This window comes from Pseudomonas sp. GW823-FHT03E05 (genome assembly GCF_058796855.1).
Window position 1 is genome coordinate 229,145 of the sequence record NZ_JBXAJB010000003.1, and the last position, 54,405, is coordinate 283,549.

58 protein-coding genes (1 of these 58 running past the window's edge) are annotated in these 54,405 nt (G+C 65.2%); 31 read left to right on the plus strand and 27 right to left on the minus strand.

Annotation, left to right across the window (positions count from 1 at the left end; all coding sequences use genetic code 11):
- Positions 1-46, plus strand: partial view of a LysR family transcriptional regulator gene (locus tag AC1RCO_RS13995; RefSeq protein ID WP_015637350.1) — the 3' end only. Its footprint begins 872 nt before the window's first position; only the last 46 of its 918 coding nucleotides appear in the window; its start codon lies off the left edge, out of view; it ends in the stop codon at positions 44-46.
- 126 nt (positions 47-172) lie between these two features.
- Here the strand turns inward: AC1RCO_RS13995 and madM are convergent, their stop codons facing one another.
- The 9 genes from madM to mdcA all read right to left on the minus strand — a co-directional run bounded on the left by madM (position 173) and on the right by mdcA (position 7,472).
- The gene (gene madM / locus AC1RCO_RS14000; protein ID WP_011063986.1) at positions 173-937 is read right to left on the minus strand and encodes a malonate transporter subunit MadM; all 765 of its coding nucleotides are present in this window, start codon (positions 935-937) and stop codon (positions 173-175) included.
- Position 938: 1 nt separating this feature from the next.
- A complete protein-coding gene (madL, locus tag AC1RCO_RS14005; protein ID WP_015637351.1) occupies positions 939-1,355 on the minus strand; it encodes a malonate transporter subunit MadL in 417 nt (138 codons plus the stop codon).
- A 67-nt stretch (positions 1,356-1,422) separates the two neighbouring features.
- A complete protein-coding gene (gene mdcH / locus AC1RCO_RS14010) occupies positions 1,423-2,358 on the minus strand; it encodes a malonate decarboxylase subunit epsilon (RefSeq protein WP_492617807.1) in 936 nt (311 codons plus the stop codon).
- A complete protein-coding gene (locus AC1RCO_RS14015; protein ID WP_011063989.1) occupies positions 2,355-2,981 on the minus strand; it encodes a malonate decarboxylase holo-ACP synthase in 627 nt (208 codons plus the stop codon). The genes mdcH and AC1RCO_RS14015 overlap by 4 nt, the downstream gene beginning before the upstream one ends.
- A complete protein-coding gene (gene mdcE / locus AC1RCO_RS14020) occupies positions 2,978-3,781 on the minus strand; it encodes a biotin-independent malonate decarboxylase subunit gamma (protein WP_015637354.1) in 804 nt (267 codons plus the stop codon). Before mdcE ends, AC1RCO_RS14015 begins: the two co-directional genes overlap by 4 nt.
- Positions 3,778-4,629 (minus strand): biotin-independent malonate decarboxylase subunit beta, encoded by an 852-nt coding sequence (locus AC1RCO_RS14025; protein WP_161466551.1) that lies wholly within the window; start codon positions 4,627-4,629, stop codon positions 3,778-3,780. The genes mdcE and AC1RCO_RS14025 overlap by 4 nt, the downstream gene beginning before the upstream one ends.
- Positions 4,622-4,921 (minus strand): malonate decarboxylase subunit delta, encoded by a 300-nt coding sequence (locus AC1RCO_RS14030; RefSeq protein ID WP_015637356.1) that lies wholly within the window; start codon positions 4,919-4,921, stop codon positions 4,622-4,624. Before AC1RCO_RS14030 ends, AC1RCO_RS14025 begins: the two co-directional genes overlap by 8 nt.
- Positions 4,921-5,796, minus strand: a complete 876-nt coding sequence (locus AC1RCO_RS14035) for a triphosphoribosyl-dephospho-CoA synthase (protein ID WP_492617808.1) — start codon at positions 5,794-5,796, stop codon at positions 4,921-4,923. The genes AC1RCO_RS14030 and AC1RCO_RS14035 overlap by 1 nt, the downstream gene beginning before the upstream one ends.
- The gene (gene mdcA, locus AC1RCO_RS14040; protein WP_041120237.1) at positions 5,796-7,472 is read right to left on the minus strand and encodes a malonate decarboxylase subunit alpha; all 1,677 of its coding nucleotides are present in this window, start codon (positions 7,470-7,472) and stop codon (positions 5,796-5,798) included. The genes AC1RCO_RS14035 and mdcA overlap by 1 nt, the downstream gene beginning before the upstream one ends.
- A gap of 193 nt (positions 7,473-7,665) precedes the next feature.
- Between mdcA and ybiA the strand changes: the two genes are divergently transcribed.
- On the plus strand, positions 7,666-8,226 hold the full coding sequence (ybiA, locus tag AC1RCO_RS14045) for a riboflavin biosynthesis intermediates N-glycosidase (protein WP_053160314.1): 561 nt from the start codon (positions 7,666-7,668) through the stop codon (positions 8,224-8,226).
- Positions 8,227-8,298: 72 nt separating this feature from the next.
- On the opposite strand, the gene AC1RCO_RS14050 is transcribed toward ybiA, so the two are convergent.
- The 6 genes from AC1RCO_RS14050 to pilG form a co-directional block, all read right to left on the minus strand.
- The gene (locus AC1RCO_RS14050; protein WP_065365092.1) at positions 8,299-8,748 is read right to left on the minus strand and encodes a chemotaxis protein CheW; all 450 of its coding nucleotides are present in this window, start codon (positions 8,746-8,748) and stop codon (positions 8,299-8,301) included.
- Positions 8,741-14,650, minus strand: coding sequence for an Hpt domain-containing protein (locus AC1RCO_RS14055; RefSeq protein WP_123431081.1), 5,910 nt, complete (start codon positions 14,648-14,650; stop codon positions 8,741-8,743). The genes AC1RCO_RS14050 and AC1RCO_RS14055 overlap by 8 nt, the downstream gene beginning before the upstream one ends.
- 24 nt (positions 14,651-14,674) lie before the next feature.
- Positions 14,675-16,738 carry a methyl-accepting chemotaxis protein gene (locus tag AC1RCO_RS14060; RefSeq protein ID WP_011063998.1) on the minus strand — a complete coding sequence of 688 codons (2,064 nt, stop codon included), beginning with the start codon at positions 16,736-16,738 and terminating at the stop codon, positions 14,675-14,677.
- Between the two features lie 140 nt (positions 16,739-16,878).
- Positions 16,879-17,418: a chemotaxis protein CheW gene (locus AC1RCO_RS14065; protein WP_011063999.1), complete on the minus strand. Its 540-nt coding sequence runs from the start codon at positions 17,416-17,418 to the stop codon at positions 16,879-16,881.
- Positions 17,419-17,428: 10 nt separating this feature from the next.
- Positions 17,429-17,794: a twitching motility response regulator PilH gene (gene pilH / locus AC1RCO_RS14070; protein ID WP_011064000.1), complete on the minus strand. Its 366-nt coding sequence runs from the start codon at positions 17,792-17,794 to the stop codon at positions 17,429-17,431.
- Positions 17,795-17,851: 57 nt separating this feature from the next.
- Positions 17,852-18,256: a twitching motility response regulator PilG gene (gene pilG, locus AC1RCO_RS14075; protein WP_011064001.1), complete on the minus strand. Its 405-nt coding sequence runs from the start codon at positions 18,254-18,256 to the stop codon at positions 17,852-17,854.
- A gap of 236 nt (positions 18,257-18,492) precedes the next feature.
- On the opposite strand from pilG, the gene gshB reads away from it, so the two are divergent.
- The 7 genes from gshB to AC1RCO_RS14110 all read left to right on the plus strand — a co-directional run bounded on the left by gshB (position 18,493) and on the right by AC1RCO_RS14110 (position 24,457).
- A complete protein-coding gene (gene gshB, locus AC1RCO_RS14080; protein WP_011064002.1) occupies positions 18,493-19,446 on the plus strand; it encodes a glutathione synthase in 954 nt (317 codons plus the stop codon).
- A gap of 99 nt (positions 19,447-19,545) precedes the next feature.
- The gene (locus tag AC1RCO_RS14085) at positions 19,546-20,445 is read left to right on the plus strand and encodes an energy transducer TonB (protein WP_011064003.1); all 900 of its coding nucleotides are present in this window, start codon (positions 19,546-19,548) and stop codon (positions 20,443-20,445) included.
- An 85-nt stretch (positions 20,446-20,530) separates the two neighbouring features.
- Complete coding sequence (locus AC1RCO_RS14090; RefSeq protein WP_011064004.1) at positions 20,531-21,100, plus strand: YqgE/AlgH family protein; 570 nt, start codon at positions 20,531-20,533, stop codon at positions 21,098-21,100.
- Positions 21,100-21,537, plus strand: coding sequence for a Holliday junction resolvase RuvX (ruvX, locus tag AC1RCO_RS14095; RefSeq protein WP_011064005.1), 438 nt, complete (start codon positions 21,100-21,102; stop codon positions 21,535-21,537). Before AC1RCO_RS14090 ends, ruvX begins: the two co-directional genes overlap by 1 nt.
- 115 nt (positions 21,538-21,652) lie before the next feature.
- Positions 21,653-22,159, plus strand: coding sequence for a bifunctional pyr operon transcriptional regulator/uracil phosphoribosyltransferase PyrR (pyrR, locus tag AC1RCO_RS14100; RefSeq protein WP_011064006.1), 507 nt, complete (start codon positions 21,653-21,655; stop codon positions 22,157-22,159).
- Between the two features lie 25 nt (positions 22,160-22,184).
- A complete protein-coding gene (locus AC1RCO_RS14105) occupies positions 22,185-23,189 on the plus strand; it encodes an aspartate carbamoyltransferase catalytic subunit (protein ID WP_011064007.1) in 1,005 nt (334 codons plus the stop codon).
- A complete protein-coding gene (locus AC1RCO_RS14110; protein ID WP_492617809.1) occupies positions 23,186-24,457 on the plus strand; it encodes a dihydroorotase in 1,272 nt (423 codons plus the stop codon). The genes AC1RCO_RS14105 and AC1RCO_RS14110 overlap by 4 nt, the downstream gene beginning before the upstream one ends.
- A 127-nt stretch (positions 24,458-24,584) precedes the next feature.
- On the opposite strand, the gene AC1RCO_RS14115 is transcribed toward AC1RCO_RS14110, so the two are convergent.
- Positions 24,585-25,004, minus strand: coding sequence for an NINE protein (locus AC1RCO_RS14115; RefSeq protein WP_011064009.1), 420 nt, complete (start codon positions 25,002-25,004; stop codon positions 24,585-24,587).
- Positions 25,005-25,254: 250 nt separating this feature from the next.
- Between AC1RCO_RS14115 and AC1RCO_RS14120 the strand changes: the two genes are divergently transcribed.
- On the plus strand, positions 25,255-25,878 hold the full coding sequence (locus AC1RCO_RS14120; RefSeq protein WP_011064010.1) for a C40 family peptidase: 624 nt from the start codon (positions 25,255-25,257) through the stop codon (positions 25,876-25,878).
- Between the two features lie 78 nt (positions 25,879-25,956).
- Here AC1RCO_RS14120 and AC1RCO_RS14125 read toward each other — a convergent pair whose 3' ends face one another.
- A complete protein-coding gene (locus AC1RCO_RS14125; protein WP_262213747.1) occupies positions 25,957-26,991 on the minus strand; it encodes a type IV pilus twitching motility protein PilT in 1,035 nt (344 codons plus the stop codon).
- Positions 26,992-27,181: 190 nt separating this feature from the next.
- On the opposite strand from AC1RCO_RS14125, the gene AC1RCO_RS14130 reads away from it, so the two are divergent.
- The 11 genes from AC1RCO_RS14130 (at position 27,182) to AC1RCO_RS14180 (ending at position 34,795) form a co-directional block, all read left to right on the plus strand.
- Complete coding sequence (locus AC1RCO_RS14130; protein ID WP_011064012.1) at positions 27,182-27,880, plus strand: YggS family pyridoxal phosphate-dependent enzyme; 699 nt, start codon at positions 27,182-27,184, stop codon at positions 27,878-27,880.
- A 34-nt stretch (positions 27,881-27,914) separates the two neighbouring features.
- Entirely contained in the window at positions 27,915-28,733 is an 819-nt protein-coding gene (gene proC, locus AC1RCO_RS14135; RefSeq protein ID WP_401333065.1) for a pyrroline-5-carboxylate reductase, read from the plus strand.
- A 10-nt stretch (positions 28,734-28,743) separates the two neighbouring features.
- The gene (locus tag AC1RCO_RS14140; protein ID WP_011064014.1) at positions 28,744-29,334 is read left to right on the plus strand and encodes a YggT family protein; all 591 of its coding nucleotides are present in this window, start codon (positions 28,744-28,746) and stop codon (positions 29,332-29,334) included.
- A 14-nt stretch (positions 29,335-29,348) separates the two neighbouring features.
- Positions 29,349-29,642: a DUF167 domain-containing protein gene (locus AC1RCO_RS14145; protein WP_011064015.1), complete on the plus strand. Its 294-nt coding sequence runs from the start codon at positions 29,349-29,351 to the stop codon at positions 29,640-29,642.
- A gap of 163 nt (positions 29,643-29,805) precedes the next feature.
- On the plus strand, positions 29,806-30,945 hold the full coding sequence (metX, locus tag AC1RCO_RS14150; RefSeq protein WP_041752663.1) for a homoserine O-succinyltransferase MetX: 1,140 nt from the start codon (positions 29,806-29,808) through the stop codon (positions 30,943-30,945).
- Between the two features lie 7 nt (positions 30,946-30,952).
- Positions 30,953-31,573, plus strand: a complete 621-nt coding sequence (metW, locus tag AC1RCO_RS14155; RefSeq protein ID WP_011064017.1) for a methionine biosynthesis protein MetW — start codon at positions 30,953-30,955, stop codon at positions 31,571-31,573.
- Between the two features lie 26 nt (positions 31,574-31,599).
- Positions 31,600-32,034: a DUF4426 domain-containing protein gene (locus AC1RCO_RS14160; protein WP_011064018.1), complete on the plus strand. Its 435-nt coding sequence runs from the start codon at positions 31,600-31,602 to the stop codon at positions 32,032-32,034.
- Positions 32,031-32,627, plus strand: coding sequence for an RdgB/HAM1 family non-canonical purine NTP pyrophosphatase (rdgB, locus tag AC1RCO_RS14165; RefSeq protein ID WP_342402967.1), 597 nt, complete (start codon positions 32,031-32,033; stop codon positions 32,625-32,627). The genes AC1RCO_RS14160 and rdgB overlap by 4 nt, the downstream gene beginning before the upstream one ends.
- Positions 32,624-33,826 (plus strand): radical SAM family heme chaperone HemW, encoded by a 1,203-nt coding sequence (gene hemW / locus AC1RCO_RS14170; protein WP_492617810.1) that lies wholly within the window; start codon positions 32,624-32,626, stop codon positions 33,824-33,826. Before rdgB ends, hemW begins: the two co-directional genes overlap by 4 nt.
- A gap of 9 nt (positions 33,827-33,835) precedes the next feature.
- Positions 33,836-34,159: a DUF3392 domain-containing protein gene (locus tag AC1RCO_RS14175; protein ID WP_011064021.1), complete on the plus strand. Its 324-nt coding sequence runs from the start codon at positions 33,836-33,838 to the stop codon at positions 34,157-34,159.
- Between the two features lie 87 nt (positions 34,160-34,246).
- Positions 34,247-34,795: an RNA 2'-phosphotransferase gene (locus AC1RCO_RS14180; RefSeq protein WP_011064022.1), complete on the plus strand. Its 549-nt coding sequence runs from the start codon at positions 34,247-34,249 to the stop codon at positions 34,793-34,795.
- A gap of 93 nt (positions 34,796-34,888) precedes the next feature.
- On the opposite strand, the gene trmB is transcribed toward AC1RCO_RS14180, so the two are convergent.
- From trmB to AC1RCO_RS14200, 4 genes are all read right to left on the minus strand, one after another.
- On the minus strand, positions 34,889-35,614 hold the full coding sequence (gene trmB / locus AC1RCO_RS14185; RefSeq protein WP_011064023.1) for a tRNA (guanosine(46)-N7)-methyltransferase TrmB: 726 nt from the start codon (positions 35,612-35,614) through the stop codon (positions 34,889-34,891).
- Between the two features lie 9 nt (positions 35,615-35,623).
- The gene (locus AC1RCO_RS14190) at positions 35,624-36,418 is read right to left on the minus strand and encodes a thiazole synthase (RefSeq protein ID WP_011064024.1); all 795 of its coding nucleotides are present in this window, start codon (positions 36,416-36,418) and stop codon (positions 35,624-35,626) included.
- Between the two features lie 163 nt (positions 36,419-36,581).
- Complete coding sequence (gene thiS / locus AC1RCO_RS14195) at positions 36,582-36,782, minus strand: sulfur carrier protein ThiS (protein WP_011064025.1); 201 nt, start codon at positions 36,780-36,782, stop codon at positions 36,582-36,584.
- A gap of 70 nt (positions 36,783-36,852) precedes the next feature.
- Complete coding sequence (locus AC1RCO_RS14200; RefSeq protein WP_011064026.1) at positions 36,853-37,233, minus strand: DUF423 domain-containing protein; 381 nt, start codon at positions 37,231-37,233, stop codon at positions 36,853-36,855.
- A 74-nt stretch (positions 37,234-37,307) separates the two neighbouring features.
- Between AC1RCO_RS14200 and mtgA the strand changes: the two genes are divergently transcribed.
- On the plus strand, positions 37,308-38,030 hold the full coding sequence (gene mtgA / locus AC1RCO_RS14205; RefSeq protein ID WP_011064027.1) for a monofunctional biosynthetic peptidoglycan transglycosylase: 723 nt from the start codon (positions 37,308-37,310) through the stop codon (positions 38,028-38,030).
- A 146-nt stretch (positions 38,031-38,176) separates the two neighbouring features.
- On the opposite strand, the gene rpoH is transcribed toward mtgA, so the two are convergent.
- From rpoH to ftsY, 4 genes are all read right to left on the minus strand, one after another.
- Entirely contained in the window at positions 38,177-39,031 is an 855-nt protein-coding gene (gene rpoH / locus AC1RCO_RS14210; protein WP_011064028.1) for an RNA polymerase sigma factor RpoH, read from the minus strand.
- 113 nt (positions 39,032-39,144) lie between these two features.
- Positions 39,145-40,167 carry a permease-like cell division protein FtsX gene (gene ftsX, locus AC1RCO_RS14215; protein WP_015637373.1) on the minus strand — a complete coding sequence of 341 codons (1,023 nt, stop codon included), beginning with the start codon at positions 40,165-40,167 and terminating at the stop codon, positions 39,145-39,147.
- Complete coding sequence (ftsE, locus tag AC1RCO_RS14220) at positions 40,164-40,835, minus strand: cell division ATP-binding protein FtsE (protein ID WP_011064030.1); 672 nt, start codon at positions 40,833-40,835, stop codon at positions 40,164-40,166. The genes ftsX and ftsE overlap by 4 nt, the downstream gene beginning before the upstream one ends.
- Positions 40,832-42,343, minus strand: a complete 1,512-nt coding sequence (ftsY, locus tag AC1RCO_RS14225; protein ID WP_492617811.1) for a signal recognition particle-docking protein FtsY — start codon at positions 42,341-42,343, stop codon at positions 40,832-40,834. Before ftsY ends, ftsE begins: the two co-directional genes overlap by 4 nt.
- Before the next feature lie 355 nt (positions 42,344-42,698).
- On the opposite strand from ftsY, the gene AC1RCO_RS14230 reads away from it, so the two are divergent.
- The 5 genes from AC1RCO_RS14230 (at position 42,699) to AC1RCO_RS14250 (ending at position 48,113) form a co-directional block, all read left to right on the plus strand.
- Positions 42,699-44,054 carry a M16 family metallopeptidase gene (locus tag AC1RCO_RS14230; protein ID WP_011064032.1) on the plus strand — a complete coding sequence of 452 codons (1,356 nt, stop codon included), beginning with the start codon at positions 42,699-42,701 and terminating at the stop codon, positions 44,052-44,054.
- The gene (locus AC1RCO_RS14235; protein ID WP_011064033.1) at positions 44,047-45,537 is read left to right on the plus strand and encodes a M16 family metallopeptidase; all 1,491 of its coding nucleotides are present in this window, start codon (positions 44,047-44,049) and stop codon (positions 45,535-45,537) included. The genes AC1RCO_RS14230 and AC1RCO_RS14235 overlap by 8 nt, the downstream gene beginning before the upstream one ends.
- Positions 45,537-46,157, plus strand: a complete 621-nt coding sequence (rsmD, locus tag AC1RCO_RS14240; RefSeq protein WP_492617812.1) for a 16S rRNA (guanine(966)-N(2))-methyltransferase RsmD — start codon at positions 45,537-45,539, stop codon at positions 46,155-46,157. The genes AC1RCO_RS14235 and rsmD overlap by 1 nt, the downstream gene beginning before the upstream one ends.
- A gap of 131 nt (positions 46,158-46,288) precedes the next feature.
- Positions 46,289-47,290 carry a hydrolase gene (locus tag AC1RCO_RS14245; protein WP_123472652.1) on the plus strand — a complete coding sequence of 334 codons (1,002 nt, stop codon included), beginning with the start codon at positions 46,289-46,291 and terminating at the stop codon, positions 47,288-47,290.
- Positions 47,283-48,113 (plus strand): AraC family transcriptional regulator, encoded by an 831-nt coding sequence (locus AC1RCO_RS14250; RefSeq protein WP_077934911.1) that lies wholly within the window; start codon positions 47,283-47,285, stop codon positions 48,111-48,113. The genes AC1RCO_RS14245 and AC1RCO_RS14250 overlap by 8 nt, the downstream gene beginning before the upstream one ends.
- Positions 48,114-48,214: 101 nt before the next feature.
- Here AC1RCO_RS14250 and AC1RCO_RS14255 read toward each other — a convergent pair whose 3' ends face one another.
- A complete protein-coding gene (locus AC1RCO_RS14255) occupies positions 48,215-49,069 on the minus strand; it encodes a sulfurtransferase (protein WP_053160329.1) in 855 nt (284 codons plus the stop codon).
- 33 nt (positions 49,070-49,102) lie between these two features.
- Positions 49,103-49,774, minus strand: coding sequence for a TetR/AcrR family transcriptional regulator (locus AC1RCO_RS14260; RefSeq protein ID WP_011064038.1), 672 nt, complete (start codon positions 49,772-49,774; stop codon positions 49,103-49,105).
- 99 nt (positions 49,775-49,873) lie between these two features.
- Here AC1RCO_RS14260 and AC1RCO_RS14265 point away from each other — a divergent pair, with 99 nt between their 5' ends.
- The 4 genes from AC1RCO_RS14265 to coaD all read left to right on the plus strand — a co-directional run bounded on the left by AC1RCO_RS14265 (position 49,874) and on the right by coaD (position 54,286).
- On the plus strand, positions 49,874-51,349 hold the full coding sequence (locus tag AC1RCO_RS14265) for a coniferyl aldehyde dehydrogenase (protein WP_258028609.1): 1,476 nt from the start codon (positions 49,874-49,876) through the stop codon (positions 51,347-51,349).
- Between the two features lie 27 nt (positions 51,350-51,376).
- The gene (locus AC1RCO_RS14270; protein WP_011064040.1) at positions 51,377-51,922 is read left to right on the plus strand and encodes a hypothetical protein; all 546 of its coding nucleotides are present in this window, start codon (positions 51,377-51,379) and stop codon (positions 51,920-51,922) included.
- Positions 51,923-52,095: 173 nt separating this feature from the next.
- The gene (locus AC1RCO_RS14275) at positions 52,096-53,691 is read left to right on the plus strand and encodes a GMC family oxidoreductase (protein ID WP_492617813.1); all 1,596 of its coding nucleotides are present in this window, start codon (positions 52,096-52,098) and stop codon (positions 53,689-53,691) included.
- A 115-nt stretch (positions 53,692-53,806) separates the two neighbouring features.
- Entirely contained in the window at positions 53,807-54,286 is a 480-nt protein-coding gene (coaD, locus tag AC1RCO_RS14280; RefSeq protein WP_003176711.1) for a pantetheine-phosphate adenylyltransferase, read from the plus strand.
- Positions 54,287-54,405: the final 119 nt, after the last annotated feature.

A 54,405-nucleotide genomic window follows, 5' to 3' on the forward strand; every position in this document is an offset into this window, starting at 1 on the left:
GCTCCTGGCCGAATGCCGGATGTACGCCAACCGCCAAACCCCCTAGAAGCCGGCTCCTGCACGAAATCCGCGATGCACTCGCCCCGTAGGAGCTGGCTTGCCAGCGAAGGCGTGCGCAAGAACAGCGCCTGCCTCACGGGCCTCTTCGCCGGCAAGCCGGCTCCTGCAGGGGTTAGCCCACCAGGCCGCGGACGATGAAGAACAGCAGCGATGGCCCCAGCAGGCAGCCCAGCCCGGTGTGGAAGGTGGCGGTCAGGGCGCCGTAGGGCACCAGCCGCCGGTCCGTGGCTGCCAGCCCCGCGGTCACGCCGCTGACGGTGCCGGCCAGGCCACCGAAGACCATCGCCGAACGCGGATTGTCCAGGCCCATCCAGCGCGCGGCCATGGGCGTACCCACCATCACCAGGATCGCCTTGATCAGGCCCGTGGCAATCGACAGGGCCACCACGTCGGAGCTGGCACCAATGGCTGCGCCGGTCACCGGGCCGACGATATAAGTCACCGCGCCGGCACCAATGGTGGTCATGCTCACCGCATCGCGATAGCCGAAGGCCCAGGCGATGCTCGCGCCGACAATGAACGGCAGTACCGTACCCAGCAGCAGCGCCACGGCACCGATCATCCCGGCCTTGCGCGCCTCGGTGGCTTGTACTTCAAAGGCCGTGGCGACGATGGCGAAGTCCCGCAGCATGGCGCCCCCCATCAGGCCGATGCCGGAAAACAGCGCCAGGTCCGCCAGGCCCTTCTGACCACCGGTCAGGGTGCCGCCAACCCAGGCCAGGACCAGGCCGATGACAATGGCAATGGCCGATCCGTGTACCCGGCCGAACGTCAGGCGCTTGGACAGCAGCACCGAGACCCACATGATCACTCCGACGAAGGCAAAGGCGGTGACCAGACCGTTGTGCTCCAGGCCTTTCTCGATCAGATCCCACATCTCAGCGCCCTCCTGCCGGTGCAGCTTTCACACCCGGCTCCAGCGGCTCGGCCGGCAGTGGCTCGCCCTTGTGGGTGCGGCTGATGAGGGCGATGGTGCAACCGCAGAGCACCACCGAACCGATGGCCGCCAGCACCGCCACCGGGCCGCCGTGCAGCGCCGTCACCACGTTCTGCTGGGCGGCCATGGCCACCACTACCGGAATGTACATGGCGCCCCAGAAACCCACGCCCATCTCGCAATCCTTGGTCATGCCGCCGTGCCTGTGCATCCACAAACGGGCGCAGATCAGCAGGATCATGGCGATGCCGACTCCGCCGACATTGGATTTCACCCCCAGCAACACGCCGAGCATGTCGCCGATAATCACACCCGCCAGCGTACAGATCGCCAGCAATGCCACACCGTAGATAATCATTGTCGTAGTCCTCAAAGTGCATCGTCGAAGTTGTTGTTCTTGTGCTTCGTCAGCCTGAGTCGGTGCTCTATCGGTCGCGGCTTCCCTCCTCACTCAACAGGGCTTGCAGGGTGTCCAGGCGCGCGCCGTCGAAGGCGATCACCGCCCCTTGGGCAAACACCCGGCGGGCCAGCCCGGTCAGTACCGCGCCGGGAGGCAATTCGATCTGCAGGCGCACCCCGCGCTCGTAGGCGCTTTGCACCGTGCCGCGCCAGTCGACGACGCGGCACATGTTGAAGGCCAGGTCGTCGCGCAACGCTTCCACGGAGCGCATGGGCCGCGCTCGGCTGCCACTCAGGTAGGCCAGCTTCGGCAGTTGCAGGGGTACCTCGGCAAAGGCGGCAGCCAGGGCCTGGGCCGGTTGTTCCAGCAGTGGGCAATGGGACGGCACGCTGACCGCCAGGCGCTTGGCCACGCCGACCCCGCAACCCCGGGCCAACTCGGCCACGGCATGCATCGCGGCATCGCTGCCGGCGATCACCACCTGGTTGTCGGCGTTGATATTGGCCAAGTACACCGGCCTCTGCGGGCTGTGGACCTGGGCCAGCAGCCCTTCCACCGCCGCCAGTTCCAGGCCGATCAATGCGGTCATGCCATAGCCCTGTGGATAAGCCTGCTGCATCAACTCACCCCGCAGGCTCACCAGGCGCAAGGCGTCGGCAAACTCCAGGGCCCCGGCCACCACCGCCGCCGGATAGGCGCCGATGGACAGGCCCGCCACGTAGTTCACCCGAGTATCGGGCTGCAACAGAGTGCGCGCCGCCGCCACGCCGGCGATCAGCAGGCACAGCTGCACCGCCCGGGTGCTGGCCAGGGCTTGGGGTGAATCCAGCGTCAGTACGTCCTGCCCCAGCACATCGCTGGCCTCTTGCAGGCAGGCCCGCGCTTGCGGGCTTTGCGGCAGACGCTGGAGCATCCCCGGCTGCTGCGCGCCCTGGCCCGGAAACACCAGCAGGCTGCTCATGCCGCCTGCTCCTGAGGGTTCCAGGGGTCGCTGACCAGGCGCGCGCCACTGGCGCTCTTGAGCAGAACCCGGGCAGCCGGCCCGGCCCATTCGCGCAGGGCCAGGGCGCCGCCGGGCACCTGCAATTGCATATCCACCGGGCAACCGGCGCCGTCCAGCAGCGCCAGCAATTCACGGGCCCGGGCCCGTGGCAGAAGCTCCGGGGTACGCAGGATCAGGTCCAGGTCGCTGTGCTGATGCAAGGCCGCCACGCCGCTGGCCAGCTCGAAACCGGCACTGCCACTCACGCCCCAGATCCACTCCTGGGCATCCAGTTCATCGCGCAAGTGCTGCAACGCCTGCAACGCCGGCCATGGGCCCTGGGGCGGTACATGACACAGCTGCTCGGGGCGCACCCCGCGCTGCACGGCTTGCAGATCCAGCAGCGCCGGATAGCGCTGTTCCCGGGAAACACCGCGCAAACCCACCGCAACCTGCCCCGGTGCAGTCAGGGCCCGGCGCACCACCACCGGCTGCCCGGCCTCCAGCACCGCATGGGCCCAGGCCGGCGCATCGCCCGGCAACTGCGCCGGGGTCATGCCCCACAGCAGGTCGTGGGGCAGCCAGGGGCCGCACCCGCTCACCACTGCTCCCGCAGCAACTGCCGGACTCGGCTCGACGCCGCCCGGTTCACCGCGCCCAGACGGCTACCGAGGTCGACGCCCTTGGCCCGCACATCGGCAATCGCCGCCAACAGGCATTGATTGACCCGGGCCAGATCCTCCGCCGTCGGCTGCTCAATCTGCCGCACCGACAGGGTTTCCCACAGCAGGCCCAGGCCCGCGTAGCTGTCGATGTCATAGGCCATGGGCGGCACGCTGGCGGCCAGGGCTTCCAGCTCCTCGACGCTGCGCAGGGTCACCCGCGCCGCCGAGGCCTTGCCCATGGCGTGCACCATCACCCCCGGGTCACGCAGGGCGATCAAGCGGTTGGCCTGATACCCATGGGCCAGAAAGGCCCCGGACATGGCCTTGCCCACCAGCAGGGCGATCACCGGGTGCCCGGCCAGGCGGGCCCGGGCATAGCTGTCGGCGGCGCCCGCCAGGGCCTGATGAATGCCCAGCGCCTCTTCGCGCCGGCCATAGGCCTGGCTCGGCACATCGACAATGGCGATCAGCGCCCGCTTGTGCTCCTGGTCCTGATCGGCGCGGATCACCTCATCCACTGCCTTGGCCAGCCCCCAGCCTTCCAGCAGGCCGACCTCGCCCTGGCGGGCGCGGGGAAAACGGTTGTCGGGGTCAGGCACTACCGCAATGAAGCGCGCCGGCTGCCCGTCCAACTGGCCGTCGGCAACCTTCAAGGAAGGTGGCAGGCCGCTCACGGGGGTTGCATCGCCACTCAAGGCGTCGAACCAGTTCAGGCCCCGCAGGGAACTAGCAGTCATGGGCGGTCTCCTTGATACAGGTCGCGAACCGTCGCCGCATCGATTTGCGGCGTCGTGTCCAGGCGGGACAGACGTTGCAGGTACAGCTCGGCCTCGCGGCTGCGTTGCCGCGACGGCAAGCCCAGGGCCAGCAGCTCACGGACCTGGGCCTGGATCAGTGCCACATCGTCAGCCACGTAGCGGTCCACCAAGCCACTGGCGAAACGCTGCTCGCCGCCGGTCAGGCTCCAGATGAAAGGCCGGTCCCGGGAGTCGTATTCCTCAAGGCCCGCTTCCTGCTCGATCACCTGCGGGCCATTGAGCCCCAGGCGCGCTTCCTGGGTGACCACGAGATAACTGCACAGCCCGGCGGCAATCGACATGCCGCCAAAGCAGCCGACGCTGCCGGCCACCACGCCGACCACCGGCTGGTACTGGCGCAGGTCGACAATCGCCGCATGAATGTCGGCAATCGCCGCCAGCCCGAGGTTGGCTTCCTGCAGGCGCACGCCGCCGGTTTCCAGCAGCAACACGGCGCGGGTCGGGATGCCGTTGCGGTTGTCCTCGGCGGCCAGCTCCAGGGCGCCGGCAATCTTCGCCCCGCCCACTTCACCGAGGCTGCCGCCCTGGAAAGCGCCTTCGATGGCAGCAATCACCACCGGCGAACCCGCGATGCTGCCCTTGGCGATCACCACCCCGTCATCAGCCTGGGGCACTACGCCCTGGCGCTCCAGCCAGGGCGACATGACCCGCTGGAACGGGTCCAGCAACTCACGAAAGCTGCCGGCATCCAGGAGTGCCCGGGCCCGCTGCCGAGCACCCAGCTCGACGAAGCTGTGCTTGTTCAACAAGCGTGCGCTGTCAGTCATGGCCGATCTCCTCGAAGCCCTGTTCCAGGCGCAGGCGCACCACCCCGGGGGTGGCGCCGAAATCATGGATGTCGATCAACAGCGCCGGCGGCGTCTGGCCGTCGAACATGCGCTCGAACAGGTGCTGCCAGCGCGATGCGCTGCCGTTTACCGAGGTCTGTACCTGGATGCTCAATTTGCCGGGCTGCCCCGGCTCCAGCAGCACTTCCAGGTCGCCGGAGCCGACACAGCCCACCAGGGCGCGGCCACGGCCGGGCTGGCCGGCGGGGAATTCAAAGGACAAGGTTTCCATCAGTTCGCTCCCTGGTTAACAGCATCGCCGGATTCGATCCGGTCCAGCAGCAGGCTGGCCGCCAGCAAGTCGGCAGCGCCGCCGGGCGAGGCATTCAAGGTCAGTAGTTGCAGATCCAGTTCATGCAGGCGACGACGCCCGGCCAGGGTGGCGCCGCCACCAGCATCGAGCACCGCCCGGGCCCCCTGCTGCATGGCCTGCAGGCCAAGCTCACCGGCGCGATAGAGCACGCAGGTGTCCGCCAGCCGGCTCATGATCGCCAGCAAGGCATCGAGCCGGGCATTCTGTTCGCCATGGCCCTGGGCGCGGCTGCGCTTGAGCTGCGGCAGCCCCAGTTGCAGCACGGCGGGAAAGCCTTGCTGGGCTTCTTCGCGGGCACCGCGCACGCCGTAGCGCAGCGCCACCTGGGCGCCATGGCTCAAGGGGCGTGGTGCATAACGGTCTTCGAGCAAGGCCAGGCGCGCGGCCCGCAGCGCGACACTGCCGGCACTCGTGGCTTGAGGTTCCAGCGCGGCGGCGGCCACCAGCAGCCCCAGGGCCCAGATCGCCCCGCGATGGGTATTCACCCCACCAGTGGTGGCGAGCATGGCCTGCTCGCCTTCTCGGCCAATGCGCCCCAGGGCTTCACGCAGGGGCAGGCCCACTTCCCCGAGCAGCAGGGCAGCGTCGGCCATTTCCTTGAAGGCCGGCCACAGCGACAGCGCCGAGGCATGCATCAGGCCCAGGTGCAGGTCGGTGTGGGCGCCATTGCCACGGCGGTCCACCAGGGCCGGCTTGGGCGACAGGTCGGCCTCGTCGATCAGCGCGTCCACCGCCAGGTCCGCCAGGCGCTCGGCCAGGCTCGGGATGGGTGATTGCAGGTTGAATGCGTGCATTACCAGCTCCTGAACTTGGCGGGCGGGTTGTACAGGCCACCGGACCACTCCACCAGGTCGGCCACGCTTTTCGCCGCCAGCAGCTCGCGGCTGGCGTCGGTGCGGCGGATGCCCAGGTCTTCCGGCAGGGCAATCAGGCCTTCACGGCGCATGCGCGCGGTGTCCTTGGGGTTGTGGCGCAAGCCGATGGCGGTAACCCCGGCCACGGCGGCGATCATCGCCTGGCGCTCTTCCAGGGAACGGGCCTTGTACAGGTAGGCGATGCCTTCCTCGGTCAGCAGGTGGGTGACGTCGTCGCCGTAGATCATGATCGGCGCCAGGGGCATGCCGCTCTTGCGCGCCACGTCCACCGCGTCGAGGGTTTCGACGAAGGTCGGTTTGCCGCCTTCCTGGAAGGTTTCCACCATCTGCACCACCAGCTTCTTGCCGCGTTCGAGCATGGCCTGGGGTGCATCGCTCTGATCCTGGCGCATATCGAGCCAGGCCGGGGTGCCGTGGCGGCGCCCGCGGGGGTCGTGACCCATGTTCGGCGCCCCGCCGAAACCGGCCAGGCGGCCACGGGTCACGGTGGAGGAATGGCCGTCGCCATCCACCTGCAAGGTGGCGCCGATAAACAGGTCCACCGCGTACTGCCCGGCCAGCTGGCAGAACATCCGGTTGGAACGCAGGGAACCGTCGCGACCGGTGAAGAACACGTCCGGACGCGCGGCGATGTAGTTTTCCATGCCCAGTTCGGTGCCGAAGCAATGCACGCTGTCCACCCAGCCACTTTCAATGGCCGGAATCAGGGTTGGGTGAGGATTGAGGGTCCAGTTGCGGCAGATCTTGCCCTTGAGCCCCAGGGATTGGCCGTAGGTGGGCAGGATCAGCTCGATGGCCGCGGTGTTGAAACCGATGCCATGGTTCAGCGACTGCACGTTGTGTTTTTCGTAGATGCCGCGAATCGCCATCATCGCCATCAGCACGTGCACCGGCTTGATATGGCGCGGGTCGCGGGTGAACAGCGGCTCGATATAGAACGGCTTGTCGGCCACCACCACGAAATCCACCCAGGACGCGGGAATGTCGACCCGGGGCAGCTCGCTGACATCGTCCACCAGCTGGTTGACCTGGACGATGACAATGCCGTCGCTGAAGGCCGCCGGCTCGATCAGCGCGGGCGTGTCCTCGGTACTGGGGCCGGTGTAGATGTTGCCGGCGCGGTCGGCCATGAACCCGGCAGAGAGCACCACATTGGGGATCAGGTCCACCACCAGCCGCGCATAGAGTTCGATGTAGGTATGGATGGCGCCGATTTCCAGCAGCCCGTCTTCCAGCAACTGGCTGATGCGCAGGCTCTGGGTGCCGGCAAAGGAAAAGTCCAGCTTGCGGGCGATGCCGCGCTCGAACAGGTCCAGGTGCTCGGAACGGCCGACGCTGGGCATGATCATGTGCAGGTCATGCAGCCTGGCCGGGTCGGCCTTGGCCAGGGAGCGGGAGAGAAAGTCCGCCTGTTTCTGGTTGTTGCCTTCCAGCACCACCCGGTCGCCGGGCAGGATCAGCGCTTCCAGGGCCGCGACGATCTTGTCGGTCGGCAACACCACGCCATCGGCGATGGCCCGCACCTGCTCGAGGCGCCGCTGCTTTTCGCTGCGCCGCCGCGACCAGCGCGCGTCGGGGGAAATTATTGTTGTCATGCTCACTCCACGGGTTCGCTGTCGTGGCAGTCACCTTAGGAGTGAAAACGGGGAGCATCAATCAAGCACGGCGTTGGATCGTTACGCTCAGCGTAATGATTTGCGGAGCAATCGCACTCTCATGCTCTCTCGGTACACAATGCCCGCCGTACCGGCCCATGAGCGGCCTGGGCAGACCAAGATGAGAGTCAGCATGGACACACCGATTCGCTCGAACCAGGCGCTGCTGGAGCAGCTCAAGCATGGCCTGAAGCCCGACTACCTGATGTTCTGGGGGCACCAGCCCACCCGGGACGGACGCATCTCCCAGAGCTGTTTCAGCCAGTGGTTCGACGCAGGTCTGGAACTCGATGGCATTCGATACCCCAGCGCCGAGCATTTCATGATGGCCGGCAAGGCCCTGCTGTTCGGCGACCAGGAAACCCACGGGCGGATCCTCAAGGCCGTGACGCCCGCCGACGTGAAGCAACTGGGTCGCGAGGTGCGCGGCTTCGATGACGCCCGCTGGACCGAAGCACGCCTGGATATCGTGGTGCAGGGCAACCTGGCCAAGTTCAGCCAACATCAGGCGCTGGGTGAATACCTGCTGTCCACAGGCGACCAGGTACTGGTGGAAGCCAGCCCGGTGGACCGGATCTGGGGCATCGGCCTGGCCGCCGAGGATGCCAGGGCCAGCCAGCCGGAGCAGTGGCGCGGCCTGAATCTGCTGGGCTATGCGCTGATGGAGGTGCGGGACAGGTTGCGCATTGGCTGAGGGGCTGCCTTCGCTGGCAAGCCAGCTCCTACCGGCGGTGTTGTGTAGCGGCCGGCTTGCCGGCCAAGAGGCCTAGAGCCCCGTCACCAGCAGCTCTTCCAGGGCCAGCAGGTCCGGCACCTTGGCCACCTGCTCGGCCACCTGCACCGCGGCCTTTTCCAGCGCAGCCAGGGGCACGTCGACATAGCTCAACTGGCTGTCGAGCTTGCAGGAGCGGGGAATGCCCTGCACCAGCAGGGCCATGAACTTCAGCTCCGGGCGCCCGCCCAGGGCATTGAGCACGACGATCCGCGCCCGCTCGCCAATCACGGTCCTGCCACCGCAGGCCGACTCGAAGCTGATCAGCGGAATCCGCCGCTCGCGCCACAGCACCCGGCCCAGGTACCAGGGCGGTGAATCCAGGTCGAAGGTGCCCTGCTGATAGTCGATCAGCTCGGCCACGGCCACGTTGGGCAGGATCAGGGTACGGTCGGCCAGGGGCAGCAGCAGCCCGGTGAGAGTGCTGGCGCGGTGATCAAGCATGGGTCTTGCTCCACAGGGCGATGCTTTCCAGCAGCACCGACTCTTGATAGGGCTTGCCGAGGTAGTCGTTGACGCCGATGGCCATGGCCCGGTCGCGGTGTTTCTGGCCGGTGCGGGAGGTGATCATGATGATCGGCAGGTGTTGCAGGCGCGGGTCGTTGCGTACCTGGATCGCTACCTCGAAGCCATCCATGCGCGGCATTTCGATGTCCAGCAGCATCAGGTCCGGGGTGTGCTCGGCCAGCAGCGCCATGGCGTCGACCCCATCCTTGGCGGTGAGCACATTCATGCCGTGGCGCTCCAGCAGGCGGCTGGTGACCTTGCGCACCGTGACCGAGTCGTCCACCACCAGCACCAGCATCGGCCGCGGCGGTTGCACCTCGCTGGCCGGCTCGTCGCCCGCCAGGCGCGGCAGCGGTGCCTGGGCCTGCAAGGCGCGGATATGCGCCAGCAAATCGAGAATCAGCACCACCCGACCATCGCCGAGAATCGTCGCCCCGGACAGCCCCTGGACCGCGGCGAACTGCGGCCCCAGGCTCTTGACCACGATTTCCCGGGTACCGGCGGTGGCATCCACCTGCACCGCGATGCGCTGCTCGTTGCAGTGCACCAGCAGCACCGGCAGCGGCTGCACCTGGCCCAGCAGCTTCGGCCGGGGCACGGTGTGCAGCAGCTCCCCCAGGTAGCACAGCTGATAAGACTGGCCGGCGTACTCATAGCGCGGTGGGTCGAGCTGGTAGTAGCCGTCCAGCTCTGCGGGCAGCACCCGGACAATGCCCTCCACGGTATTCAGCGGAATCGCGTACTGCTCGTCGGCGCACTGCACCATCAGCGCGCGGTTGACCGACACGGTGAACGGCAGGCGAATGCGAAAATGCACGCCCTGGCCGGCAACCGAGTCGATGCTCATGCTGCCGCCCAACTGGCGCACCTCTTCATGGACCACGTCCATGCCCACCCCGCGCCCGGAAATCTGGGTGATCTTCTCGGCGGTGGAAAACCCCGGCTGCATGATGAATTGCAGCACTTCGCGGTCGCTGAGCTGCGCCTCGGGGTCCAGCAGGCCGCGCTTGATGGCTTTTTTGCGCACGGCTTCCAGGGGCACCCCGGCGCCGTCGTCGCGCATGTCGAAAATCATGTCGCCGCCCTCGCGGGACAGGTCCAGGCTGATCCGCCCCTGTGCCGGCTTGCCTGCCGCAAGGCGCGCCTCGGCCGATTCCAGACCGTGGTCCACGGCGTTGCGCAGCATGTGTTCCAGGGGCGCGACCATGCGTTCGAGAACGTTGCGGTCCATTTCCCCTTCGGCGTTGCCGACCACGAACTCCACGTCCTTGCCCAGCTCTTCGGCCACCTGGCGGACGATGCGCTTGAGCCTGGGCACCATGCGCTCGAACGGCACCATGCGCGTGCGCATCAGGCCTTCCTGCAATTCGGTGTTGATCCGGCCCTGCTGCTGCAACAGGTTCTCGGCGTCGTGGTTGCGCCGGTCCAGGGTTTCCTTGAGGTCCAGCAGGTCCGAAGCCGATTCGAACAGGGCCCGGGACAGCTGCTGCAACTGCGAGTGGCGGTCCATTTCCAGGGGGTCGAACTCTTCGTAGCCCAGGCGCTCGGCCTCCACCTGCTGGCGGCTGAGAATCCGCCCCTGGGTTTCGGTGTCCAGGCGGCGCAACTGGTCGCGCATGCGCTCGATGGTGGTTTCCATCTCGCCCAGTGCCGTGCGCGCATCGTTGACCTGTTGTTCGATACGGCCACGGAAGATCGAGGTTTCCCCGGCCAGGTTCACCAGGTCGTCCAGCAGCTCTGCCGAGACCTTGACCATGTCCCCCGCCACTGCCGCTTCCGCCGCGGGCGCAGCGGGCTCGGGCTTGGTGCTGGGCAGTGCAGCTTCTGCGGCAACGCCGGTCGCTACCCGCGGATGGCTCAGGTCGTGGATCGCATCGATGAGCTTCTGGGCCGGCTCGATGGGCTGGCCGGCACGGGCCGCATCGAGCATCTGGGCCAGGCGGTCGTGGCTCTTCTGCAACAGGGTGAACAGCACCGGGCTGGGTTGCAGCAGGCCGGCGGACAGGCCTTCGAAGAGAAATTCCAGTTCATGGGCCAGATCGCCGATGGGGGCGATTTCCACCATGCGCGCACCGCCCTTGAGGGTGTGCAGGTCGCGCAGCAGGGTTTCCACTTCCTGGCGACCCTGGGGCTCGGCCTGCCAGCGGGCCAGGGCCGCGGCAGAGCTGTCGATGATGTCGAAACCTTCTTCGAGGAAGATTTCCAGCAGCTCCGGGTCCTGGGCCGCACGGTCTTCCTCGACCGTGCCCTGGGCCACTTCGCCGGTGCTGGCGGCCTGCTGCCGGTACGACCGCACAGCCTCGATCTGCGCCCGGGATTCGTCCAGGGGATGCTGCCCCTGCAACTGTTCCAGCAGCAGTGCCAGTTGCTCGTGGCTGCTGCGCAACAGCAGGCCCAGGTGCTGGCTGTGGCTGTAGCGCCGGTCCACCAGCCCCTCGTACAGCGACTCCAGCTCCTGGGCCAGTTCCGCCACCGGTGCCACTTCGGCCATCCGTGCGCCGCCCTTGAGGGTGTGCAGGTCTCGCTGCAGGGAAGACAGCGGCGCGCCATTGTCCGGGTCGGCCAGCCAGCGCTGCAGGGCCTGGTCGGCGCTTTCGAGGATATCCACCGCCTCTTCGAGGAAGATCTCGACAATTTCGTCGTCCGCCTGCATCGGGGCCTCGGCCTGCTCCAGGCGGGCCGTGGCCGCGCCCAGTTCGCTGATGCTCAGGGCGCGGCTGCCATCGCTCTTGATCAGGCCCGTGGCAGAAGGGTCCAGACCTTCATCCAGCAGCTCGCGCAAGGCCTGCACCCGTTCCGGGCGCGGGCTGACTTCCTGGCCTGCGGCCAGCTCGTCGAGCATGTTGATCAAGGCATCATGGGCGCTTTCGGCTTCGTGGAAGAAACGCTCGCTGACGGCCAGGCTGCTCTCTTCCACCGCGCCATAGAGATCGAGCAAGGCTTCGCACAGCTCGTCCACCGGGTACAGGTCGGCCAGGTGCGCGCCCTCGCCCAGGGTGGTCAACTCATCCAGCAGGGCGCTGAGTTCCTGACGCTCGCCCGGGTGCTGCTGCCAACGGCGCAGCAGGCTTTCGGCATCCAGCAGGATGTCCATGCCCTGGGCCAGGAAGTTGTTGATCAACTGCGGGTCGCGCTTGGCTCGGGGCGCGCTGTCCGGGGCGCTGAGCAGGGTTTCCAGGCGCTCCCCCAGCAGGGCCAGGGCGCGCCCCACCAGGGAGCGGGCGCCATCGATAGGCGCCAGCGGGTCGCTGTCCAGCTGCCGCAGGCCCCGGCGCAGCAGGCCTTCGGCTTCCAGCAGCAGCTCCACCTCGTCCAGGTCCAGGGGGATCAAGTGCGCCCGGTATTCCCGGGCCAATTGGTCCAGAGGGCCGGCCAGCTCGGCAATCGGCAGCACTCCGGCCATGGAGGCGCTGCCCTTGAGGGTGTGCAGGGCCCGTTGCAGTTCGTCGCTGGCCTGCAGCGGTACGTGTTCGGCGGCCTGCTCGAGAAAGCGGTTGATGCTGTCCAGGTGGGTCTGGGCCTCGGTGCGGAAGATCTCCAGCAACTGCGGGTCCAAGGCCTCGGCCGGCACTGGCGCCGAGCCTTGCGCGCCATTGGCCAGGGCATGGGCCCGGGCGGCCAGGCGGTCGACATCGTCGCGCTGGCGCTGGGCCTGCTGGGCGAACTCGGCGATCAGTTCCGGCAACAGTTGCAGGGTGTCGGCCACCAGTTGCCGGGCTTCGACACCGGGCTCCACGCTGTGCTCCAGCACCCGGTTGAGAAGGTTTTCCACCGCCCAGGCCAGCTCCCCCAGCACCAGCGCGCGCACCATGCGCCCGCTGCCCTTGAGGGTGTGGAAGGCCCGGCGCAGTTCGCTCAGGGCAGATGTGCCATGGGGGTCCGCGGCCCAGCGCGGCAGATACTCGCGCAGCATCTCCAGCACTTCCTCGGTTTCTTCGAGGAAGACTTCCCGCAGTTCATCGTCCACCGGCTCCTCGTCCCCTGGCGGCGGCAACAGGCTGCCCGGGGTAATCAGGGCCGGCGGGTTGAGGGCCGAGACCGGCACCGCCAGGACATCCGCCAGGGACTGCGCCACTCGGGGATCGTCCAGCTCTTGCAGGTCCTGCATCACCAGGGCTTCGCTGGGGCTCAGGGGCTGATCGAGCAACGGCACCTGCTCCACCGGCACATAGCCCAGGGCGAGCAGGCCCTGCTGGGCCACATCGAGGATCTTCTCCCCCGGCGCCTCGTGATCCTCGCTCAGGCGTTCCAGGTAGTACTCCAGGCTGGTGAGCACATCCGCCAGGTGGTCCAGTTGCTGCCAGTCGGGCCGGGAACGGGCCGCCAGCAGGTGTTCGACGACAAACTGCTGGCAGGCCTGCATCAGCCCCGCCGCGCGGGGCAGCGGGATCATCGCCAGGGCGCCGCGCACCTGGGTCAGCAGCTCGGGCAGCGCCTGCAGGTGTTCGGCGTCCCAGTCGGCCTCGATGCACTCGGCGATCAGGTCCTTGGCCTGGTGCAGGCAAACCCGCGCCTCCTGGATCACCAACTGGTGGATCTGGGTCAGGTCGGTGGTGGGTAGGCGGCTTTCCTCACGGCTTTCGGGCTCCACGGTGCCGGCCATGCCGGCCAGGGTCGCTTCCACGTACAGCAGGGCCCCCGCCACATCCATCAGCACCGCGTCGTCCGGCGCGCGCTGGCCCTGGGCCAGGCTCTGGACCACCGCCAACTGATCGATGATGACCTTGCGCGGCTGGCCGAAGCCCAGCACCGCCAGGGTGTCGGCGATCTGCCGCAGGGGCGACAGCAGCCCTTCGAGGTCGTCCGTGTGCTGGCGGTCGCTGCGCACGAACAGGTCGAGGCGTTCCTTGACCCGCACCAAGCCATCGCACACCGCGGTCAGCACCGAGCGCATGGCATCCCGGTCGGGGCCGGCCAGGCGGGCCCGCTCCTCGTCCACCACCGCGCTGTCGGGCAAGGCGTCATCCAGTCCGTAACGTTCTTTCATGGTCAGCATCAATGGGGTGGGATGGCGCGCCTTGGCGATATAGAACAGCAGGCTCTTGAGCAATTCATCGGGGGCCGGCCGGTTGATCCCGGCCATGCCCTGTTCCAGCAGACGCTTGAGCTCCTTGTCGGCATCCTTGAGCAGGCTGCGCACCGCCGGGCTGTTGGCGATCTCGTCGTGGCGCATGCCTTCCACCAGGGCCGAGGCGATATGCCACAAGGGCGCCAGCGGGGCGTCCTGGCACAAGGCTTCCAGGCGTTCGAAGACCTTGGCCATGTAGCCCAGGCTCTGCTCGTCATCCTGCTCGCGCAGCAGATCCACCAGGGCGGTCTGCAACATGTGTCGCAGCTTGCGCAACTGGTTGGGCAATTCCAGGGGTTCCAAAGCCGCCAGGGCCTTGTCGCTCAGGGGCGGCAGGCTGGGCAGTTGCGGGCTGAACAAGCTGGTTTCCGAGAGCAGGCTCTCGCCCCGGGCACTGCGCAGGTCGTTGAGCAGCGGCAGCACCACCAGCGGCAGGTCGCGCCGCGCGCTCTGCACCCGGTCCAGGTACTGGGGCAACTGGCCGATGGCCTGGCGCAGCAGGCGCAGGGCTTCGTCGCGCTGGGCCACGCGCCCCTGCTGCAGGGCCAGGGCGAGCTTTTCCATTTCTTCAGCCAGCAGCGCGGCGCCGTAGAACTCCACCATCTGCAGGCTGCCATGGACCAGGTGAATGCCTTCCAGGCACTGGTCGATGGCCTCCAGGGCCTGGGGATCGTCCGCCAGATGCTCCAGCGCCTGATGCGCCTGCTTCAGGGTCTCGGCAATTTCGCCCTTGACCCACTCCAGGGCTACATAGTCGTGCCGATCAACCATAACCACTCCAGTCAAAGCCTTGTGTCAGCGGTTGTCATTCGGGGCCGGGCCCCGGGTGGCCGGCAGGGTGAAGCCGGACACCGAGCGGCGCAGCTGGCTGGCCATCTTCGCCAGGTTGCCGATGCTCTCGGCGGTGGCGGTGGAACCGGACGAAGTCTGCGAGGTGATCTGCTGGATCACGTTCATGGTCAGGGAAATCTGCCCGGCCGAAGAGGTCTGCTGCTGGGCCGCGTTGGAGATGCTCTGGATCAGCGCCGCCAGGGTCTTGGACACCCCTTCGATCTCTTCCAGGGCCACCCCGGCGTCCTGGGCCAGGCGCGCGCCGCGCACCACTTCGGTGGTGGTCTGCTCCATGGAGATCACCGCCTCGTTGGTGTCGGTCTGGATCGCCCGCACCAGGGTCTCGATCTGCCGCGTGGCCGCCGAGGAACGCTCCGCCAGCCGCTGCACCTCGTCGGCCACCACGGCAAAGCCGCGCCCGGCGTCACCGGCCATGGAGGCCTGGATCGCCGCGTTGAGGGCGAGGATGTTGGTCTGGTCGGCAATGTCGTCGATCAGGCTGACGATATCGCCGATCTCCTGGGAAGACTCGCCCAGACGCTTGATCCGCTTGGCGGTGTCCTGGATCTGCTCACGGATGTTGTCCATGCCGTGAATGGTGTTGTGCACCACCTCGTTGCCCTTGTTGGCGATTTCCACCGAGCGCTCGGCCACCGCCGAGGATTCCGCGGCGTTGGCCGATACCTGGTCGATGGACTGGGCCATTTCGTTGATCGCCGTGGAGGCTTCGGAAATCTGCTGGGCCTGATGCTCCGAGGCTTCGGCCAGCTGCATGGCGGTGGCCTGGGTTTCCTGCACTGCGCCGGCCACCTGGCCGGCGGTGAGGTTGATGGTGGCCACCAGGTCACGCAGCTGGTCGACGGAATAATTGATGGAGTCGGCAATGGTGCCGGTGAAGTCCTCGGTCACCGAAGCGGTGACCGTGAGGTCGCCGTCGGCCAGGTCCTCGATCTCGTCCAGCAAACGCATGATCGCGTTCTGGTTGCGCTCGTTCTTCTCTGCGGTCTCGCGCAACTGGCGGTTGGTCTCGCGCACCATCACCAGGCCAATGAGGATGATCGAGGCCAGGGCCAGCAAGCCCAGGACGTAGCCGCCGATGGTGTCCAGCTTGCGGCTGCCGGCCAGGTTCTCGAAGCCGCTGGCCAGCAGCGAGGCTTCGTCCAGCAGGGTCTGGGACAGGCTGAAGATGTTGCTCGCCGACTCGCGGACCTGGAACAGCTCGGGGGAGGTTTCGAGGATCTCGTCCACGGAGCCGGAGACGAACTCGAACAACTCGGAAATCTCCGCCAGCCGCCCCCGGGCATCCGGGTCTTCCACCTGGCTGATCTTCAGCCCCGGGTTGCCCTGCAACATGCCGTTGAGCACCTGGCCGAAGCGCGCGGCATCGCGACCGAAGGCATCGGCGGCCTGGACCGCGTTTTCGTCGCCGGCCAGCACCGTGTTGACCGCGCCGAGAATCCGCTCGGCCAGCAGCGACTGGCGCTGGGCCATGGCCACCTGGGCCGCCGGGGCGCCACGCTGGAGCAGGATCTCGACGACCTTTTCATACTCCACCTGCAATTGCGGCACGGTTTCCGCCAGGGTTGCCGCCACCTGGTGCAGGGACAGCACGGTCTGCTCGCTGGCGAGGATCGCGTCGGTGTTTTTCAGCAGTTTTTCCCAGTCCAGCTGCACCGCGCGCATTTCCTGGCGCAAGGCCACCGGGGCTCCGGGCAGCCCGGTGTCCGGGTCACCCTTTTTCAGGTAGCCCCAGCGCCGGGCGAAATCGTTGCGCGCATCCCCCAGCAGCTTGAACGCCGCAGCCTTGCCCGCCGCCGCTTCGGTGGCGTTCTTGGCAATGCGCTGGGACAGCACCCGCAGCTCGCCGGCATGGCCGATGTACTGTTTGTCGTAGGTGGCCTGGGTATTGAGGTAAGCGAAGTTGGCGAACAACAGCATGATGAACACGATCAGTGCGATGAACAGCACGATGATCTGCGAGCGACTGCGGGAGCCTTCCAGGGGCTTGCCGGTTTTGGCTTTGGTCATCGATCAGGCCTGTGGCGAGCGGGCGGTCCCGCATTCGAGTGCCCGGGGCGCGCGCAACGCCGGGGCAGCATGGGTTGATCCAGGGAAACACGCGCTTCCCGTGGCACGGCCAACGGGTTGCCCAGGCGCCGGGGCGCCCTTCACGCTGCCACCTCCAGGAACCCCGGCGAACGGGCCAGGGCGAAGGGGCTGAAGACCTGCCAGACCTGATCGCGGCGGAACTGGCCCTGCAGGTAGGGGTTGACCGCGGCGTCGGCAAAGTCGGTGATGCCGGGCTCCAGGCTGTCCTGGGCAAAGTGCTGCAGCCCGGCCACCTCGTCCACCAGCAGGCCGGCGAACAGCTCCTTGTACTCCACCACCAGGACCCGCCGCTGCTTGCGCAGGGGCGACAGCTCATGGCCGAAGAAACCGCACAGGTCCATGATCGGCAGCAGCCGCCCGCGCAGGTTGGCTACGCCCTTGACCCAGGGCTTGACCCCGGGCAGCAGGGTGTAGCGCGGCTCGTGCAGGACTTCGCTGATCTCGCCCATGGCGGCCACGTACCAGTGCTCGCCCAGGCGAAAGCCGATGCCGCTCCAGCTGTGCTGGCGGGTTTCCTGGGACGGCAGGTCGGCGGCCAGCAAGCGGCAGCGCTGGTCGATCTCCAGCAGCAGCTCGAAGGCGGTCTGGGATTGGCTCATGGCGCGGCTGTCAGCCGGCCAGGACGTTGTTCAGGGTCTTGATCAGGGTCTCTTCGTCCACCGGTTTGGTCAGGTAGTCCTTGGCGCCCTGGCGGGTGCCCCAGACCTTGTCGGTTTCCTGATCCTTGGTGGTGATGATGATCACCGGGATATGGCTGGTCTCGGCATCCTTGGTCAACTGGCGGGTCGCCTGGAAACCGTTGAGGCCGGGCATGACGATGTCCATCAGCACCGCGTCGGGCTTTTCTTCCCGGGCCAGGGCCACGCCGTCGGCACCGTTCTCGGCCTTGAGCACTTCATGGCCGTGCTTTTCCAGCATGCCGGTGAGTTTGTACATTTCAGTCGGCGAGTCATCGACGATCAGAATACGAGCCATGGTCTTCCCCATACGGTATAGGCGCGCGGCCTGCTGGCCGGGCGTCGCTGTGCGTGTCTACTGTGGCGCAAGCGCGACAAAGTCCGGGACATGGGCCTTGATCGCGCTCAGCAGTTCTTCCTTGCTGAAGGGTTTGGTCAAAAACTGGTCGGAGCCGACGATGCGCCCCTTGGCCTTGTCGAACAGGCCATCCTTGGAAGACAGCATGATCACCGGGATGGACTTGAACGCGCTGTTGTTCTTCACCAGCGCACAGGTCTGATAGCCGTCGAGCCGCGGCATCATGATGTCGACGAAGATGATGCCGGGGTGATGGTCGACGATCTTCGACAGGGCTTCGAAGCCGTCCACTGCGGTGATGACCTCGCAACCGACGTTCTTCAGCAGCATTTCGGCCGTGCGGCGAATCGTCTTCGAATCGTCGATCACCATCACCTTCAAGGCGTTGGAATGCTGTTCCATATCTGCTCTGCCATCGCCCCAGCGAATGATTTGGTCCGGTACCGCCGGGCAATGGGTGAAACCCTTGAACTTCAAGGCTTGGGCCCGGCCTGCGAGCCTTTTTAGCACACTCTCCCCCCTGCAATCTATGGACCACGCCAGGCAGTGGTTTTTCCTTGACCCAGGCCCCTGTCAGCGCCACTCTGACGCCACTTTTTTTGCCTCGCTCCCACTCATTTTCTTAAAGGAATCCACCCATGAGCGTTCGCGTCGGGATTGTCATGGACCCTATCGCCAGCATCTCCTACAAGAAGGACAGCTCGCTGGCCATGCTGCTGGCCGCCCAGGAGCGCGGCTGGACCCTCTTCTATATGGAACAGCGCGACCTGTACCAGGGCGCCGGCGTGGCCCGGGCCCGCATGCGCCCGCTGCAGGTGTTCGCCAACCCGCAGAAGTGGTTCGAGCTGGACGCCGAGATCGACTGCCCGCTGAGCGATCTGGACGTGATCCTGATGCGCAAGGACCCGCCCTTCGACATGGAGTTCGTCTACTCCACCTACCTGCTGGAACAGGCCGAAAGCGCTGGCGTGCTGGTGGTCAACAAGCCCCAGAGCCTGCGTGACTGCAACGAAAAGCTGTTTGCCACGCTGTTCCCCCAGTGCACCCCGCCCACCGTGGTCAGCCGCCGCGCCGACGTGCTGCGCGAGTTCGCGGCCCAGCATGGCGATGTGATCCTCAAGCCCCTGGATGGCATGGGCGGCACCTCGATCTTCCGCCACCGCGCGGGTGATCCGAACCTGTCGGTGATCCTGGAAACCCTGACCGTGCTCGGCAGCCAGCAGATCATGGCCCAGGCCTACCTGCCGGCGATCAAGGACGGTGACAAGCGCATCCTGATGATCGACGGCGAACCCGTGGATTACTGCTTGGCGCGCATCCCCGCCGCCGGTGAAACCCGCGGCAACCTGGCGGCCGGCGGTCGTGGCGAAGCCCGCCCGCTGAGCGACAAGGACCGCTGGATCGCCGCCCAGGTCGGCCCGACCCTGCGGGCCAAGGGCCTGCTGTTCGTCGGCCTCGACGTGATCGGCGAACACCTGACGGAAATCAACGTCACCAGCCCCACCTGCATCCGTGAAATCGATAACGCCTTCGGCACCAACATCGGCGCGATGCTGATGGATGCCATCGATCAGAAGCTCAAGGCCAAGTGATGTAGAACAACCAAGCACAAACCAACATTGCGTTATCATGCGCCGCCTGTGAAACCGTGATGTTGGTTGTGTGATGCCTCCTGTGATGTCGAACTGCCGATGAGCCTCCCGTCCGATCTGCCCCCCGAGCTTGCCCATAGCGGCGTGCGTGCGGCCGATCGCCTGGGTTTTACCCTGTTCCTGGCGGCGCTCCTGCACCTGGCACTGATCCTCGGCCTGGGCTTTTCCTTCGCCGAGCCCAAGGCCATCAGCAAGACCCTGGAAATCACCCTGGCCACCTTCAAGAGCGAGACCAAGCCGAAGAAGGCCGACTTCCTCGCCCAGGACAACCAGCAGGGCAGCGGCACCCTGGACAAGAAGGCCATTCCGAAAACCACCGAAGTCGCACCGTTCCAGGACAACTCGGTGAAGAAGGTCACGCCGCCGCCCTCGGTCAAGCCCGAGGTCAAGGACACCGCGCCCAAGGCCGCCGTGGCCACCACCGCGCCCAAGCCGAAAAAGACCGTCACCCAGCGTGAAGAGGTCAAGAAAGACCCGACGCCCAAGGCCCCCACTCCGACGTTCGACAGCTCGCAACTGTCCAGCGAGATTTCCAGCCTGGAAGCCGAGCTGGCCAACGAACAGCAGTTGTATGCCAAACGCCCGCGCATCCACCGCCTCAGCGCCGCCTCTACCATGCGCGACAAGGGCGCCTGGTATAAGGACGAATGGCGCAAGAAGGTCGAGCGCATCGGCAACCTCAACTACCCCGAGGAAGCCCGGCGCAAGCAGATCTACGGCAACTTGCGGCTGATGGTCTCGATCAACCGTGACGGCTCGCTGTATGAAGTGCTGGTGCTGGAGTCCTCCGGGCAACCGCTGCTGGACCAGGCGGCCCAGCGCATCGTGCGCCTGGCGGCGCCGTTCGCCCCCTTTACCGGCGACCTGTCGGACATCGACCGCCTGGAAATCATCCGCACCTGGCGCTTCGCCCGGGGCGACAAGCTTTCCAGCAACTGATCGGCCGGCAATCGGCCGCGCGACAGCGCCATGGCCGCACATCGCCAGCTTGTCAGCCGGGCCCGCCACCGCCACACTAGCGCTCATGAAAAATGTCAGCCCAAGCTATCTCAAGCATCATTTCCTGATCGCCATGCCCCATATGGCCGACCCGAACTTTGCGCAGACCTTGACCTACATCGTCGAGCACAACGCCAGTGGCGCCATGGGCCTGGTGGTCAACCGCCCCCAGGACCTGAACCTGGCCGATATCCTCGAACAATTGCGCCCTGACCAAGAGCCGTCCCTGCTGTGCCAGCACGTGCCCATTTTCAGCGGTGGCCCGGTGCAGACCGATCGCGGCTTCGTCCTGCACCCCAACGGCCCGGTCTACCAGGCCACGGTGGAACTCGAGGGGCTGTCCCTGTCCACGTCCCAGGACGTGCTGTTCGCCATCGCCGATGGCGTGGGCCCGGCCAAGAGCCTGATCGCCCTGGGCTATGCCGGATGGGAAGCCGGGCAGCTGGAAGCCGAACTGGCGGACAACGCCTGGCTGACCTGCCCCTTCGACGCCGACATCCTGTTCAACACCAGCAGCGAACTGCGCCTGGAAGCCGCCGCCCGGCACCTGGGGGTCAACCTCAGCCTGCTCACCAGCCAGGCGGGCCACGCCTGATGGCCCTGCGACTGATCCTCGGCTTCGACTACGGCACCAAGCAGATCGGCGTTGCCGTGGGCCAGGCCATCACCGGCCAGGCCCGGGAGCTGTGCACCCTCAAGGCGCAGAACGGGGTGCCCGACTGGAACCAGGTGGAAGCCCTGATCAAGGAATGGAAGCCCGACGCCGTGGTGGTGGGCCTGCCCCTGAACATGGACGGCAGCCCCAGCGACATGTGCGTGCGCGCCGAAAAGTTCGCCCGGCGCCTGAACGGCCGCTTCAATGTGCCCTTCTATACCCACGACGAACGCCTGACCACCTTCGAGGCCAAGGGTGAACGCCTGGCCCGGGGCGGCCAGAAAGGCAGTTACCGCGACAACCCGGTGGACGCCATCGCCGCCGCCCTGCTGCTGCAAGGCTGGCTCGATGAAAACGCCGGCCTGTTGAACACCTGAGACCACATCCTGAAGATGCGCGGCCCCGGGGCTGCGCGCCTCCTGGCCCAACACCAGCCGTAAGTTCCCGCGCCCAGCTGCCCGGCAGCAGGCGCGAGCCCACGAAGGAGCCACCATGAGCCTGCCCAATCCCGCCGCCCTGATCAGCCAGATGGCCGCTGATCTCAATGCCCACCTGGCCCAGCGCGCCATCAGCGAGCCACGTTTCATCGGTATCCGTACCGGCGGCGTCTGGGTGGCCCAGGCCCTGCTGGAAGCCCTGGGCAGCGATTCGCCCCTGGGTACCCTGGACGTGTCCTTCTACCGCGACGACTTCAGCCAGAACGGCCTGCACCCGCAGGTGCGTCCTTCGGAGCTGCCGTTCGAGATCGAAGGCCAGCACCTGGTGCTGATCGACGACGTGCTGATGAGCGGCCGGACCATCCGCGCCGCCCTCAACGAACTGTTCGACTACGGCCGGCCGGCCAGCGTGACCCTGGTCTGCCTGCTGGACCTGAACGCCGCTGAACTGCCGATCCGTCCGAATGTGGTGGGCGCGACCCTGTCGCTGGCCGCCCACGAGCGGGTAAAATTGTCCGGTCCTGCGCCGCTTCAACTCGAGCTCCAAGACCTCGCCCTCTAACTCGCCCTTTTAAGAGTCCATTGCGATGACGCCTCTAGACGCCAAGCGCCCGCTGCAGCTCAACGATCAGGGCCAGCTGCGCCACTTCCTGTCCCTCGACGGCCTGAACCGCGAGCTGCTGACGGAAATCCTCGATACCGCCGACTCGTTCCTCGAAGTCGGCGCCCGGGCGGTGAAGAAAGTCCCGCTGCTGCGCGGCAAGACCGTGTGCAATGTGTTCTTCGAGAACTCCACCCGAACCCGCACCACCTTCGAACTGGCCGCCCAGCGGCTGTCGGCGGACGTGATCACCCTGAATGTCTCGACCTCTTCGGCGAGCAAGGGTGAAACCCTGCTGGACACCCTGCGCAACCTGGAAGCCATGGCCGCCGACATGTTCGTGGTGCGCCACGGCGATTCCGGCGCCGCGCACTTCATCGCCGAACACGTGTGCCCGCAAGTGGCGATCATCAACGGCGGCGACGGCCGTCACGCCCACCCGACCCAGGGCATGCTCGACATGCTGACCATTCGCCGGCACAAAGGCGGCTTCGAGAACCTCTCGGTAGCCATCGTCGGCGACATCCTGCACTCGCGAGTGGCGCGTTCGAACATGCTGGCGCTGAAAACCCTCGGTTGCCCGGACATCCGCGTGATCGCGCCGAAAACCCTGCTGCCCATCGGCATCGAGCAGTACGGGGTCAAGGTCTACACCGACATGACCGAAGGCCTGAAGGACGTGGACGTGGTGATCATGCTGCGCCTGCAGCGTGAACGCATGCAGGGCGGCCTGCTGCCCAGCGAAGGCGAGTTCTACCGCCTGTTCGGCCTGACCACCGCGCGCCTGGCCGGGGCCAAGCCCGACGCCATCGTCATGCACCCGGGCCCGATCAACCGCGGCGTGGAGATCGAATCGGCGGTAGCCGACGGCCCGCACTCGGTGATCCTCAACCAGGTGACCTACGGCATTGCAGTGCGCATGGCGGTACTGTCCATGGCCATGAGCGGGCAGACTGCCCAGCGACAATTCGAGCAGGAGAACGCCCAGTGAAGCTCAGCATTCTCGGCGCCCGCGTCATCGATCCAAGCAGCGGCCTGGATCAAACCACCGATCTGCACCTGGAAGCCGGCAAGATCGTCGCCATCGGCGCCGCGCCTGGCGGCTTCAATGCCGTTACCACCATCGACGCCAAGGGCCTGGTGGCCGCACCCGGCCTGGTGGACCTGAGCGTCGCCCTGCGCGAGCCGGGCTACAGCCGCAAGGGCAGCATTGCCAGCGAAACCCGCGCCGCAGCCGCCGGGGGCGTCACCAGCCTGTGCTGCCCGCCGCGCACCAAGCCAGTACTGGACACCTCGCCGGTGGCCGAACTGATCCTCGACCGCGCCCGCGAGGCCGGCAACAGCAAAGTGTTCCCCATTGGCGCCTTGAGCAAGGGCCTGGAAGGCGAGCAGCTTGCGGAGCTGATCGCATTGCGTGACGCCGGTTGCGTGGCCTTCGGCAACGGCCTGGAAGGTTTCCGCAGCACCCGCACCCTGTGCCGCGCCCTGGAATACGCCGCCACCTTCGACCTGACGGTGATCTTCCACTCCCAGGACCGCGACCTGGCCGAAGGCGGCCTGGCCCACGAAGGCGCCACCGCCAGCTTCCTCGGCCTGCCGGGTATCCCGGAAAGCGCGGAGACCGTGGCCCTGGCCCGGGACCTGCTGCTGGTGGAACAGAGCGGCGTGCGCGCCCACTTCAGCCAGCTGACCAGCGCCCGCGGCGTGGAGCTGATCGCCCAGGCCCAGGCCCGCGGCCTGCCGGTCACCGCCGATGTGGCGCTGTACCAGCTGATCCTGACCGACGAGGCGCTGATCGACTTCTCCAGCCTGTACCACGTGCAGCCGCCGCTGCGCTCGCGGGCCGACCGCGATGCCCTGCGCGAAGCGGTGAAGTCCGGGGTGGTGCAAGCCATTTCCAGCCATCACCAGCCCCATGAGCGGGACGCCAAGCTGGCGCCGTTCGGCGCCACCGAGCCGGGCATCAGCAGCGTCGAGCTGTTGTTGCCCCTGGCCCTGACCCTGGTGCAGGACGGCCTGCTGGACCTGCCGACCCTGCTGGCACGCCTGAGTGCCGGCCCCGCCGCGGCCTTGCGCCTGCCGGCAGGCAAGCTGGCAGCCGGTGGTGCGGCGGACCTGGTGCTGTTCGACCCGGCCAGTTCCACCGTGGCCGGCGAGCGCTGGCTGTCCAAGGGCGAAAACTGCCCGTTCCTCGGCCATAGCCTGCCGGGCGCGGTGCGCTACACCCTGGTGGACGGGCATATCAGCTATCAGGGCTGATCGCCTGGCAAACACCCTGTAGCCGCTGCCGCAGGCTGCGAACGGCGCCGAAGGAGCCGCCGCTCCTGATGGCGCCCTGCGGCAGTGGCTACAGGCTGCGCCATCACCGCCTGCGCCGATGACGGGATCAACGGCGCTTGGCGTTCTCCAGCGATACCTGATCGTTCAGGGTCCAGAAGTCGTACAGCACCCCCAGGAAGAACAGGCCGCCGGTGAACAGGTAGATCACCCCGCTCAGCCATTTGCCCTGGTACATGCGGTGCACGCCGAAAACCCCGAGGAAGGTCAGCAGAATCCAGGCCACGCTGTATTCCACCGGACCTGCGGTAAAGCGAAGGTCCGCTTCCCGGTCCATGGACGGGATCAGGAACAAGTCGATCAGCCAGCCAATGCCCAGCAGACCGAAGGTGAAGAACCAGATAGTCCCGGTCACCGGCTTGCCGTAATAGAAGCGGTGGGCCCCGGTAAAACCGAAAATCCACAACAGGTAACCGATCACCTTGCTGTGGGTGTCATGGGTGGATGCATCCTGACGATAGGTGTTCATTAAGTGCCTCTTTGCAGGTGATAGATAAATATTCTTAAAAACTTTGTGACTTTTTTACAGGCATTCGACGTGCGGGCAATGTTACCTTCTGTTCCGCCAAAGCCTTGTACTGCCTGACTTCTGACGGTTTTCTGCGTCAAGTTGCCACCTCTTTGCCGAAGTTGACCCCAAGGTTGAATCGACAAACGGCCACGGAAGTGACCTGAAAGCTGTTATAAAGTTGCGCGCTAACCAATAAGAGCCTTGCCTAATGCGTCCATTTTTCAAGACATGGCTAACCATTTGCCTATTAATGCCACTGGCCGCCCACGCCACCAACCGTGAGCAACGACTTCCCAACGTTAATGGCTACACCCCGAAACCGCACGTTTCGACGGTCACCGCCAAGAACAAGAGCACCATCAAGCACCCCACCCGCCTGAGCAAGGCCGACAGCAAGCTGGTGGCCAACAACGCCGGCCGGCCGAGCACCACGGTTCTCAGCCGCGCGGTCAATGTCCTCGGTACACCCTATCGTTGGGGCGGCAGCAGCCCAAGCAAAGGCTTCGACTGCAGCGGCCTGGTGCGCTACGCCTTCAACGATGTCGCCGCCGTGGACCTGCCACGCACCTCCAACGCCATGGCCAGCGGCCACGGGCAGAAGGTCGAGCGCAAGGACCTGAAGCCGGGCGACCTGCTGTTCTTCAACATCAAGAGCCGCAAGGTCAACCACGTCGCCATCTACCTGGGCGAAGACCGCTTTATCCACGCCCCGCGGCGCGGCAAGGCAGTGACCATCGACACCCTGAAGAAGCCCTACTGGCAGAGCCACTACGTGGTTGCCAAGCGGGTCCTGCCCAAGGAGCACGCGCCCCTGCGGGTCGTGCAACGCTGATACCCCGCTTCGCCGGCAAGCCGGCTCCTGCACCCACCTGTAGGAGCCGGCTTGCCGGCGAATGCATTTCCAGCCCCGTCAAAAGCTCTCCGGCATCCGCGCCTGCTCCCGCGCCTGATCGCGGCTGATCAGCCCCTGCCCGAGCAATGCCTTGAGGCTCATGTCCAGGGTGCGCATGCCCTGGGCGCCGCCCGTCTGGATCGCCGAATACATCTGCGCCACCTTGTCCTCGCGGATCAGGTTACGGATCGCCGGGCTGCCCAGCATGATCTCGTGCGCCGCTACCCGGCCACCGCCCACCTTCTTCACCAGCACTTGCGCGACCACTGCCTGCAGCGACTCGGCCAGCATCGAGCGCACCAGGGCCTTTTCCTCCCCCGGAAACACGTCCACCAGCCGGTCGATGGTCTTGGCCGCCGACGAGGTGTGCAGGGTGGCCAGTACCAGGTGCCCGGTTTCCGCGGCGGTCAGGGCCAGGCGGATGGTTTCCAGGTCCCGCAGTTCGCCCAGCAGGATCACGTCGGGATCTTCCCGCAGCGCCGCACGCAAGGCCGTGGCGAAGCTCTGGGTATCGCGCTGCACTTCGCGCTGGTGCACCAGGCAGTTCTTCTGCGGATGCACGAATTCGATAGGGTCTTCGATGGTCAGGATGTGCTGCTGGCGGTGCTGGTTCAGGTGGTCGATCATCGCCGCCAGTGTGGTGGACTTGCCGCTGCCGGTGGGCCCGGTCACCAGCACCAGCCCGCGGGGCGCCTCGGTAATCTGCCGAAACACTTCCCCCAGCCCCAGCTCCTCCAGGCTCTGTACCCGCGCGGGAATCAGGCGCAGCACCGCACCGACGCCCCGGGCGTGCCGGAAGGCATTGACCCGAAATCGCGCCACACCCGGCAGTTCATGGGCGAAATCCAGGTCATTGCAGGCGGCGAACGCCTGGCGCTGTGCTTCGCTCATCAGTTCATGGATCAGCGCCTGCACCTGTGGCCCTTCCAGAGCCGGGCCCGGCAGCGGGCGAATATCGCCATCGATGCGCAACATCGGCGCCAGCCCGGCGGACAGATGCAGGTCCGAAGCGCCCCGGGAAGCGCTCAAGCGCAAGAGTTCGGTGATGTCCATAGTGCCCCCCAATTCCAGTAGAATGCCGCGAGCTTCAGACCCGCCCGCGCCTGGCAGATTCAGTGGCCAGGCCGCGGACGATGCCCGGCGCGCCCCTTGAGCGTGGCTCGGGCCGGCGGAGAATCGAGGTCTGGTGGATTCACGCGGCAGCCGGTGGCCAGGGCCGCCGGTACTTTTGAGACGAAATCGAATGTCCACGATAGCAGACAACATTGCCCAGGTAGCAGAGCGCATCCGCAACGCCTGCCAGGCCGTACAGCGCGACCCGCACAGCGTCCAGCTGCTGGCCGTGAGCAAGACCAAGCCCGCCGCCGCCCTGCGCGAGGCCCATGCCGCCGGCCTGCGGGATTTCGGCGAGAACTACCTGCAGGAAGCCCTGGGCAAACAGCAGGAACTGGCCGACCTGCCCTTGAGTTGGCACTTCATCGGCCCCATTCAGTCGAACAAGACTCGTGCCATTGCCGAGCATTTTGACTGGGTGCACTCCGTGGATCGCTTGAAAATCGCCCAACGCCTGTCCGAACAACGCCCGGCCGAGTTACCGCCACTGAACATCTGCATCCAGGTGAACGTCAGTGGCGAAGCCAGCAAGTCCGGCTGCGCCCCGGCCGACCTGCCGGCCCTGGCCAGCGCCATCGGTGCCTTGCCACGCCTGCAACTGCGGGGGTTGATGGCGATTCCCGAGCCTACCGAGGACCGCGCTGCCCAGGACGCCGCCTTCGCCGCGGTACAACGCCTGAACAACGACCTGCGGGACAGCCTCAAGCTGCCCCTGGATACCCTTTCCATGGGCATGAGCCACGACCTCGAAGCGGCCATTGCCCAAGGCGCCACCTGGGTGCGGATCGGTACCGCGCTGTTTGGTGCCCGCGACTACAGTCAGTCCTGATGCGACTGACCCCGACCTCTTGTAAGGACCTGTCATGAACACGACTCGTATCGCTTTTATCGGTGCCGGCAACATGGCGGCCAGTCTCATCGGCGGCCTGCGGGCCAAAGGCCTGGAGGCCTCGCAGATCCGCGCCAGCGACCCGGGCGAGGAGACCCGAGCGAAAGTCGCGGCCGAACATGGCATCCAGGTATTTGCCGATAACGCCGAGGCCATCGAAGGCGTCGACGTGATCGTCCTGGCGGTCAAGCCCCAGGCCATGAAAGCCGTCTGCCAAGCCCTGCGCCCGAGCCTGAAGCCGCAACAGCTGGTGGTGTCCATCGCCGCCGGCATCACCTGTTCGAGCATGAACAGCTGGCTCGGCGCCCAGCCCATCGTGCGCTGCATGCCCAATACCCCGGCACTGCTGCGCCAGGGTGTCAGCGGCCTGTACGCCACCGCCGAAGTCAGCGCCCAGCAACGCCAGCAGGCCGAGGAACTGCTGTCCGCCGTGGGTATCGCCCTGTGGCTGGACCAGGAGCAACAACTGGACGCAGTGACTGCCGTCTCCGGCAGTGGCCCGGCGTATTTCTTCCTGCTGATCGAAGCCATGACCGCCGCCGGCGAGAAGCTCGGCCTGCCCCGGGAAACCGCCGCCCAGCTGACTCTGCAGACCGCCCTGGGCGCCGCCCACATGGCGGTCTCCAGTGACGTTGACGCCGCCGAGCTGCGCCGCCGCGTGACTTCACCGGCAGGCACCACGGAAGCGGCCATCAAGTCGTTCCAGGCCGGTGGCTTTGAAGCCCTGGTGGAAAAAGCATTGGGTGCCGCTGCGCACCGCTCGGCCGAAATGGCCGAACAACTGGGCCAATAAGGAGCCAATGATGATTGGATTGAACACCGCTGCGGTGTATGTGCTGCAAACCCTGGGCAGCCTGTACCTGCTGATCGTGCTGATGCGTTTCGTCCTGCAACTGGTGCGCGCCAACTTCTACAACCCGCTGTGCCAGTTCATCGTGCGGGCCACCCAGCCGCTGCTCAAGCCGATGCGCCGGGTCATCCCGAGCATCGGCGGCCTGGACATGTCCTCGCTGCTCCTGGCGATCCTGGTGCAACTGGCCCTGATGGCCCTGACCCTGCTGCTGACCTACGGCACCACCGGCAACCCGCTGCAACTGCTGATCTGGTCGATCATCGGCGTCACCGCGCTGTTCCTGAAGATCTTCTTCTTCGCCCTGATCATCAGCGTGATCCTGTCCTGGGTCGCCCCTGGCAGCCACAACCCCGGCGCCGAACTGGTGAACCAGATCTGCGAACCCGCCCTGGCCCCGTTCCGTCGCATCCTGCCGAGCATGGGCGGCCTGGATATCTCGCCGATCCTGGCATTCATGGTGCTCAAGCTGCTGGACATGCTGGTGATCAACAACCTGGCGGCCATGACCATGATGCCGGACATCCTGCGCCTGCTGATCTGACCCGGGCGGCCTGCATGAGTTATTACCGCTGGGACGGTGACGATCTGATCCTCGATTGCCACCTGCAACCCAAGGCCAGCAGCGACGAGTTCGCTGGCCTGCACGGCGAGCGGTTGAAGATCCGCCTCACCGCGCCACCAGTGGAAGGCAAGGCCAATGCGCACCTGATGGCGTTCCTGGCCAAGGCCTTTGGCATTCCCAAGAGCAACGTCAGCCTGGTCAGCGGCGAACTGAACCGGCAGAAGCGGGTGCGCCTGCAAGCGCCGAAGAAGCTGCCGGACCTGCCGGGGCTGGCTCGCCCCGCCTGATTCGCCGGCAAGCCGGCTCCTGCGCGCCATGTTCACTGCAGGAGCTGGCTTGCCAGCGAACCTTCCACGTCATTTCCCGCAACGAAACACAGCCCCGGGCTTTGCTTGCCGCTGGGGGCAGCGGTCTTTAGACTTACGCCTCATTTAAATGAGAGCAGGGTCGATGCCAACTGCCTTTCCCCCCGATTCTGTTGGTCTGGTCACGCCACAAATAGCGCACTTCAGCGAACCCCTGGCCCTGGCCTGCGGGCGCGCGCTGCCGGCCTACGACCTGATCTACGAAACCTACGGTCAGCTCAACGCCAGCGCCAGCAACGCGGTGCTGATCTGCCACGCCCTGTCCGGCCATCATCACGCCGCCGGCTACCACAGCGTCGACGACCGCAAGCCCGGTTGGTGGGACAGCTGCATCGGCCCGGGCAAGCCGATCGACACCAACAGGTTCTTCGTGGTCAGCCTCAACAACCTCGGCGGTTGCAACGGCTCCACCGGCCCCAGCAGCCTCAACCCGGACACCGGCAAGCCGTTCGGCGCCGACTTCCCGGTGCTTACCGTGGAAGACTGGGTACACAGCCAGGCGCGCCTGGCGGATCGCCTGGGCATCGACCAGTGGGCTGCAGTGATCGGCGGCAGCCTCGGCGGCATGCAGGCCCTGCAATGGACCATCACCTACCCGGACCGTGTACGGCACTGCCTGGCCATCGCCTCGGCGCCCAAGCTCTCGGCGCAGAACATCGCCTTCAACGAAGTGGCGCGCCAGGCGATCCTCACCGACCCGGAATTCCACGGCGGCTCGTTCCAGGAACAGGGGGTGATCCCCAAGCGCGGGCTGATGCTGGCGCGAATGGTGGGCCATATCACTTACCTGTCCGACGACTCCATGGGCGAGAAATTCGGCCGTGGGCTCAAGAGCGAGAAGCTCAACTACGACTTCCACAGCGTCGAGTTCCAGGTGGAAAGCTACCTGCGCTACCAGGGCGAGGAGTTCTCCGGGCGTTTCGATGCCAACACCTACCTGCTGATGACCAAGGCCCTGGACTACTTCGACCCGGCGGCCAACTGCGACGACGACCTGGCCAAGACCTTCGCCCATGCCACCGCCAAGTTCTGCGTGATGTCCTTCACCACCGACTGGCGCTTCTCCCCGGCCCGCTCCCGGGAGCTGGTGGATGCATTGATGGCCGCACGCAAGGACGTCTGCTACCTGGAGATCGACGCACCGCAGGGGCATGACGCCTTCCTGATCCCGATCCCGCGCTACCTGCAGGCGTTCAGCCACTACATGAACCGCATTACCTTGTGAGGACACGATGAGAGCCGATCTGGAAATCATCCAGGAATGGATCCCCGCCGGCAGCCGCGTCCTCGACCTGGGCTGCGGTAACGGCGAGCTGCTGAGCTGGCTGCAGGAGCACAAGCAGGTCACCGGCTATGGCCTTGAAAACGACCCGGACAACATCGCCGAGTGCGTGGCCAAGGGCATCAACGTGATCGAGCAGGACCTGGACAAGGGCCTGGGCAACTTTGCCAGCAACAGCTTCGACATCGTGGTCATGACCCAGGCCCTGCAAGCCGTGCACTACCCGGACAAGATCCTCGACGAAATGCTCCGGGTCGGCCGCCAGTGCATCATCACCTTCCCCAATTTCGGTCACTGGCGCTGCCGCTGGTACCTGGCCAGCAAGGGGCGGATGCCGGTCTCGGAGTTCCTCCCGTACACCTGGTACAACACGCCGAACATCCACTTCTGCACCTTCGAGGACTTCGAAGAACTGTGCCGCGAGCGGCAAGCCCGGGTGATCAACCGCCTTGCCGTCGATCAACAACACCGCCATGGGTGGGCCAGTAAGCTATGGCCTAATCTCTTAGGAGAGATCGGCATCTACCGCGTCAGCAGTCCCGGCCTGCAAGATCACAAGGTCGCGGTATAAACCACGTTGCATCGAGGAGAACCATCATGGGACGTCTGGTTACATTTCTACTGGCTGCCTGCCTGAGCGTCAGCGCCCTGGCGGCGGACCCGATCAAGGGCGAACGCCAGGAAGTGTTCGGTGACATCACCGTGCACTACAACACCTTCAACTCCACCTACCTGCAGCCTGATATCGCCAGGGCGGCGGAGCTGGTCCGCAGCAAGAACCAGGGCGTGATCAACGTTTCCCTGATCAAGGACGGCAAGCCGCTGGTCGGCCAGGTCAGTGGCACGGTCAAGGACCTGACCAGCAAGAGCATCCCGCTGAAATTCCGCCAGATCACCGAGCAGGGCGCGATCTACTACATCGCCCAGTTCCCGGTGGAGCAGCAGGAAAACCGTACGTTCACCATCAATGTGCAGACTGGCGGTGACACCAACAGCTTCAGCTTCAACCAAGAGCTATTCCCGGGCGAATAATGAACCTCACGCAACTCGTACTGGCCAGCCATAACGCCGGCAAACTCAAAGAACTCCAGGCCATGCTCGGCGCTTCGGTGCAATTGCGCTCGATCGGCGAGTTCAGCAGCGTCGAGCCGGAAGAAACCGGCCTGTCGTTCGTCGAAAACGCCATCCTCAAGGCGCGCAATGCCGCACGCATTTCCGGCTTGCCGGCACTGGCCGACGACTCCGGCCTGGCAGTGGACTTCCTCGGTGGCGCCCCGGGCATCTACTCGGCCCGCTACGCCGACGGCCAGGGCGACTCGGCGAACAACGCCAAGCTGCTCGAAGCCCTCAAGGATGTCCCGCAAGCCGAGCGCAGTGCGCAGTTCGTCTGCGTCCTGGCACTGGTACGGCACGCCGACGATCCGCTGCCGATCCTCTGCGAAGGCCTGTGGCACGGGCGCATCCTTACCGCCGCCAGCGGCGAGCACGGCTTCGGCTACGACCCGCTGTTCTGGGTGCCGGAACGCAACTGCTCCAGCGCCGAACTGGGCCCCGAGGAGAAAAACCAGCTCAGCCACCGCGCCCGCGCCATGGCCATTCTGCGGCAACGCCTGGGCCTGAAATGAGCCACGAGCCCTCCGCGTCGCCGCTGATTCTCGGCGGCGCGCATACGCCCCGGGCGGCGCTGCCCCAGTTGCCGCCCCTGGCGCTGTACATCCACATCCCGTGGTGTGTACGCAAATGCCCCTACTGCGACTTCAACTCCCACGCGGCCAGCCCGACGCTACCGGAAGAGGAGTACGTCGACGCCCTGCTGGCCGACCTCGACCAGGACCTGCACGCCGTGCACGGTCGCGAGCTGAGCTCGATCTTCTTCGGCGGCGGCACCCCGAGCCTGTTCAGCGCCCAGGCCCTGGGTCGGCTGCTCAAGGGCGTGGAACAGCGCATCCGGTTTGCCCCCGACATCGAAATCACCCTGGAAGCCAACCCCGGGACCTTCGAGCAGGAAAAATTCACCGCCTACCGCGCCCTGGGCATCAATCGCCTGTCCATCGGCATCCAGAGTTTCCAGGAACAGAAGCTCAAGGCCCTGGGCCGCATCCACAACGGCGATGAAGCGATTCGCGCCGCTGGCATGGCGCGCCAGGCCGGGTTCGACAACTTCAACCTGGACCTGATGCACGGCCTGCCGGACCAGTCCCTGGACGATGCCCTGGGCGACCTGCGCCAGGCCATTGCGATGAAGCCGACCCACCTGTCCTGGTACCAGCTGACCCTGGAGCCCAACACGGTGTTCTGGAACCAGCCACCGGTACTGCCGGAAGACGACACCCTGTGGGACATCCAGGAAGCCGGACAGGCCCTGCTGGCCGAACACGGCTATGCCCAGTACGAAGTCTCGGCCTACGCCCAGCCCGGGCGCGCGGCGCGGCACAACCTGAACTACTGGAGCTTTGGCGACTTCATCGGGATCGGCGCCGGTGCCCACGGCAAACTCAGCCACCCGGACGGGCGCATCCTGCGCACCTGGAAGACCCGCCTGCCCAAGGACTACCTGAACCCGGCCAAGCAGTTCAAGGCGGGCGAGAAGGCCCTGGGCAACGAAGAGCTGCCGTTCGAGTTTCTGATGAACGCCCTGCGCCTTACCGATGGCGTGCACGCTGCGCTGTTCGCCCAACGCACCGGCCTGTACCTGGGCAGCCTCGCCGAAGGCCGGCGCCAGGCCGAACAAAGCGGCTTGTTGCAGGTCGAACCGTCACGCCTGGCGGCCACCGCCCGCGGGCAACTTTTTCTCAATGACCTGCTGCAATACTTTCTGATCTAAGGAAATCACATGGATCTGGTACTCGACCTGCTCGCCACCGTATCCCGCTGGAGTCGCAGCAACCTCTCGGAAATCGCCCTGGCACTGGTGGGCTGCCTGCTGGTGCTGTTCGGCGCGGACATCAAGGGCTGGGTCGAACAGCGCCTGGGCGGCATCGCCGGCGCCCTGCGGGTGCCGCTGATGGCCCTGCTGTGCATGGTGGGCAGCGGCCTGGCGCTGATCTACGCCACACCGTGGATCGTCCGCGGCCTGAGCCAGTTCAACAACTACAGCCTGGCGCCAGTGCTGTTGGTGGTGCTGGTGCTGATTGGCGTGGTCGCTGATCGTCGTTAATTCGCAGGGCCCCTTCGCCGGCAAGCCGGCTCCTACACCAAGCCGGCGAACGCAATCCAACGGCTGCCCCCGTTATCAAGGAAGAACATGAGCAAGAAAGTCATCGAGGACACCAGCAAGTTCCTCAGCTATGTGCTGCGCCACGAGCCCCAGGCCATCGGCCTGGAACTGGACAGCGAAGGCTGGGGCGATATCGACGCGCTGATCAGCGGTGCGGCCAAGAACGGCCGGCAACTGAGCCGGGAACTGATCGAGCTGGTGGTCGAAGGCAACGACAAGAAGCGCTTCGCCCTCTCGGCTGACAGCCGGCGGATTCGTGCCGTTCAGGGGCATTCCAACAAGGCCGTGCAATTGCAGCTTGAGGCAAAGCAACCGCCCGCCGTGCTCTTCCACGGCACCGCCACGCGCTTCATGGATTCGATCAACGAAAAGGGGCTGATCCCGGGTTCACGGCACCACGTGCACCTGTCCCAGGAAATCGACACCGCGCGGGCCGTGGGCCAGCGCTATGGCAAGGTGGTGATCCTGCAGATCGACGCCCAGGCCATGCAGGCCCAGGGTTTCACCTTCTATCAGGCAGAGAATGGGGTGTGGCTGACCGACCAGGTGCCGGTCGGCTTCATCAAAGCCCTGTAGGAGCCAGCTGGCTGGCGAAGGCGACCTTGAAGGCCTCTTCGCTGGCAAGCGGAACGCCGCCCGGCAGCTCCTACAGCAGCGTGTCCGCGGGGCTCAGGCGAGCTTTTCGAACTTCAAATCCCACACGCCGTGGCCCAGGCGCTCGCCGCGACGCTCGAACTTGGTGATCGGGCGTTCGGCCGGGCGCGGTACACACTTGCCGTCTTCGGCCAGGTTGCGATAACCCGGGGCGACGTTCATCACCTCCAGCATGTATTCGGCATAGGGCTCCCAGTCGGTGGCCATGTGCAGAATGCCGCCAACCTTGAGCTTGCTGCGCACCAGCTCGGCGAAGGAAGCCTGGACGATGCGGCGCTTGTGGTGCCGGCTCTTGTGCCACGGATCGGGGAAGAACAGCATCAGCCGGTCCAGGCTGTTGTCGGCGATGCAGCGGTTGAGCACCTCGATGGCATCGCAATCGTAGACCCGCAGGTTGGTCAGGCCCTGGGTCAGCACGCCATTGAGCAGCGCGCCGACACCCGGGCGGTGAACCTCAACGCCGATGAAATCCTGCTCCGGGGCCGCTGCGGCCATTTCCAGCAGCGAGTGGCCCATGCCGAAGCCGATTTCCAGGGAGCGTGGTGCCGAACGGCCGAACACCTGGTCGTAATCCACCGGGGCGTCGGCCAGGGGCAGCACGTACAGCGGCGCGCCCTGGTCCAGGCCGCGTTGCTGGCCTTCGGTCATGCGCCCGGCGCGCATCACGAAACTCTTGATGCGGCGGTGTTGGCGCTCGTCGCCGGCTTCCGGCTGGATTGGCGTGTCGTTTGATTCAGTCATCAATGGCTCTTACTTGATCAGACCATCCAGCGGCGAAGAGGCGCTGGCATAGAGTTTCTTCGGCATGCGACCGGCGAGGTACGCCAGGCGGCCCGCGACAATTGCGTGTTTCATGGCTTCGGCCATCATCACCGGCTGCTGCGCGTGGGCGATGGCCGAGTTCATCAGCACCGCCTCACACCCCAGCTCCATGGCGATGGTGGCGTCGGAAGCGGTACCGACACCGGCATCCACCAGTACCGGAACCTTGGCTTCTTCAAGGATGATCTGCAGGTTGTACGGGTTGCAGATCCCCAGCCCGGTGCCAATCAGGCCCGCCAGGGGCATGACCGCGATGCAGCCCATTTCCGCCAGCTGGCGGGCGATGATCGGATCATCGCTGGTGTAGACCATCACGTCGAAACCTTCCTTGACCAGCACTTCGGCGGCCTTGAGGGTTTCCAGCACGTTGGGGAACAGGGTCTTCTGGTCGGCCAGGACTTCCAGCTTCACCAGGTTGTGGCCATCGAGCAGCTCACGGGCCAGGCGGCAGGTGCGCACGGCCTCGACCGCGTCATAGCAGCCGGCGGTGTTGGGCAGGATGGTGTAGCGATCCGGCGGCAGGATATCCAGCAGGTTCGGTTCGCCCGGGTTCTGGCCGATATTGGTCCGGCGCACGGCAACGGTCACGATCTCGGCACCCGAGGCCTCGATGGCCAGACGGGTTTCTTCCATGTCGCGGTACTTGCCGGTGCCTACCAGCAAACGCGACTGGTACGTCCGACCGGCCAGGACGAAAGGCTTGTCACTACGAACGTTGCTCATCGGAAATCCTCTGTTGGGGTGAGGTTCTTGCAGAATTCTTTATCAGGCCCGGGGCGCTGGTGACACTCGATCCGGGGCCGGTGAAAGCATGTCGTCCATGAAAGGGCCCGGAATCGGGCCAGGGCGCTGCGCAGATGAGCAGCAGCGCTATTGAAGCCAGTGACTAGCCGCCGCCGATGGCGTGGACCACTTCAACCTGGTCACCTTCGTTGAGGGCGGTTTCGGCGTGCTGGCTGCGCGGAACGATATCCAGGTTGAGTTCCACCGCGATCCGCCGTCCGGTGAGTTCCAGATGGCTCAGCAGGGCCGCAACGGTCGAGCCGTCGGGCAGTTCAAAGGATTCACCGTTCAACTGAATGCGCATGCCAAGGCCGCCATCATTTTTAGGGGCCAGCATTCTAGCCCGATCATGACCTAAAGGTCAGCTACAAGCGTCAGCCGGCAACTTGCAGGCGCCAGGCGGCAAGCCCCAGCAGGAACCAGCCGACCAGGAAGGCCACACCGCCGAAGGGGGTGATGATCCCCAGCTTGCTGGTGCCAGTCAGGGTCAGCAGGTACAGGCTACCGGAGAACAGCAGGATGCCCAGGGTGAAGGCAGCGCCGGCCCAGGTCACCAGCCGCCCGGGAATATGAGCCGCCAGCAAAGCGACGCCGAACAACGCCAGGGCATGCACCAGTTGATAGGTAACACCTGTATGAAAAATAGCCAGGTAGTCCGTGCTCAGGCGGTTTTTAAGACCGTGGGCGGCGAAAGCGCCAAGGGCAACCCCGGTGAAACCGAAGAAGGCGGCCAGCATCAGGAAGCCACGCAACATGAGGAACTCCAGTCAGATTCAGCACAAAGGGTCTGTATAATGGCGCGCTCAACGGGTTCGGCCAAGCCATCTCTATGCTGCGTTATCTGTTTCGTCGTCTTGTAAAAGCCTTGATGTGGTTCATGGTCGGCAGCGTCCTGCTGGTGCTGCTGTTGCGTTTCGTACCGCCACCGGGCACCGCCCTGATGGTAGAGCGCAAGATCGAGTCCTGGGTCGACAACGACCCCATCGACCTGCAGCGCACCTGGAAGCCTTGGGATGAAATCTCCGACAACCTCAAGGTGGCGGTGATCGCCGGCGAGGATCAGAAATTCCCCGAGCACTGGGGCTTCGATATCGATGCAATCCAGGCAGCGTTGATCCACAACGAAAGGGGCGGCTCGATCCGTGGCGCCAGTACCCTGAGCCAGCAAGTGTCGAAAAACCTGTTCCTGTGGTCCGGCCGCAGCTACCTGCGCAAGGGACTGGAAGCCTGGTTCACCGCGCTGATCGAAGTGTTCTGGCCCAAGCAGCGGATTCTTGAGGTCTACCTCAACAGTGTCGAATGGGATGAAGGGGTGTTCGGGGCAGAAGCCGCGGCGCGCCATCACTTCGGCGTCAGCGCGGCCAATCTGTCACGCCAGCAAGCCAGCCTGCTAGCCGCTGTCCTGCCCAATCCAAGGGTGTGGAGCGCAGCACGTCCCAGCACTTATGTGATGCAGCGGGCGGGCTGGGTTCGGCGGCAGATGAGCCAGTTGGGTGGAGCCGATTACTTGAATCGGCTGAACGAGTCGCGCAGGGCGCCTTGGGCGGAGTAACCCGGATTTGGCTTTGCGCCGGTTCTTCTTGAGCATGTTCGAGATGGGTGCTGGGCTGGGGATTCGCCGGCAAGCCGGCTCCTACGCCAACCGCACAAACAAAAACGCCCCGAGGTAATCGGGGCGTTTTGCATGACGCTTCAGGCTTAAGCGGCGATGGACAGTTTCAGCTTGTTCATCGCGCTTTTTTCCAGCTGGCGAATCCGCTCGGCCGAAACGTTGTACTTCTGCGCCAGGTCGTGCAGCGTGGCTTTCTCTTCGGCCAGCCAGCGCTGGTAGAGAATGTCACGGCTGCGTTCGTCCAGCACTTCCAGGGCTTCGTGCAGGTTGCTGGTGGAGTTGTCGCTCCAGTCGGCATCCTCAAGTTGCAGCGCCGGGTCGTAGCGGTGGTCTTCCAGGTAGTTGGCTGGCGACTGGAAGGCGCTGTCGTCGTCCGCTTCCGCAGCCGGATCGAAGGCCATGTCCTGGCCGGTCAGCCGGCTTTCCATTTCCCGCACTTCACGAGGCTCCACGCCCAGGCTTTCCGCCACGCGGTGAACTTCTTCGTTGTTCAGCCAGGCCAGACGCTTCTTCTGGCTGCGCAGGTTGAAGAACAGCTTGCGCTGCGCCTTGGTGGTAGCAACCTTCACAATCCGCCAGTTACGCAGGATGAACTCGTGAATTTCCGCCTTGATCCAGTGCACGGCAAAGGACACCAGGCGCACACCCATCTCAGGGTTGAAGCGCTTCACGGCTTTCATCAGGCCAACGTTGCCTTCCTGGATCAGGTCAGCCTGGGCCAACCCGTAGCCGGAATAGCTACGGGCGATATGTACGACAAAACGCAGGTGGGCGAGCACCATCTGCCGAGCCGCCTCAAGATCCTGCTCATAGTAGAGACTCTCGGCCAGTTCACGCTCCTGCTCGGGTGTCAGCAATGGAATGCTGTTCACCGTGTGCACATAAGCCTCCAGGTTTGCGCCTGGAACCAATGCGTAAGCAGGTTGCAAAGAAGTGGTCATACGAAAAAACCTCCGACTCACATAACTCGTGCCGTTCAGCACTGCGAAAATTGACCGGAAACCGCGAAACAAGTTCCCAAAAATGCTGAAAGGTCAATACAAGCAAAAAGATATTACTTCGGTGCCAGTTCCCTCAGGTGACGGGCCACCGCAATCCACGCACCGATATAACCCAACAGCACCGCCCCTAGCAAGAGCGACAGACCATCGGCAACCGGCACCCCCGCGAGGGCAAAATCGCTGCCATACAAGCCAGCCAGACCGATTACCGCATCGTTCAGCCAGTTCAGGCCAAACGCCAATACACCCCAGGACAGGATCCCCGCGCCGAAACCATACAGCGCCCCCATATAGAGGAAGGGCCGACGAACATAACTGTCCGTGCCGCCGACGAGTTTAATCACTTCTATCTCGGTGCGGCGGTTTTCAATATGAAGACGAATGGTATTGCCTATCACCAAAAGTAATGCAGAAACCAGCAGCACCGTCAGGCCGAAGACAAAGCGGTCCCCCAGCTTGAGGATCGCCGCCAGCCGCTCGACCCATACCAGGTCCAGTTGCGCCAGTTGCACCTTGGGCATTTCCGACAACCGCTGGCGCAGGGCTTCCAGGGTCGCCTTGTCCACTTCGTTCGGTGTGACCAGCACTACACCCGGCAGCGGGTTATGTGGCAGTTCGCGCAAGGCCTCGCCCAGCCCGGACTGCTGCTGGAACTCCTCCAGGGCCTTTTCCTTGCTGATGAACTCGGCATCCGCCACACCGGGCAGGCCCTTGATCTCTTCACTGAGCTTCTCGCCCTCGGTGGCAGAAGCCCCCAGATCCAGGTACAGCGAGATCTGCGCCGCGCGCTGCCAGGAACCGCCCAGGCGCTCGACATTATTGAGCAACAGCGACAAGCCCATGGGCAGGCTCAAGGCCACGGCCATCACCAGGCAGGTAAAGAAGCTGCCGATGGGCTGTTTGCCCAGGCGCCGCAGGCTGTCCAGCAGGCTGGCGCGATGGCTTTCGATCCAGGCGTGCAGCAGGGTGCCGAAATCCGGGCCGTCGTCCTCGTCACGCTTTTTCTTCGGCGGTGGTGCTTCGGAAGCCTTGGGCGCTACGCGCTCCGCCACTTTAGGGGTACGTGTAGCACTCATACGCCGGCCTCCCCGTCGCCGATCAAGCGTCCGCGTTGCAAGGTCAGCATGCGGTGGCGCATGCGGGCGATCAGTGCCAGGTCGTGGCTGGCGATCAGCACGCTGGTGCCCAGGCGGTTGATGTCTTCGAACACGCCCATGATTTCCGCCGCAAGACGCGGGTCGAGGTTACCGGTGGGTTCGTCCGCCAGCAGCAGAGCCGGGCGGTGGACGATGGCCCGGGCGATGCCCACGCGCTGCTGCTGGCCGGTGGACAGGTCGCCGGGGTACAGATCGGTCTTGTCCGACAGCGCTACGCGCTCCAGGGCCGAGTCCACCCGCTTGGCGATTTCCGCCTTGGACAGGCCGAGGATCTGCAGCGGCAGGGCGACGTTGTTGAATACGGTGCGGTCGAACAGCAACTGGTGGTTCTGGAACACCACGCCGATCTGCCGCCGCAGGAACGGGATCTGCGCATTGCTGATCTGCCCCAGGTCCTGCCCGGCCAGCAGCAGCTTGCCGGTGGTGGGACGCTCCATGGCCAGCAGCAGGCGCAGCAAGGTGCTCTTACCGGCGCCGGAATGGCCGGTGACAAACAGGAATTCGCCGCGACGCACGCGAAAGCTCAGCTCATGCAGGCCAACGTGACCGTTGGGGTAGCGCTTACCGACCTGTTCGAAACGAATCATGAACGCTCCCGCTCGGCAAACAATGCCTGGACAAAGGGTTCGGCTTCAAAGGTACGCAAGTCGTCGATGCCTTCACCGACGCCGATATAACGGATCGGCAGACCGAACTGCTTGGCCAGGGCGAAGATCACTCCCCCCTTGGCGGTACCGTCGAGCTTGGTCAGGGCCAGGCCGGACAACTGCACCGTCTGGTTGAACTGCTTGGCCTGGTTGATGGCGTTCTGGCCGGTACCGGCGTCCAGCACCAGCAGCACCTCATGGGGCGCGTCGGCATCGAGCTTGCCGATGACCCGACGGACTTTCTTCAGCTCTTCCATCAGGTTGTCTTTGGTGTGCAGGCGCCCCGCCGTGTCGGCGATCAGCACGTCAATGCCACGGGCCTTGGCCGCTTGCACCGCATCGAAGATCACCGAGGCCGAATCGGCACCGGTGTGCTGGGCGATGACCGGGATCTTGTTGCGCTCGCCCCAGACTTGCAGCTGCTCCACTGCCGCGGCGCGGAAAGTGTCGCCGGCGGCCAGCATGACTTTCTTGCCTTCCAACTGCAGCTTCTTCGCCAGCTTGCCGATGGTGGTGGTCTTGCCGGCGCCGTTGACGCCCACCACCAGGATCACGAACGGCTTGTTCTGGGCGACGATCTGCAGTGGTTGTTCCACTGGCTTGAGCATGCTGGTGAGTTCGGCCTGCAGCGAGGCATACAGCGCATCGGAGTCGGTGAGCTGCTTGCGTGCCACCTTCTGGGTCAGGTTCTGGATGATCACCGAAGTCGCCTCGACCCCGACGTCTGCGGTCAGCAGGCGGGTTTCCAGGTCTTCCAGCAATTCGTCATCGATGGCCTTCTTGCCCAGGAACAGGCTGGCCATGCCTTCGCCAATGCTGGCGCTGGTCTTGGACAGGCCCTGCTTGAGGCGAGCGAAGAAGCCGATCTTGCTCTCTTCGGCGGGACGGGCGGGCTCGGTCACAGGCTCGGGCTCTGCCGCCGCCACAACCGGCTCGGCTACAGGAGCAGGAGCAGGAGCAGGAGCAGGAGCAACAGGTTCAGGGGCGACGAATACCGGGGCAACCGGGGCTTGCACCTCGACCACGGGGGCCGGGCTAACCACCGGGGCTTCGACCACCGGCTCAGGGTGCACGGCAACAGCCGGAATCGGCGGAGCCACATGCTCGGCCTGGGCGTCGTCCACCAGGGCCACGGGTTCTTCCGCCACCGGCAGGGTCAACCAGGGCTTGTGCTCGGCGCTTGGCGCCAGCGGCAGGTCGGGCGCCGCGGGGGCCGCCGGTTCAGGCGCGATGTGCGGTTGCAGCACCGGCTCGGCCATTGGCAGCACCACCGGCTCGGCCGGGGCTACGCTGGCGGCAGGTTCGATGACCGGGGTCGGTGCCGGCTCGGCAGGCACTTGCGGCTGTTCGACGACGGGTTCCTGCGGCTTTTTGCGCAGCCATCCGAACAGGCCTTTCTTCTCGCCAGCCGCGGCTGGGGTCTTTTTGTCGTCGTTGGAACCAAACATGGAGACGGCTATCTCAAGGTAGCGATGCGCCACTGGGCGCCTCGGTAAATAAATATTCGATGCAGAACAGACTGTGTTTCACCCAGCTTGTTCACGCGCAACATGTTGTCGAAATGCCCAAAAGCACTTCAAGGAGCGATTTTACTAAAGGACTGGAACGGCAAAATCGGCGAAAAGTCGAAGTCTAGCTGGTAAATCAGGGCTTCTTGCCGGTAACTCATACAACCTGCTCAAGTACATGCTGATCCGCGAAGACCTGATAGGCGTGGCCGCCAGTAAAACGGATCAGTATCCTAGCACCTCCTCGCCCGCACAGGCTAAGACCAAGCGGGCAGCCCAACAGGTTTAAAAACGAATGAATGCTCTAGCCCGCCGCGCCGCAGGCCTGCTGCTCAGCACAGTTTGTCTGCCCCTTGCAGCCCTGGCTGCCGACCCTCAACCCACCCATGAATTCACCCTAGACAACGGCCTCAAGGTCGTGGTCCGCGAAGATCATCGCGCGCCGGTGGTGGTGTCCCAGGTCTGGTACAAGGTCGGCTCCAGCTACGAAACCCCGGGCCAGACCGGTTTGTCCCACGCCCTGGAACACATGATGTTCAAGGGCAGCGAGAAAGTCGGCCCCGGCGAGGCCTCCCTGATCCTGCGGGACCTGGGCGCCGAAGAGAACGCCTTCACCAGCGACGACTTCACGGCCTATTACCAGGTCCTGGCCCGCGACCGCCTGGGCGTGGCCCTGGAGCTGGAAGCCGACCGCATGGCCAGCCTGCGCCTGCCGGCCGACGAGTTCAGCCGCGAAATCGAGGTCATCAAGGAAGAGCGCCGCCTGCGCACCGACGACAAGCCGATGTCCAAGGCCTACGAGCGCTTCAAGGCCATGGCCTACCCGGCCAGCGGCTACCACACGCCGACCATCGGCTGGATGGCCGACCTGAACCGGATGAAGGTCGAGGAACTGCGCCACTGGTACCAGGCCTGGTACGTGCCGAACAATGCCACCCTGGTGGTAGTCGGCGACGTCACCCCGGACGAGGTGAAAACCCTGGCCCAACGCTACTTCGGCGCGATCCCCAAGCGTGACGTGCCACCGGCGAAGATCCCCATGGAGCTGGCCGAGCCCGGCGAGCGCCTGATCACCTTGCACGTCAAGACCCAACTGCCGAGCCTGATGCTGGCCTTCAACGTGCCGAGCATCGCCACCGCCGAAGACAAACGCGCGGTGAACGCCCTGCGCCTGGCTGCGGCCCTGCTGGACGGCGGCTACAGCGCCCGCATCCCGACCCAGCTGGAGCGCGGCGAAGAGCTGCTGTCCGGCGGCTCCACCAGCTACGACGCCTACACCCGGGGCGACAGCCTGTTCATGCTTTCGGCCACCCCCAACAGCCAGAAGAAGAAAACCATCGCCCAGGCCGAAGCCGGGCTGTGGCGCCTGCTGGACCAGTTGAAGACCACCCCGCCATCCGCCGAGGAACTGGAGCGGGTGCGAGCCCAGGTGATCGCCGGGCTGGTCTACGAACGTGACTCCATCACCAGCCAGGCCACCGCCATCGGCCAGCTGGAAACCGTCGGCCTGTCGTGGAAGCTGATGGACACCGAGCTTGCGGAACTGCAAAGCGTGACCCCGGAAGACATCCAGAAAGCCGCCCGCACCTATTTCACCCGGGAACGTATGAGCGTGGCCCATGTACTGCCTGAGGAGTCCGCTCATGAGTAAGCGCAAGAATGCCTCGCCGGTCCTGCTGGGCCTGGCCCTGGTGGCCCTGCTCACCGCCGGCGGCCTGTACCTGTCGCGTTCCGGCGAATCCAATGCCAGCCAGGCCCTGGACAACGCCAAGACCAGCCAGAAGCTCCAATCCCTGGCCGAGCTGGATGGCAAGGCCCCCAGCCACCGCAACCTCAATGTGCAGACCTGGAGCACCGCCGAAGGCGCCAAGGTGCTGTTCGTCGAAGCCCGCGAGCTGCCGATGTTCGACCTGCGCCTGATCTTCGCCGCCGGCAGCAGCCAGGACGGCAACGCGCCGGGCGTGGCCCTGCTGACCAACGCCATGCTCAACGAAGGCGTGGCCGGCAAGGATGTAGGTGCCATCGCCCAGGGCTTCGAAGGCCTGGGTGCGGATTTCGGCAACGGCGCCTACAAGGACATGGCCGTGGCCTCGCTGCGCAGCCTGAGCGCTGTGGATAAGCGCGAACCGGCGCTGAAGCTGTTCGCCGAAGTGGTGGGCAAGCCGACCTTCCCCGCCGACTCCCTGGCGCGGATCAAGAACCAGATGCTCGCTGGCTTCGAATACCAGAAGCAGAACCCCGGCAAGCTGGCCAGCCTGGAGCTGATGAAGCGCCTGTATGGCACCCACCCTTACGCCCATGCCAGCGACGGCGATGCCAAGAGCATCCCGCCGATCACCCTGGCCCAGCTCAAGGCTTTCCACGCCAAGGCCTACGCTGCCGGCAACGTGGTGATCGCCCTGGTCGGCGACCTGTCCCGCAGCGATGCCGAGGCGATTGCCGCACAGGTCTCCGCCGCCCTGCCAAAAGGCCCGGCGCTGGCGAAGATCGAGCAACCTGCCGAACCCAAGGCCAGCATCGGCCATATCGAGTTCCCGTCGAGCCAGACCAGCCTGATGCTGGCGCAACTGGGCATCGACCGTGACGACCCGGACTACGCCGCTGTCTCCCTGGGCAACCAGATTCTCGGCGGTGGCGGTTTCGGCACCCGGCTGATGAGCGAAGTGCGCGAGAAGCGCGGCCTGACCTACGGCGTCTACTCGGGTTTCACCCCGATGCAGGCCCGCGGCCCGTTCATGATCAACCTGCAGACCCGCGCGGAAATGAGCGAAGGCACCCTGAAGCTGGTGCAGGACGTGTTCGCCGAGTACCTGAAGAACGGCCCGACCCAGAAAGAACTGGACGACGCCAAGCGTGAACTGGCTGGCAGCTTCCCGCTGTCCACCGCCAGCAACGCCGATATCGTCGGCCAGCTGGGCGCCATGGGTTTCTACAACCTGCCGTTGAGCTACCTGGAAGACTTCATGCGTCAATCCCAGGAGCTGACGGTGGAGCAGGTCAAGGCCGCCATGAACAAGCACCTGAATGTCGACAAGATGGTCATCGTCAGCGCCGGCCCCACCGTCGCGCAAAAGCCGTTGCCGCCCCCCACTGACAAACCCGCCGAGCAGCCGCTCGGGGTTCCGGAGCATTAATGGCCCGTCCAGCCCGTCCCAGCAAGAAACCCGTCCACAACCAGCACAATGGCGTGGGCCAGTTGCGCATCATTGGCGGCGAATGGCGCAGCCGCAAGCTGAGCTTCCCCGACCTGCCGGGGCTACGGCCGACCCCGGACCGAGTGCGTGAAACCCTGTTCAACTGGTTGGCGCCCTATGTGGCCGGGGCCAAGGTCATCGACCTGTTCGCCGGCAGCGGCGCGGTGTTTCTCGAAGCCCTGTCCCGTGGCGCCGCCACGGGCCTGGCCCTGGACAGCAGCAGCGTGGCCATTTCCAGCCTGCGCGAGCACCTGGGGACCCTGCGCTGCACCGTCGGCCAGGCCCAGACCGCCGACGCCCTGCGCTACCTGGAAACCCAGCCGGCCACGCCGTTCGACCTGGCCTTCCTCGACCCGCCGTTCAATCAGAACCTGCTGCCCGCCGCCTGCGCCCTGCTGGAAGAGCGCGGCTGGCTGGCGGACGACGCCTGGATCTACGCCGAAAGCGAAACCGCGCCATCGACCCTGGGGCTACCCGGAAGCTGGCGCCTGCACCGTGAACAAAAATCCGGGCAGGTGTATTACTCGTTGTGGCAACGTATGGCAGACAACGTCGCCTAGAACCTGATCACGACCTCGCGAGCAACGCTCAGGCCCGAGCCGCGCAGCAGATCGTAGACAGGCTCTCAAGCCGACCGGAACAAGGTACGCAGCCCGCCCGGGCTGCGCGCCGCTGCATCGAGACCCTCCCCGTGCCCGACTCGCCTGATCGCTTCACCCCCGCCTTCGGCCTTGGCAACCCGCACCTGCAGACCCTGTGGGGCCCTCTGTGGCGCCCGACCACTCATCTTGAGCGCCAGCGCGAACGCTTGTGGCTGGACGACGGCGACTTTCTCGACCTGGACTGGCACGGCCCCCATAGCGCCGACGCGCCCCTGGTGCTGGTGCTGCATGGTTTGACCGGTTCCTCCAACTCGCCTTACGTGGCCGGCCTGCAGCAGGCCCTGGCAACCCGGGGCTGGGCCAGCGCGGCGCTGAACTGGCGCGGCTGTTCCGGCGAGCCCAACCTGCTGCCCCGCAGCTACCACTCCGGGGCCAGCGAAGACCTGGCTGCAGCCATCGCTCACCTGCGAGCCAAGCGCCCCCAGGCGCCGCTCTATGCGGTGGGCTACTCCCTGGGGGGCAATGTGCTGCTCAAATACCTAGGGGAAAGCGGCAGCGACAGCCCGTTGCAAGGCGCCACGGCGGTGTCGGTGCCGTTTCGCCTGGACCAGTGCGCCGATCGCATAGGCCAGGGCTTTTCCAAGGTCTACCAGGCGCACTTCATGCGCGAGATGCTGGCCTACATCAAGGACAAGCAGCGCCAGTTCCAGCACGACGGCCGCCACGAAGGCCTGGCCACCCTGGCGCAACTGGGGCCGCTGACCAAGATGCGCACCTTCTGGGACTTCGACGGCCGGGTCACCGCGCCGCTGCACGGCTTTGCCGATGCCCAGGACTATTACCGCCGCGCCTCCAGCCGCTATTTCCTGGGGCAAATCCGCACCCCGACCCTGATCATCCAGGCCGCGGACGACCCCTTTGTATTCCGTCACAGCCTGCCCGAAGCCAGCGAGCTATCCGCCAGCACCCAGTTCGAGCTGCAGGCCAAGGGTGGCCATGTGGGTTTTGTCGACGGCAGCCTGAAACACCCCGGCTATTACCTGGAGCGGCGGATCCCGCAGTGGTTGGCTGGCCTGGATCGCCATGAATAAGCCAGCCCGGGAATCGATCCGCTTCTGGCAGAGTGCGCCCCTGGCCGGGGTCGAGTTGCTGGCCGCGCGTTACATCGAGCAGCGTTTCGTGCCCCATGTGCATGAGGGCTATGTGATCGGCATGATCATGGCCGGTGCCCAGCGCTACCGCTATCGCGGAGCCGAGCATTTGGCGGGCAGCGGCACCCTGGTGCTGATCAACCCGGACGAGCTGCACACCGGGGCCAAGGGCGTGGAAGACGGCTGGCTGTACCGCGCCTTCTACCCGGAGAACCAGCAGATATTCGGCCTGCTGGATGAACTGGAACTGCCCAGCGGCAGCCTGCCGGCCTTCGGCGCCACCTTGTACCGCGATCCGGACCTGGTACAGGGTTTTGCCCGCCTGCACCACCTGCTGGAAAGCCCGGCCACGGCCCTGCAACAACAGACCCAATGGCGAGAAATGCTGCTGTTGCTGTTGCAACGGCACGCCGGAGTGCGGGCACCAGGTGAACCCGGGCAGGAACACCGGGCCATCGTCCAGGCCAAGGAGTTGCTGCGCTCGCAGTTGGCGGCGCCGCCTTCACTGGAGGAACTGGCAGCAGCGGTGAACCTGTCACCGTTCCATTTCGCCCGGGTGTTTCGCCGGGCTACAGGGATTCCGCCCCACACCTGGTTGATGCAACAGCGCATCGCCAAGGCCCGGGCCTTGCTGCGTGATGGCTGCCTGCCCCTGGAAGTGGCGACACAACTGGGGTTTGCCGACCAGAGTCACCTCAGTCGGCAGTTCAAGCAGGTGTATGGGGTAGCGCCGGCGGCTTATCGCAGTGCCGTTCTGCAGTAGGGCGGTGCGGCTTTCGCGAGCAAGCTCGCTCCTACAGGTTCGCGGGGGCCTGCGGGCCGTAGGAGCTGGCTTGCCAACGAAGGGGCCACGGGTAAAGGCCGTCAGTCACCGGTGGCGACAGGCCGCTGCGCATCGGTGATCCACTCGCTCCACGAACCGGCATACAGCCGCCCCAGGGGGTAGCCGGCCAGGCTCAGGGCGAACAGGTTGTGGCAGGCGGTGACGCCAGAACCGCAATAGGCCACCAGTTGCTGCGGGTCACGCCCGGCCAGTTTCTGCGCGAAACGCTGCTTGAGCTGATCGGCCGGTAGAAAGCGCCCATCCTCCCCCAGGTTGTCGGTGAACGCCGCGCATTGCGCCCCGGGAATATGCCCGGCCACCGGGTCGATGGGTTCCACTTCGCCACGAAAGCGCGGCAAGCCACGGGCATCCAGCAGGGTCAGGTCCGCCTGGCCCAGGCGCTTGCCCAGGTGCTCGGCATCCAGCAGCAGGCTGTGATCAGGGTGCCCGACGAACTGCCCCGGCGCGTTTTCCGGGGCATCCAGGCTCAGCGGCAGGCCAGCGGCGTGCCAGGCTTTCAGGCCACCATCGAGAATGAAAACGCCATCACGCTTGCCCAGCCAGGCCAGCAACCACCAGGCACGAGCGGCGTAGGCACCGGGACCATCGTCATAGAGCACGATCTCGCTGTCGTTATCGATGCCCCAGGCCTGCAGGCGCGCCACCAACTGCGCGGGCTCCGGCAACGGATGCCGACCGGTCACGCCCTTGATCACCGGCGCGCTCAGATCCCGGTTCAGGTCCGCGAAATGCGCCCCGGCGATATGCCCGTCGGCGTAACTGCGCTGGCCGTAATCCGGGTCTTCCAGAGCAAAGCGACAATCCAGAATCACCAGGCCGGGCTGCTGTTTCTTCTGGTCCAGGGCAAGCGGGCTGATCAACTGCGCGAGGGGCATGGCGGGCTCCTGTGAATAAGTTGGAGGTTGATCCTACTGCACTTCTTCCAGGGCTTGGGCCAAGGGCACATAAAACTCTTCGAACAGGCCGTTGACCGCTTCCCGGGCCTGGTCGGTGACGAAACCGGCCTCCAGCACCAGCACCTGGTACACCCCGCGCTTGATGGCTTCTTCGCTCAGGTGCGTGGAGTTTTCCCGGGTCGTGCACAGAAAACGCACCCAGGAGGTGAGGATGATCCAGGCATTGAGGGTCAGGGATTCGATCTGCACCTTGTCCATGGCGACGATCCCGGCGTCGACGAAACGCCCGTAGATGGCCATGCCCTGGATCAGGCAGCGCTGGGAAAAGCGCCGGTAGCGCGCAGCCAGCTCGGGGTCGCTGTCCAGCAGGTGCTCCAGGTCGCGGTGCAGGAAGCGATAGCGCCACATGGCCGCCAGCAGAGCCTGCAGGTAGTAGCGCTTGTCTTGCACGGTGACCGCGCGCCCGGGGGGCGGTCGAAGGAAACTGTCCACCAGGCTTTCGTACTCGGCAAACAGCACGGCGATGATCGCCTGCTTGTTAGGGAAGTGGTAGTACAGGTTGCCCGGGGAAATCTCCATGTGCGCCGCAATATGGTTGGTGCTGACGTTACGCTCGCCCTGCTGGTTGAAGAGTTCGAGGCTGAACTGGACGATGCGTTCGCGGGTTTTTATGCGTGGGGCCATGGGCGTGGGCTTTAATCAGAAGGCTGGCGTGCATCTTACGTTCTATCCCCCCGGGGATAAATCGCCACCGGCGCAGGAGGGCAATTGACATTTTAGAGCATAAGCTCTAAAAAACTAGCCACCTTACAAAGACGGAGCCCGTCCATGTCTGCCGAAATCGCTTACCTGCAGGATTCCCTTCAGCAACAGGACGAGCTGCTTGAGCTGTTCGAAGCCCAGCGCCGGGCCTTTGCCGCCAACCCGATGCCCCCCGCAGCGCAGCGCCAGCAATGGCTGAAGGCACTGCAGGAGCTGCTTAACAACGAGCGCCAGGCCCTGATCGATGCCATCAGCCAGGACTTTAGCAACCGCAGCGCCGACGAAACCCTGCTGGCCGAGCTGATGCCCAGCCTGCACGGCATCCACTACGCCAGCAAACACCTGAAGAAATGGATGAAGCCGTCCCGCCGCGCCGTGGGCCTGGCCTTCCAGCCGGCCTCGGCCAAGGTGGTCTACCAGCCCCTGGGGGTGGTCGGGATCATAGTGCCGTGGAACTACCCGCTGTACCTGTGCATGGGCCCGCTGGTGGGGGCGCTGGCCGCCGGCAACCGAGTGATGCTCAAGCTCAGTGAGTCCACCCCCGCCACCGGACAACTGCTCAAGCAACTGCTGGCCCGGGTCTTCCCCGAGGACCTGGTGTGCGTGGTGCTGGGCGAGGCCGAGGTGGGCATGGCGTTTTCCAAGCTGCGCTTCGACCACCTGCTGTTCACCGGCGCCACCAGCATCGGCAAGCACGTGATGCGCGCCGCCGCGGAAAACCTGACCCCGGTGACCCTGGAACTGGGCGGCAAATCCCCGGCCATCGTCTCCAGCACCGTGCCCCTCAAGGACGCTGCCGAACGCATCGCCTTCGGCAAGACCCTCAACGCCGGGCAGACCTGCGTCGCCCCTGACTATGTACTGGTACCGGAAGAGCGCGTCGGCGCCTTTGTCGAAGCCTATCGACAGGTGGTGCGCGGTTTCTTCCCGACCCTGGCGGACAACCCCGACTACACCGCCATCATCAACCAGCGCCAGCTGGCGCGGCTCAACGGTTACCTGAGCGACGCCACCAGCAAGGGCGCGCAGCTGGTGCCACTGTTCGAGCAGAGCCAGGAACGACGCCTGGGCCACAGCCTGCTGCTCAATGTCAGCGATGACATGACCGTGATGCAGGACGAGATCTTCGGCCCGATCCTGCCCATCGTGCCCTACCGGACCCTGGACCAGGCCTTCGCCTATATCACCCAGCGTCCGCGCCCGCTGGCGCTGTACTACTTCGGCTACGACAAGGCCGAGCAGCAACGGGTGCTCAACGAAACCCACTCCGGCGGCGTGTGCCTCAACGACACCCTGCTGCATGTGGCCCAGGACGACCTGCCGTTCGGCGGCATCGGCCCTTCCGGCATGGGCCACTACCACGGGCATGAAGGCTTCCTGACCTTCAGCAAGGCCAAGGGGGTGTTCATCAAGCAGCGGTTCAACGCCGCCCGCCTGATCTACCCGCCGTATGGCAAATCGATCCAGAAGCTCATCCAGAAGCTGTTCATTCGTTAACCAGTACAACGCCGGGTAATAACAACAATGACCCCTAGCCTGTCTGAAACACCCGCGCTGTCACGGCGCGGCCTGCTGAAAATCGGCCTCTGCGCCAGCGCTTTCCTGGCCACTGCCGGGCTCGGCGCCAGCCTCAGCGGTTGCTCCGCCAGCACGCCCGCCAGCGGTTTCACCATGCTGCGCAGCAATGACCTGCCGTTCCTGCGGGCGCTGATCCCGGTGATGCTCGAAGGCGCCGTACCGGCGGACAAGATGCCCGCCGCCATCGAAGGCACCCTGGCCAATCTGGACAACGCCCTCAATCACCTGTCGACCGAGATGTTCAAGCTCACCCAGCAGCTGTTCGATGTACTGGGCATGGCGGTCACCCGCGGCCCGCTGACGGGGATCTGGGGCAGTTGGGAAAACGCCAGCGCGGATGACATCCGCAATTTCCTCAGCCGCTGGGAAAACAGCTTCCTGGCCTTGCTGCGCATGGGCCATGCCTCGTTGCTGCAACTGGTGATGATGGCTTGGTACACCCGGCCCGAGTCCTGGGCCCATTGCGGTTATCCCGGGCCACCGAAGGTCTGACCGGCCTTTGTAGCCGCTGCCACAGGTTGCGAACGAGCGGGACGCTCGCGGGGCACTGGGGGTTCGGCTGCAGATCGTCAAACAAGGCCCTGGGGCCTTTTCGCAGCTTCGCAGGCTCAGCAGCGGCTACAGTGGATGCGCGCCGAGCCATCAATAATAAGAGAGCACCCGATATGCCTGTACCTGATCTGTTCCGCGAAGGCCTGAATCGTGGCTGGAAAACCTACAACGGCTCGCAGTTGGAGCAGGACCTGACCCTGGAAGCCGATGTCGCCATCATCGGCAGCGGCGCCGGGGGCGGCACCACTGCCGAGATCCTCAGCGCCGCCGGCTACAAGGTGCTGCTGATCGAAGAAGGCCCGCTCAAGACCAGCGACGACTTCAAGATGCTCGAAGACCAGGCCTACACCAGCCTCTATCAGGAAGGCATCGGGCGCATGAGCAAGGATGGCGCCATCACCATCCTCCAGGGCCGCGCCGTGGGCGGCACTACCTTGATCAACTGGACGTCGAGCTTCCGCACGCCTGACCCGACCCTGGAGCACTGGGCCCGTGAGCACGGGGTGGTGGGCCACAGCTCGGCCGAAATGGCGCCCTGGTTCGAGAAAATGGAACAGCGCCTGGGCGTCGCGCCCTGGGTCATGCCGCCCAACGCCAACAACGACGTGATCCGCAAGGGCTGCGAAGCCCTGGGCTACAGCTGGCACGTAATTCCGCGCAACGTGCGCGGCTGCTGGAACCTGGGCTACTGCGGCCTGGGCTGCCCGACCAACGCCAAGCAGTCGATGCTGGTGACCACCATTCCGGCGACCCTGGAGAAAGGTGGCGAGCTGCTGTACCTGGCCCGGGCGGAGCGCCTGCAGATCAAGGACGACAAGGTCACCAGCCTGCAATGCCAGGCCATGGACGCCCGCTGCGTGGCCCCCACCGGGCGCACCATCACGGTCAAGGCCAAGCATTACGTGCTGGCCGGTGGCGGCATCAACAGCCCGGCCCTGCTGTTGCGTTCCGATGCGCCGGACCCGCATTCGCGCCTGGGCAAACGCACCTTCCTGCACCTGGTCAACTTCTCCGCCGGGCAGTTCGACGAGGTGATCAACCCGTTCTACGGCGCGCCGCAGTCGATCTATTCCGACCACTTCCAGTGGCAGGACGGCACCACCGGCAAGATGTCCTACAAACTTGAAGTGCCGCCCCTGCAGCCGGCCCTGGCCAGCACCCTGCTGGGCGGGTTCGGGCCGCAGGGCGGGCTGTCCATGGAGCAACTGCCCCACACCCACGCCATGCTTGCCCTGCTGCGGGACGGCTTTCACCCCGACAGCACCGGCGGCAACGTCGAACTGCGGGGTGACGGCACCCCGGTCCTCGACTATCAGGTTTCACCCTACGCCTGGGACGGACTGCGCCGGGCCTTCCACAGCATGGCGGAGATCCAGTTCGCCGGCGGCGCCAAGGCGGTCAAGCCGCTGCACAGCGATGCACGCTTCGCCAAGAGCCTCGACGAAGTGCGGGCGCAGATCGACGGCCTGGACCTGGCCCTGTACCGCACCCGCCTGGGCAGTGCCCACGTGATGGGCGGTTGCGCCATGGGCGAAGATCCGAAAACCGCGGTCACCGACAGCCTCGGGCGCCACCATCAACTGCACAACCTGTCGGTCCACGACGGCTCGCTGTTTCCCACCAGCATCGGCGCCAACCCGCAGCTGTCGGTCTATGGGCTCACAGCGCAATTGGCCAGCGCCTTGGCGGAGCGCCTGAAATCAGTGTGAAAAAGCGGGATATTCTCGTCGTCTATAGTGCTTTCTTCCCTAAAAGGCGACTTGGCCGACCGGGAAGGCTGCGATACCATCCGACTCCCCAACGGATTCCCGCCAGGACGACGCGATGAACCGAGTGTTGTACCCAGGTACCTTCGACCCTATTACCAAGGGCCATGGCGATCTGGTCGAACGCGCCTCGCGCCTGTTCGACCATGTGATCATCGCCGTTGCCGCCAGCCCCAAGAAAAACCCGCTGTTCCCCCTGGAGCAGCGCGTGGAACTGGCGCGCGAGGTGACCAAGCATCTGCCCAACGTTGAAGTCGTCGGCTTCTCCACCCTGCTGGCGCATTTTGCCAAGGAGCAGAACGCCAATGTCTTCCTGCGCGGCCTGCGGGCGGTTTCGGACTTCGAATACGAATTCCAGCTGGCCAACATGAACCGCCAGTTGGCCCCGGACGTGGAAAGCCTGTTTCTCACTCCGTCGGAGCGCTACTCGTTCATTTCCTCGACCCTGGTCCGTGAAATCGCTGCCCTGGGCGGTGATATCACCAAGTTCGTGCACCCGGCGGTCGCCGACGCGCTGACCCTGCGCTTCAAGAAATAAGCCGCGCGGCCCCGCACCGGGGCCCTCGCCTGACGTCAGCCATCGCGCCCGCGTGCACTGTGGGCGTCAATACGGCACAATTGCGCGCATTCGTTTTTACATGCCCGGGCCTGCCGCCC

Excerpts from the sequence above, each read along its gene's own strand:
- madM (WP_011063986.1), bottom strand. The coding sequence starts at position 937 with ATGTGGGATCTGATCGAGAAAGGCCTGGAGCACAACGGTCTGGTCACC.
- madL (WP_015637351.1), bottom strand. The coding sequence starts at position 1,355 with ATGATTATCTACGGTGTGGCATTGCTGGCGATCTGTACGCTGGCGGGT.
- mdcH (WP_492617807.1), bottom strand. The coding sequence starts at position 2,358 with ATGAGCAGCCTGCTGGTGTTTCCGGGCCAGGGCGCGCAGCAGCCGGGG.
- mdcE (WP_015637354.1), bottom strand. The coding sequence starts at position 3,781 with ATGACTGCTAGTTCCCTGCGGGGCCTGAACTGGTTCGACGCCTTGAGT.
- AC1RCO_RS14025 (WP_161466551.1), bottom strand. The coding sequence starts at position 4,629 with ATGACTGACAGCGCACGCTTGTTGAACAAGCACAGCTTCGTCGAGCTG.
- AC1RCO_RS14030 (WP_015637356.1), bottom strand. The coding sequence starts at position 4,921 with ATGGAAACCTTGTCCTTTGAATTCCCCGCCGGCCAGCCCGGCCGTGGC.
- AC1RCO_RS14035 (WP_492617808.1), bottom strand. The coding sequence starts at position 5,796 with ATGCACGCATTCAACCTGCAATCACCCATCCCGAGCCTGGCCGAGCGC.
- mdcA (WP_041120237.1), bottom strand. The coding sequence starts at position 7,472 with ATGACAACAATAATTTCCCCCGACGCGCGCTGGTCGCGGCGGCGCAGC.
- ybiA (WP_053160314.1), top strand. The coding sequence starts at position 7,666 with ATGGACACACCGATTCGCTCGAACCAGGCGCTGCTGGAGCAGCTCAAG.
- AC1RCO_RS14050 (WP_065365092.1), bottom strand. The coding sequence starts at position 8,748 with ATGCTTGATCACCGCGCCAGCACTCTCACCGGGCTGCTGCTGCCCCTG.
- AC1RCO_RS14055 (WP_123431081.1), bottom strand. The coding sequence starts at position 14,650 with ATGGTTGATCGGCACGACTATGTAGCCCTGGAGTGGGTCAAGGGCGAA.
- AC1RCO_RS14060 (WP_011063998.1), bottom strand. The coding sequence starts at position 16,738 with ATGACCAAAGCCAAAACCGGCAAGCCCCTGGAAGGCTCCCGCAGTCGC.
- AC1RCO_RS14065 (WP_011063999.1), bottom strand. The coding sequence starts at position 17,418 with ATGAGCCAATCCCAGACCGCCTTCGAGCTGCTGCTGGAGATCGACCAG.
- pilH (WP_011064000.1), bottom strand. The coding sequence starts at position 17,794 with ATGGCTCGTATTCTGATCGTCGATGACTCGCCGACTGAAATGTACAAA.
- pilG (WP_011064001.1), bottom strand. The coding sequence starts at position 18,256 with ATGGAACAGCATTCCAACGCCTTGAAGGTGATGGTGATCGACGATTCG.
- gshB (WP_011064002.1), top strand. The coding sequence starts at position 18,493 with ATGAGCGTTCGCGTCGGGATTGTCATGGACCCTATCGCCAGCATCTCC.
- AC1RCO_RS14085 (WP_011064003.1), top strand. The coding sequence starts at position 19,546 with ATGAGCCTCCCGTCCGATCTGCCCCCCGAGCTTGCCCATAGCGGCGTG.
- AC1RCO_RS14090 (WP_011064004.1), top strand. The coding sequence starts at position 20,531 with ATGAAAAATGTCAGCCCAAGCTATCTCAAGCATCATTTCCTGATCGCC.
- ruvX (WP_011064005.1), top strand. The coding sequence starts at position 21,100 with ATGGCCCTGCGACTGATCCTCGGCTTCGACTACGGCACCAAGCAGATC.
- pyrR (WP_011064006.1), top strand. The coding sequence starts at position 21,653 with ATGAGCCTGCCCAATCCCGCCGCCCTGATCAGCCAGATGGCCGCTGAT.
- AC1RCO_RS14105 (WP_011064007.1), top strand. The coding sequence starts at position 22,185 with ATGACGCCTCTAGACGCCAAGCGCCCGCTGCAGCTCAACGATCAGGGC.
- AC1RCO_RS14115 (WP_011064009.1), bottom strand. The coding sequence starts at position 25,004 with ATGAACACCTATCGTCAGGATGCATCCACCCATGACACCCACAGCAAG.
- AC1RCO_RS14120 (WP_011064010.1), top strand. The coding sequence starts at position 25,255 with ATGCGTCCATTTTTCAAGACATGGCTAACCATTTGCCTATTAATGCCA.
- AC1RCO_RS14125 (WP_262213747.1), bottom strand. The coding sequence starts at position 26,991 with ATGGACATCACCGAACTCTTGCGCTTGAGCGCTTCCCGGGGCGCTTCG.
- AC1RCO_RS14130 (WP_011064012.1), top strand. The coding sequence starts at position 27,182 with ATGTCCACGATAGCAGACAACATTGCCCAGGTAGCAGAGCGCATCCGC.
- proC (WP_401333065.1), top strand. The coding sequence starts at position 27,915 with ATGAACACGACTCGTATCGCTTTTATCGGTGCCGGCAACATGGCGGCC.
- AC1RCO_RS14140 (WP_011064014.1), top strand. The coding sequence starts at position 28,744 with ATGATTGGATTGAACACCGCTGCGGTGTATGTGCTGCAAACCCTGGGC.
- AC1RCO_RS14145 (WP_011064015.1), top strand. The coding sequence starts at position 29,349 with ATGAGTTATTACCGCTGGGACGGTGACGATCTGATCCTCGATTGCCAC.
- metX (WP_041752663.1), top strand. The coding sequence starts at position 29,806 with ATGCCAACTGCCTTTCCCCCCGATTCTGTTGGTCTGGTCACGCCACAA.
- metW (WP_011064017.1), top strand. The coding sequence starts at position 30,953 with ATGAGAGCCGATCTGGAAATCATCCAGGAATGGATCCCCGCCGGCAGC.
- AC1RCO_RS14160 (WP_011064018.1), top strand. The coding sequence starts at position 31,600 with ATGGGACGTCTGGTTACATTTCTACTGGCTGCCTGCCTGAGCGTCAGC.
- hemW (WP_492617810.1), top strand. The coding sequence starts at position 32,624 with ATGAGCCACGAGCCCTCCGCGTCGCCGCTGATTCTCGGCGGCGCGCAT.
- AC1RCO_RS14175 (WP_011064021.1), top strand. The coding sequence starts at position 33,836 with ATGGATCTGGTACTCGACCTGCTCGCCACCGTATCCCGCTGGAGTCGC.
- AC1RCO_RS14180 (WP_011064022.1), top strand. The coding sequence starts at position 34,247 with ATGAGCAAGAAAGTCATCGAGGACACCAGCAAGTTCCTCAGCTATGTG.
- trmB (WP_011064023.1), bottom strand. The coding sequence starts at position 35,614 with ATGACTGAATCAAACGACACGCCAATCCAGCCGGAAGCCGGCGACGAG.
- AC1RCO_RS14190 (WP_011064024.1), bottom strand. The coding sequence starts at position 36,418 with ATGAGCAACGTTCGTAGTGACAAGCCTTTCGTCCTGGCCGGTCGGACG.
- thiS (WP_011064025.1), bottom strand. The coding sequence starts at position 36,782 with ATGCGCATTCAGTTGAACGGTGAATCCTTTGAACTGCCCGACGGCTCG.
- AC1RCO_RS14200 (WP_011064026.1), bottom strand. The coding sequence starts at position 37,233 with ATGTTGCGTGGCTTCCTGATGCTGGCCGCCTTCTTCGGTTTCACCGGG.
- mtgA (WP_011064027.1), top strand. The coding sequence starts at position 37,308 with ATGCTGCGTTATCTGTTTCGTCGTCTTGTAAAAGCCTTGATGTGGTTC.
- rpoH (WP_011064028.1), bottom strand. The coding sequence starts at position 39,031 with ATGACCACTTCTTTGCAACCTGCTTACGCATTGGTTCCAGGCGCAAAC.
- ftsX (WP_015637373.1), bottom strand. The coding sequence starts at position 40,167 with ATGAGTGCTACACGTACCCCTAAAGTGGCGGAGCGCGTAGCGCCCAAG.
- ftsE (WP_011064030.1), bottom strand. The coding sequence starts at position 40,835 with ATGATTCGTTTCGAACAGGTCGGTAAGCGCTACCCCAACGGTCACGTT.
- ftsY (WP_492617811.1), bottom strand. The coding sequence starts at position 42,343 with ATGTTTGGTTCCAACGACGACAAAAAGACCCCAGCCGCGGCTGGCGAG.
- AC1RCO_RS14230 (WP_011064032.1), top strand. The coding sequence starts at position 42,699 with ATGAATGCTCTAGCCCGCCGCGCCGCAGGCCTGCTGCTCAGCACAGTT.
- AC1RCO_RS14235 (WP_011064033.1), top strand. The coding sequence starts at position 44,047 with ATGAGTAAGCGCAAGAATGCCTCGCCGGTCCTGCTGGGCCTGGCCCTG.
- rsmD (WP_492617812.1), top strand. The coding sequence starts at position 45,537 with ATGGCCCGTCCAGCCCGTCCCAGCAAGAAACCCGTCCACAACCAGCAC.
- AC1RCO_RS14250 (WP_077934911.1), top strand. The coding sequence starts at position 47,283 with ATGAATAAGCCAGCCCGGGAATCGATCCGCTTCTGGCAGAGTGCGCCC.
- AC1RCO_RS14255 (WP_053160329.1), bottom strand. The coding sequence starts at position 49,069 with ATGCCCCTCGCGCAGTTGATCAGCCCGCTTGCCCTGGACCAGAAGAAA.
- AC1RCO_RS14260 (WP_011064038.1), bottom strand. The coding sequence starts at position 49,774 with ATGGCCCCACGCATAAAAACCCGCGAACGCATCGTCCAGTTCAGCCTC.
- AC1RCO_RS14270 (WP_011064040.1), top strand. The coding sequence starts at position 51,377 with ATGACCCCTAGCCTGTCTGAAACACCCGCGCTGTCACGGCGCGGCCTG.
- AC1RCO_RS14275 (WP_492617813.1), top strand. The coding sequence starts at position 52,096 with ATGCCTGTACCTGATCTGTTCCGCGAAGGCCTGAATCGTGGCTGGAAA.
- coaD (WP_003176711.1), top strand. The coding sequence starts at position 53,807 with ATGAACCGAGTGTTGTACCCAGGTACCTTCGACCCTATTACCAAGGGC.